This window comes from Streptomyces sp. R818 (assembly GCF_056172735.1).
Window position 1 is genome coordinate 121,786 of record NZ_JAOCNE010000007.1, and the last position, 51,910, is coordinate 173,695.

At 72.6% G+C, this 51,910-nt stretch carries 45 protein-coding genes (1 of these 45 cut by a window edge); 26 read left to right on the top strand and 19 right to left on the bottom strand.

All coding sequences use genetic code 11. The annotated features are described in order from the left end of the window. From N5I75_RS22040 to N5I75_RS22125, 18 genes are all read left to right on the top strand, one after another. On the top strand, positions 1-1,508 hold the 3' portion of the coding sequence (locus N5I75_RS22040; RefSeq protein ID WP_476679739.1) for a Pls/PosA family non-ribosomal peptide synthetase. Its footprint begins 907 nt before the window's first position; only the last 1,508 of its 2,415 coding nucleotides appear in the window; its start codon lies off the left edge, out of view; the stop codon is at positions 1,506-1,508. Further along, complete coding sequence (locus tag N5I75_RS22045) at positions 1,505-3,535, top strand: non-ribosomal peptide synthetase (RefSeq protein WP_476679741.1); 2,031 nt, start codon at positions 1,505-1,507, stop codon at positions 3,533-3,535. The genes N5I75_RS22040 and N5I75_RS22045 overlap by 4 nt, the downstream gene beginning before the upstream one ends. A gap of 51 nt (positions 3,536-3,586) precedes the next feature. Beyond that, complete coding sequence (locus N5I75_RS22050; RefSeq protein ID WP_476679743.1) at positions 3,587-4,561, top strand: TauD/TfdA family dioxygenase; 975 nt, start codon at positions 3,587-3,589, stop codon at positions 4,559-4,561. Continuing rightward, the gene (gene sbnB / locus N5I75_RS22055) at positions 4,558-5,592 is read left to right on the top strand and encodes a 2,3-diaminopropionate biosynthesis protein SbnB (RefSeq protein ID WP_476679745.1); all 1,035 of its coding nucleotides are present in this window, start codon (positions 4,558-4,560) and stop codon (positions 5,590-5,592) included. Before N5I75_RS22050 ends, sbnB begins: the two co-directional genes overlap by 4 nt. Before the next feature lie 91 nt (positions 5,593-5,683). Beyond that, positions 5,684-6,679, top strand: coding sequence for a 2,3-diaminopropionate biosynthesis protein SbnA (gene sbnA / locus N5I75_RS22060; RefSeq protein WP_476679747.1), 996 nt, complete (start codon positions 5,684-5,686; stop codon positions 6,677-6,679). A gap of 44 nt (positions 6,680-6,723) precedes the next feature. Beyond that, on the top strand, positions 6,724-8,367 hold the full coding sequence (locus N5I75_RS22065; RefSeq protein WP_476679749.1) for an acyl-CoA dehydrogenase family protein: 1,644 nt from the start codon (positions 6,724-6,726) through the stop codon (positions 8,365-8,367). Between the two features lie 237 nt (positions 8,368-8,604). Continuing rightward, positions 8,605-9,894: a GAF domain-containing protein gene (locus N5I75_RS22070; RefSeq protein WP_476679751.1), complete on the top strand. Its 1,290-nt coding sequence runs from the start codon at positions 8,605-8,607 to the stop codon at positions 9,892-9,894. A gap of 31 nt (positions 9,895-9,925) precedes the next feature. After that, entirely contained in the window at positions 9,926-10,507 is a 582-nt protein-coding gene (locus tag N5I75_RS22075; RefSeq protein WP_476679753.1) for a GNAT family N-acetyltransferase, read from the top strand. Positions 10,508-10,825: 318 nt separating this feature from the next. Next, the gene (locus N5I75_RS22080; protein ID WP_476679755.1) at positions 10,826-12,526 is read left to right on the top strand and encodes a nitrite/sulfite reductase; all 1,701 of its coding nucleotides are present in this window, start codon (positions 10,826-10,828) and stop codon (positions 12,524-12,526) included. Then, on the top strand, positions 12,523-12,711 hold the full coding sequence (locus N5I75_RS22085; protein WP_398193713.1) for a hypothetical protein: 189 nt from the start codon (positions 12,523-12,525) through the stop codon (positions 12,709-12,711). Before N5I75_RS22080 ends, N5I75_RS22085 begins: the two co-directional genes overlap by 4 nt. Further along, positions 12,708-13,472, top strand: a complete 765-nt coding sequence (locus N5I75_RS22090; RefSeq protein WP_476679757.1) for a phosphoadenylyl-sulfate reductase — start codon at positions 12,708-12,710, stop codon at positions 13,470-13,472. The genes N5I75_RS22085 and N5I75_RS22090 overlap by 4 nt, the downstream gene beginning before the upstream one ends. After that, on the top strand, positions 13,465-14,052 hold the full coding sequence (gene cysC, locus N5I75_RS22095; protein WP_476679759.1) for an adenylyl-sulfate kinase: 588 nt from the start codon (positions 13,465-13,467) through the stop codon (positions 14,050-14,052). The genes N5I75_RS22090 and cysC overlap by 8 nt, the downstream gene beginning before the upstream one ends. Continuing rightward, positions 14,049-14,984 carry a sulfate adenylyltransferase subunit CysD gene (gene cysD, locus N5I75_RS22100; RefSeq protein ID WP_476679761.1) on the top strand — a complete coding sequence of 312 codons (936 nt, stop codon included), beginning with the start codon at positions 14,049-14,051 and terminating at the stop codon, positions 14,982-14,984. The genes cysC and cysD overlap by 4 nt, the downstream gene beginning before the upstream one ends. 2 nt (positions 14,985-14,986) lie before the next feature. Beyond that, positions 14,987-16,342: a sulfate adenylyltransferase subunit 1 gene (locus N5I75_RS22105; RefSeq protein ID WP_476679763.1), complete on the top strand. Its 1,356-nt coding sequence runs from the start codon at positions 14,987-14,989 to the stop codon at positions 16,340-16,342. 244 nt (positions 16,343-16,586) lie between these two features. Further along, positions 16,587-17,699 carry an aliphatic sulfonate ABC transporter substrate-binding protein gene (locus tag N5I75_RS22110; RefSeq protein WP_476679765.1) on the top strand — a complete coding sequence of 371 codons (1,113 nt, stop codon included), beginning with the start codon at positions 16,587-16,589 and terminating at the stop codon, positions 17,697-17,699. Between the two features lie 57 nt (positions 17,700-17,756). After that, on the top strand, positions 17,757-18,548 hold the full coding sequence (locus N5I75_RS22115) for an ABC transporter ATP-binding protein (protein ID WP_476679767.1): 792 nt from the start codon (positions 17,757-17,759) through the stop codon (positions 18,546-18,548). Beyond that, positions 18,535-19,458, top strand: coding sequence for an ABC transporter permease (locus N5I75_RS22120; RefSeq protein ID WP_476679769.1), 924 nt, complete (start codon positions 18,535-18,537; stop codon positions 19,456-19,458). Before N5I75_RS22115 ends, N5I75_RS22120 begins: the two co-directional genes overlap by 14 nt. Positions 19,459-19,465: 7 nt before the next feature. Beyond that, entirely contained in the window at positions 19,466-20,209 is a 744-nt protein-coding gene (locus tag N5I75_RS22125; RefSeq protein WP_476679771.1) for a sirohydrochlorin chelatase, read from the top strand. A gap of 112 nt (positions 20,210-20,321) precedes the next feature. On the opposite strand, the gene N5I75_RS22130 is transcribed toward N5I75_RS22125, so the two are convergent. Next, positions 20,322-21,308 (bottom strand): ArsR/SmtB family transcription factor, encoded by a 987-nt coding sequence (locus N5I75_RS22130; protein ID WP_476679773.1) that lies wholly within the window; start codon positions 21,306-21,308, stop codon positions 20,322-20,324. 171 nt (positions 21,309-21,479) lie between these two features. Here N5I75_RS22130 and N5I75_RS22135 point away from each other — a divergent pair, with 171 nt between their 5' ends. Then, positions 21,480-22,763: an MFS transporter gene (locus N5I75_RS22135; RefSeq protein ID WP_476679775.1), complete on the top strand. Its 1,284-nt coding sequence runs from the start codon at positions 21,480-21,482 to the stop codon at positions 22,761-22,763. Here the strand turns inward: N5I75_RS22135 and N5I75_RS22140 are convergent. From N5I75_RS22140 to N5I75_RS22155, 4 genes are all read right to left on the bottom strand, one after another. Beyond that, positions 22,753-23,358 (bottom strand): TIGR03086 family metal-binding protein, encoded by a 606-nt coding sequence (locus N5I75_RS22140; protein WP_476679777.1) that lies wholly within the window; start codon positions 23,356-23,358, stop codon positions 22,753-22,755. The genes N5I75_RS22135 and N5I75_RS22140 overlap by 11 nt on opposite strands. 59 nt (positions 23,359-23,417) lie before the next feature. Further along, positions 23,418-24,428 (bottom strand): ketopantoate reductase family protein, encoded by a 1,011-nt coding sequence (locus N5I75_RS22145; RefSeq protein WP_476679779.1) that lies wholly within the window; start codon positions 24,426-24,428, stop codon positions 23,418-23,420. Between the two features lie 33 nt (positions 24,429-24,461). Continuing rightward, on the bottom strand, positions 24,462-25,022 hold the full coding sequence (locus tag N5I75_RS22150; protein ID WP_476679781.1) for a DUF1697 domain-containing protein: 561 nt from the start codon (positions 25,020-25,022) through the stop codon (positions 24,462-24,464). Positions 25,023-25,119: 97 nt separating this feature from the next. Continuing rightward, positions 25,120-26,307 (bottom strand): S8 family peptidase, encoded by a 1,188-nt coding sequence (locus tag N5I75_RS22155; RefSeq protein WP_476679783.1) that lies wholly within the window; start codon positions 26,305-26,307, stop codon positions 25,120-25,122. 338 nt (positions 26,308-26,645) lie between these two features. Between N5I75_RS22155 and N5I75_RS22160 the strand changes: the two genes are divergently transcribed. After that, positions 26,646-28,922 (top strand): MMPL family transporter, encoded by a 2,277-nt coding sequence (locus N5I75_RS22160; protein ID WP_476679785.1) that lies wholly within the window; start codon positions 26,646-26,648, stop codon positions 28,920-28,922. A 49-nt stretch (positions 28,923-28,971) separates the two neighbouring features. Here the strand turns inward: N5I75_RS22160 and mgt are convergent, their stop codons facing one another. From mgt to N5I75_RS22180, 4 genes are all read right to left on the bottom strand, one after another. Continuing rightward, positions 28,972-30,192 (bottom strand): macrolide-inactivating glycosyltransferase, encoded by a 1,221-nt coding sequence (gene mgt, locus N5I75_RS22165; RefSeq protein ID WP_476679847.1) that lies wholly within the window; start codon positions 30,190-30,192, stop codon positions 28,972-28,974. A gap of 153 nt (positions 30,193-30,345) precedes the next feature. After that, positions 30,346-31,638, bottom strand: coding sequence for an ABC transporter substrate-binding protein (locus N5I75_RS22170; RefSeq protein ID WP_476679787.1), 1,293 nt, complete (start codon positions 31,636-31,638; stop codon positions 30,346-30,348). Further along, positions 31,635-32,465: a carbohydrate ABC transporter permease gene (locus tag N5I75_RS22175; protein WP_476679789.1), complete on the bottom strand. Its 831-nt coding sequence runs from the start codon at positions 32,463-32,465 to the stop codon at positions 31,635-31,637. Before N5I75_RS22175 ends, N5I75_RS22170 begins: the two co-directional genes overlap by 4 nt. After that, on the bottom strand, positions 32,465-33,388 hold the full coding sequence (locus N5I75_RS22180) for a carbohydrate ABC transporter permease (RefSeq protein ID WP_476679791.1): 924 nt from the start codon (positions 33,386-33,388) through the stop codon (positions 32,465-32,467). Before N5I75_RS22180 ends, N5I75_RS22175 begins: the two co-directional genes overlap by 1 nt. A 167-nt stretch (positions 33,389-33,555) precedes the next feature. Here N5I75_RS22180 and N5I75_RS22185 point away from each other — a divergent pair, with 167 nt between their 5' ends. Further along, positions 33,556-34,434, top strand: coding sequence for a phosphotransferase enzyme family protein (locus tag N5I75_RS22185; protein WP_476679793.1), 879 nt, complete (start codon positions 33,556-33,558; stop codon positions 34,432-34,434). A gap of 61 nt (positions 34,435-34,495) precedes the next feature. On the opposite strand, the gene N5I75_RS22190 is transcribed toward N5I75_RS22185, so the two are convergent. The 5 genes from N5I75_RS22190 to N5I75_RS22210 form a co-directional block, all read right to left on the bottom strand. Then, the gene (locus tag N5I75_RS22190) at positions 34,496-35,257 is read right to left on the bottom strand and encodes an exonuclease domain-containing protein (protein ID WP_476679795.1); all 762 of its coding nucleotides are present in this window, start codon (positions 35,255-35,257) and stop codon (positions 34,496-34,498) included. Between the two features lie 93 nt (positions 35,258-35,350). Then, a complete protein-coding gene (locus N5I75_RS22195) occupies positions 35,351-36,616 on the bottom strand; it encodes an SAV2148 family HEPN domain-containing protein (RefSeq protein WP_476679797.1) in 1,266 nt (421 codons plus the stop codon). Positions 36,617-36,749: 133 nt separating this feature from the next. Next, the gene (locus N5I75_RS22200; protein ID WP_476679799.1) at positions 36,750-38,066 is read right to left on the bottom strand and encodes a copper amine oxidase; all 1,317 of its coding nucleotides are present in this window, start codon (positions 38,064-38,066) and stop codon (positions 36,750-36,752) included. Between the two features lie 58 nt (positions 38,067-38,124). After that, entirely contained in the window at positions 38,125-38,289 is a 165-nt protein-coding gene (locus N5I75_RS22205) for a hypothetical protein (protein ID WP_476679801.1), read from the bottom strand. Between the two features lie 92 nt (positions 38,290-38,381). After that, on the bottom strand, positions 38,382-38,918 hold the full coding sequence (locus tag N5I75_RS22210; RefSeq protein ID WP_476679803.1) for a hypothetical protein: 537 nt from the start codon (positions 38,916-38,918) through the stop codon (positions 38,382-38,384). A gap of 160 nt (positions 38,919-39,078) precedes the next feature. Here N5I75_RS22210 and glgX point away from each other — a divergent pair, with 160 nt between their 5' ends. The 3 genes from glgX to N5I75_RS22225 all read left to right on the top strand — a co-directional run bounded on the left by glgX (position 39,079) and on the right by N5I75_RS22225 (position 44,990). Continuing rightward, positions 39,079-41,196, top strand: a complete 2,118-nt coding sequence (glgX, locus tag N5I75_RS22215) for a glycogen debranching protein GlgX (protein WP_476679805.1) — start codon at positions 39,079-39,081, stop codon at positions 41,194-41,196. 83 nt (positions 41,197-41,279) lie between these two features. Continuing rightward, on the top strand, positions 41,280-43,640 hold the full coding sequence (gene treY, locus N5I75_RS22220) for a malto-oligosyltrehalose synthase (RefSeq protein WP_476679807.1): 2,361 nt from the start codon (positions 41,280-41,282) through the stop codon (positions 43,638-43,640). Between the two features lie 108 nt (positions 43,641-43,748). Then, positions 43,749-44,990, top strand: coding sequence for a M14 family zinc carboxypeptidase (locus N5I75_RS22225; protein WP_476679809.1), 1,242 nt, complete (start codon positions 43,749-43,751; stop codon positions 44,988-44,990). A 34-nt stretch (positions 44,991-45,024) separates the two neighbouring features. On the opposite strand, the gene N5I75_RS22230 is transcribed toward N5I75_RS22225, so the two are convergent. Next, complete coding sequence (locus N5I75_RS22230) at positions 45,025-45,576, bottom strand: FHA domain-containing protein (protein ID WP_476679811.1); 552 nt, start codon at positions 45,574-45,576, stop codon at positions 45,025-45,027. Positions 45,577-45,745: 169 nt separating this feature from the next. Here N5I75_RS22230 and treZ point away from each other — a divergent pair, with 169 nt between their 5' ends. After that, the gene (treZ, locus tag N5I75_RS22235; RefSeq protein WP_476679813.1) at positions 45,746-47,491 is read left to right on the top strand and encodes a malto-oligosyltrehalose trehalohydrolase; all 1,746 of its coding nucleotides are present in this window, start codon (positions 45,746-45,748) and stop codon (positions 47,489-47,491) included. 7 nt (positions 47,492-47,498) lie between these two features. Here treZ and N5I75_RS22240 read toward each other — a convergent pair whose 3' ends face one another. Both N5I75_RS22240 and N5I75_RS22245 read right to left on the bottom strand, forming a co-directional pair. After that, complete coding sequence (locus N5I75_RS22240; protein ID WP_476679849.1) at positions 47,499-48,404, bottom strand: phosphotransferase family protein; 906 nt, start codon at positions 48,402-48,404, stop codon at positions 47,499-47,501. After that, positions 48,401-49,537 (bottom strand): M24 family metallopeptidase, encoded by a 1,137-nt coding sequence (locus N5I75_RS22245; RefSeq protein WP_476679815.1) that lies wholly within the window; start codon positions 49,535-49,537, stop codon positions 48,401-48,403. The genes N5I75_RS22240 and N5I75_RS22245 overlap by 4 nt, the downstream gene beginning before the upstream one ends. 207 nt (positions 49,538-49,744) lie before the next feature. On the opposite strand from N5I75_RS22245, the gene N5I75_RS22250 reads away from it, so the two are divergent. Then, positions 49,745-50,503, top strand: coding sequence for a phosphodiesterase (locus N5I75_RS22250; protein ID WP_476679817.1), 759 nt, complete (start codon positions 49,745-49,747; stop codon positions 50,501-50,503). A gap of 49 nt (positions 50,504-50,552) precedes the next feature. Here N5I75_RS22250 and N5I75_RS22255 read toward each other — a convergent pair whose 3' ends face one another. Both N5I75_RS22255 and N5I75_RS22260 read right to left on the bottom strand, forming a co-directional pair. After that, complete coding sequence (locus N5I75_RS22255) at positions 50,553-51,131, bottom strand: PDZ domain-containing protein (protein ID WP_476679819.1); 579 nt, start codon at positions 51,129-51,131, stop codon at positions 50,553-50,555. A 60-nt stretch (positions 51,132-51,191) separates the two neighbouring features. After that, on the bottom strand, positions 51,192-51,910 hold a 719-nt coding region (locus N5I75_RS22260; protein ID WP_476679821.1), incomplete at its 5' end, for a multicopper oxidase domain-containing protein.

Below are 51,910 nucleotides of genomic sequence, written 5' to 3' on the forward strand. Positions count from 1 at the left end.
ACGGCTCCCCCGCCGAACCCGCCGGCCTCGACCACGACCGCGTACCGGCCGCCACCTGCTCGACCGGGCGCCGCGCCCTGTACGCGGCCGGCGGGCTGCTCCAGGCGCTGCTCGTCACCGTCCCGCTCGCGATCGGCGGCAGCGAGCTGCTGCTCACCGAGGTGCCCGCGCTCGACGCGCTGCTCGACCCCGCCGCGCACCATCTGACCTCGGCCGCGTTCTACGGCCAGGCACTCGGTCTGTCGGTCGCCGGGTTCCTCGCGTTCCTCCTGCTCGGGCTCGCCGCCGTGACCCTCGTCCCGCGCGCGCTGCGGCCGCTGCTGCGGCCCGGCCGGACGTATCCGCTGTACGGGCCGCACTACTCGGTCCAGCGGACGATCGCGCGGCTGACCAACCTCAGGTTCTTCACCTGGCTGTGCGGCGACAGCTCGTACATCGTTCCCTACCTGCGCTCCATCGGGTACGACCTGTCGCGGGTCGAGCAGACCGGGTCGAACTTCGGCACCGAGGTGCGGCACGAGTCGCCGTACCTCACGACGGTCGGCAGCGGCACGATGGTCGCCGACGGGCTCTCGGTGATGAACGCCGAGTTCTCCGCCACGTCGTTCCGCGTCGCCCGCACCGCCATCGGGGCGCACAACTTCCTCGGCAACCACATCGCCTACCCGCCGGGCGGCCGGACCGGCGAGAACTGCCTGCTCGCGACCAAGGTGATGGTGCCGCTCGACGGTCCGGTGCGGGAGGGCGTGGGGCTGCTCGGCTCGCCGCCGTTCGAGATCCCGCGCACCGTCGAGCGCGACACCCGCTTCGACCACCTGCGCGAGGGCGAGGAGCTGCGGCGCGGGCTGTCCGCGAAGAACCGCTACAACCTGCGCTCGATGGGGCTCCATCTGTTCCTGCGGTGGCTGCACTCGTTCGCCGTCACGCTGATCGCTCTCGCCGCCTTCGACCTGTACGACGTGGCGGGCGGGCTGCTGATCGGCGCCTCGCTCGTCGCCGGTCTCGCCTTCAGCACCGGCTACTACATCCTCGTGGAGCGGGTCATCTGCCGCTTCCGGCCGCTCGAGCCGCGGCTGTGCTCCATCTACGACCCGTACTTCCGCTGGCACGAACGGCTGTGGAAGGTGCCGAGCCACCACCTCGCGGTGTTCAACGGGACCCCGTTCAAGAACGTGGTGTGGCGGCTGCTCGGCGTCCGAGTCGGCCGTCGGGTCCTCGACGACGGCGCCGCGATCACCGAGCGCACCCTCGTCACCATCGGCGACGACGCCACCCTCTCCGCGCAGACGACCGTGCAGTCCCACTCGCAGGAGGACGGCACCTTCAAGTCCGACCACATCACGATCGGCGCGGGCGCCACCGTCGGCACCGGCGCCCTGGTCCATTACGGCGTCACGCTCGGCGACGGCGCCGTCCTCGCCCCGGACTCCTTCCTGATGAAGGGCGAACAGGTGCCTCCAGGGGCGCGCTGGGGCGGCAACCCGGCGGCGGGGAGGCAGGGGCGATGACCATCGCAGAGTACGAAGTGGCGGTCGCGGAGGGCCTGTCGGTCACTCCCTCCGCTGTGTCCGCCGCGCACGAGCGGGTGCTCGCCGCGCTGTCCGCCGAGCGCGACGACACCCTGCTCGGGGTGCGGGTCGAGGGCGGCGTCCTGCGCCTTCGCTACCGCGCCGACCGGCTCGACGCCGAGGCCGCCGCCCGGATCGCGGGCTACCACCTCGCCGCGCTCGCCGACCCGGGACGGCTCCGCCGCAGCCTGCTGTCCGAGAGCGAACTCCGCTACCAGCTCTACGAGTTGGCGGAGGGGCCGCGCCGCGAACTGCCCGACCGGCGCGTGCACGAGCTGATCGAGGAGCGGGCCGCCGCCCACCCGGACAGGGTGGCCGCCGTCGCGCGGGACGAGCGGTGGACGTACGGGGAGCTGAACGCGCGGGCGAACCGGATCGGGCGGGCGCTGCTCGCGCGCGGGCTGCGGCCCGAGGGCGTCGTCGCCGTCATCAGCGAACGGAACCTGGACTGGCTCGCCACCGTCCTCGGCGTGCTCAAGGCGGGCGGCGCCTATCTGCCCGTCGAGCCGCACTTCCCGGCCGCCCGCATCGCCAGGACGCTCGACCGGGCGGGCTGCGACCTCGTCGTCGCCGAGGAGGGCGGGACCCTGTCGGTGGCCGAGGCGTACGCGGAGGGCCGGCCGGACGGCGACCTCGGCGTCCCGGTCGGCGCCGACCGGCTCGCCTACCTCTACTTCACCTCGGGCTCCACCGGCGAGCCCAAGGGCGCCATGTGCGAGCACGCCGGGTTCCTCAACCACGTACGCGCCAAGCTCGACGACCTCGGGGTCGGCGCCAGGGACGTCGTGGCGCAGACCGCGCCGCAGTGCTTCGACATCTCCCTGTGGCAGCTGCTCGCCGCGCTGGTCGTGGGCGGGCGGACGCACCTCGTGGAGCAGGAGGCGATCCTGGACGTGCCGCGCTTCGTCGACACGATCGAGCGGGGCCGGGTCAATGTGCTCCAGGTCGTGCCGTCGTACCTGGAGGCCGTCCTCGCCGAACTCGACGCCCACCCGCGCGAACTGCCCGACCTGCGCTGCGTGTCGGTGACCGGCGAGGCCGTGAAGAAGGAGCTGGTCCGGCGCTGGTTCGCCGCCCGGCCCGGGGTGCGGCTCGTCAACGCGTACGGGCTGACCGAGACCTCCGACGACACCAACCACGAGGTCATGGACCGGGTGCCCGAGCACGCGAGGGTGCCGCTCGGGCGGCCCGTCGCCAACGTACGGATCTACGTCGTCGACGAGGACCTGGTGCCCGTGCCGCTCGGCGCGCCCGGCGAGATCGTCTTCTCGGGCGTCTGCGTCGGACGCGGCTACGTCAACGACCCCGAACGCACGCGGGCCGCCTTCGGCGAGGACCCGTACCGGCCCGGCGAGCGGCTCTACCGCAGCGGCGACCACGGGCGCTGGCTGCCCGACGGGAAACTGGAGTTCCTCGGCCGCAGGGACGGGCAGGTGAAGATCCGCGGGTTCCGCGTCGAGCTCGGCGAGATCGAGAACGCGCTGCTCCGGGTGGACGGCGTCCGCGACGGCGCGGTGATCGTCGTACGGGGCAGCCAGCTCGCCGCGTTCTGCACGGGGCCGCGCCCGGTGGACGCCGGGACCGTGCGCGCACGCCTCGCCGAGTCCCTGCCCGCCTACATGGTCCCGGCCGTCGTGCACTGGCGCGAGGCGCTCCCGCTCACCGCCAACGGCAAGACCGACCGGCGCGCGCTCACCGCACTCGCCGAACAGCTCGACGGGGCGACGGAGCCCCCGGACACGGAGACCGAACGACGGCTCGCCCGCGCCTGGGGAGACGTGCTCGGCGTCCCCGCCGGCCGCATCGGCCGCCGCGACCACTTCTTCGACCTCGGCGGCTCGTCGCTCTCCGCCGTGAAGCTCGTGATCGCCCTGGACCGGGTGATCGCCCTCAAGGACGTCATCCGCCATCCGGTCCTCGCGGATCTCGCGGGACTGCTCGACCGGAGGACCGCTCAGCGCCAGTGACCAGCGCCACTGACCAGCGCCGCTGATCAGCGTCACCGAAAGGAAGCCCCGATGCACCCGTCCCCGTCCCCGTCCCTGCACGAGGTCAGCGCCGCCGCGGGCGGCGACCCGGAAGGCTGGGCCGCCGAGCACCGCGACGCGCTGCGCGCCGCCGTCGCCACCCATGGCCGTGTGCTCGTACGCGGCCTCGGCCCGGCCGAACCGGCCACGGCCGCCGCCGTCCTCGGGCGCTTCGCCCGCACGCTGATGCCCGACCGGGAGCCGTTCGCGCCCCGGCGCCGCTACACCGACGGCGTCTACTCGTCCACCAAGTGGCCGCCCAACCAGCAGATGTGCATGCACCACGAGATGAGCTACGCGCTGGAGTTCCCGGGCCTGCTGATGTTCGCCTGCCTGGAGGCGCCCGCGTCCGGCGGCGCCACCGGGGTCGCCGACGCCGCGGCCGTCCTCGACGCGCTCCCCGCCGAACTCGTCGAACGGTTCGAGAAGGAGGGCTGGCTCCTCGCCCGCTCCTACCAGGAGGAGATCGGGGCGTCCGCCGCCGAGGCGTTCGGCACCGAGGACCACGCCGCCGTCGCCCGGTACTGCCGCGCCCACGCCATCGACGCCGACTGGGAACCGGACGGCACCCTGCGCACCCGCCAGCTGCGCAGCGCCGTCGTCCACCACCCGGCCGACGGGCGGCGCCTGTGGTTCAACCAGATCGCCTTCCTCAGCGCGTGGACGATGGAGCCCGAGGTGCGCGAGTACCTCACCGAGGTCTACGGGCCCGACGGGCTGCCCTTCACCACCCGCTACGGCAACGGCGACCCGATCGGCGAGGACGTGATCCGCACGATCAACGAGGTCTACGACGCGCACACCGTCCGGCACGCCTGGCGCGCCGGTGACGTGCTGCTCGTCGACAACCTGCGCACCGCGCACAGCAGGGAGCCGTACGAGGGGCCGCGCGAGATACTGGCCGGGCTCGGCGATCCCGTGCCGCTCGCGGAGTGCGCGCCGACGGTGGAGGTGGGGGCCTCATGACCGCCGCCGCCACTCCCCCGTCCTTCGCCGTGGTCTCCGGGGAACAGGTGCGACAGGCGCTGTGGATGCGGGAGGTGGAGATCGGCGCCCTGGTCGAGGCCGTCTACCGGCTGCACGGCGCGGGCGACACCGTCAACCCGCCCTCGTACTTCCTGCGCTTCCCCGACCGCCCCTCCGCGCGGATCATCGCGCTGCCCGCCTCGCTCGGCGGGCCCCTGCGCGTGGACGGCCTGAAGTGGATCTCCAGCTTTCCCGACAACACGGCGGCCGGGCTGCCCCGCGCCTCGGCGGTCCTGATCCTCAACGACCCCGCGACCGGATACCCGTACGCCTGCCTGGAGAGCTCGGTCATCAGCGCCACCCGTACCGCGGCCTCCGCGGTGCTCGCCGCCGACCGGCTCAGCCGCGGCCGGGCCCGCCCGGCGCGCGTCGGGTTCCTCGGCACCGGGCTCATCGCCCGCTACGTCCACACGCATCTCGCCGCCTGCGGCTGGGAGTTCGACGAGACGGGCGTGCACGACCTCTCCGCCGACAGCGCGGCCGGGTTCCGCGGCTACCTTGAACGGGCCGGGGCCAAGGGCCGTATCACCGTGCATGACACCGCCGAGGCGCTGGTCCGCGCGAGCGACCTCCTGGTCGTCGCGACGATCGCCGCAGCGCCGCACGTGCACGACCCGGCGTGGTTCGCGCACCACCCGCTGGTGCTGCACCTCTCGCTGCGCGACCTGGCGCCCGAGATCCTGCTCGACTCCGCCAACGTCGTCGACGACGTCGAGCACTGTCTGAAGGCGGAGACGTCGCCGCACCTGGCCGAACGACTCACCGGCGGCCGGGAGTTCATCGACGGCACGCTGGAGGACGTCCTGAGCGGGCGGGTCACCGTGCCCGCCGACCGCACGGTGGTGTTCTCGCCGTTCGGGCTCGGGGTGCTCGACCTCGCCGTCGGCCGGTTCGTCCACGACGAGGTGGCGCGGCGCGGGGAGCTCCGGGTGATCGAGGGGTTCTTCGACGAGCTGAGCCGGTACGGCTGAACCGATACGGCTGAGCCGGACGACGGCCCGTGGTGCGCGCGTGGGGGCCCGCGCACCCACGGGAAACACACAAGGGGGGAACCGAACAACCATGCCTGTCATCAACGACCCTGCGCGGTTCAATGAGGAGCAGCTCTACGTCGATCTGCGGGGCGCGCTCGGGCTGCCGCTGTACGTGAAGTGCGAGGGGTTCAACTTCGCGGGCTCGATCAAACTCAAGGCGGCCAACGAGATGGTCGACGCCGCCGAGCGCGACGGGCGGCTGCGGCCCGGCTCGGTGCTCGTCGAGTCGTCGTCCGGGAACCTGGGGGTGGCGCTCAGCGTCATCGCGGCCAGCCGCGGCCACCGCTTCCTGTGCGTGACCGACGTGCGCTGCAACCAGCCGACCATCCGGCTGATGGAGGCGCTCGGCAGCCGCGTGCACGTCATCGAGGACCCGGCGGGGAGCGAGGGGCTGCTCGGGGCGCGCCGCGCGTACGTCCGGGCGCTGTGCGCCTCCGACGACCGGTACGTCTGGCTCGACCAGTACAACAACCAGGCCAACTGGAAGGCGCACTACCGCACCACCGCCCCGGCCATCGCCGAGCACTTCCCGCGCCTGGACGTGCTGTTCGTCGGCGCGGGCACCACCGGCACGCTGATGGGGTGCGCCCGCTGGTTCTGGCAGTGGCGGCGCCGGGTGCGCATCGTCGCCGTCGACAGCGTCGGCTCGGTCAGCTTCGGCGGGGCACCGGCCCGCCGCCTCATCCCCGGCCTCGGCACGAGCGTGCCGCCGCCCATGCTCGACGTGTCCTACATCGACGACGTGGTCCACGTGGAGGAGGCCGACACGGTCCGCGCCTGCCGCACCCTGGCGAGCCGGGGTTTCCTCTTCGGCGGCTCGACCGGCACGGTGATCAGCGGCGCGGCGCAGTGGCTGGAGCGGCACGGCGGGCGCGACCTGACCTCGGTCGCCATCGCCCCGGACCTCGGCGAGCGCTACCTGGACACGGTCTACAGGGAGAACTGGCCGCCACCACTGACGGAGACCGACGGGCGGAGCCCCGAGCTGAGCGAGGTGCCGGCCCTGACCCGTCTGGCCGGCTGAGGCCCGCGGCGCATACCCGGGCCGTGCCGGGTAAGTTCGCCGGTATGTCGGGCAGCACGCACACCGTGACCAATCAGCCTCCGCCGCTCGCGGGGTACGACGTCTTCGCCGCCGACCGGGTGCTCGGGGAAGGGCTGGAGCGGCATCTGGCACCGGAGGTCCTGGAGGAGGCCCGCGCGGATCTCACCGTGCTCGGGCGCGCGGCGGGTTCGTCGCAGGCGCAGGAGTGGGGGCGGCTCGCCAACGCGTACCCGCCCGTCCTGCGCACCCACGACCGTTTCGGCCACCGTGTCGACGAGGTGGACTTCCATCCGTCCTGGCACCGCCTGCTCGGCAAGGGCGTCTCGGCGGGGCTCACGGCGGCCTGGAACCGGCCGGGCGGCCATGTGCGGCGCGCGGGCGCGTTCCTGGTGTGGTCGCAGGTGGAGGCCGGGCACCTGTGCCCGCTGTCCATGACGCACGCCGCCGTGCCCGCCCTGCGCGCGCAACCGGACCTCGCCGCCGAGTGGGAGCCGCGGCTGACCTCCACCGTCTACGACATGGAGCTGCGGCCCGCCGGCCAGAAGCCCGGCGCCCTGTTCGGCATGGCGATGACGGAGAAGCAGGGCGGCAGCGACGTGCGGGCCAACACGACCCGGGCCACCCCGCTCGCCGAGGACGGGGCGTACACCCTCACCGGCCACAAGTGGTTCTGCTCCGCGCCCATGTCGGACGGGTTCCTCGTGCTCGCCCAGGCCGGTGACGGACCCACCTGCTTCCTCGTGCCGCGCGTCCTCCCCGACGGGGCCCGCAACCCTTTCGCGATCCAGCGCCTCAAGGACAAGCTGGGCAACCGATCGAACGCGTCGGCCGAGGTTGAGTTCGACGGTACGTGGGCGCGGCGCGTCGGGGACGAGGGGCGCGGGGTGCGCACCATCATCGACATGGTCGCGGCGACCCGGCTCGACTGCGTGCTCGGCTCCGCCTCGCTCATGCGGCAGGCGGTCGCGCAGGCCGTCCACCACTGCACGTACCGCGAGGCGTTCGGCGGCAGGCTCGTCGACAAGCCGCTGATGCGCAATGTGCTCGCCGATCTGGCCCTGGAGTCGGAGGCCGCGACGACGCTCGCGCTGCGCCTCGCGGCGGCCTGCGACCACGCGGAGGCCGGTGACGCACAGGAGCGGGCCTTCCTCCGGCTCGCGGTCCCGGCCGCCAAGTACTGGGTGACGAAGCGCTGCACGCCGCTGGTCGCGGAGGCCCTGGAGTGCCTCGGCGGCAACGGGTACGTGGAGGAGTCGGGTATGCCGCGCCTGCTGCGCGAGGCGCCGCTGAACTCGCTGTGGGAGGGGTCGGGCAGCATCCAGGCCCTCGACGTGCTGCGGGCGCTGCAGCGCGAGCCCGCCGCGTTCAACGCGTTCCTGATGGAGGTCGGCCGGGCGCGCGGCGCCGACCACCGCCTGGACGCCGCCGTGAAGGACCTGCTGACCGAGCTGGGCGACCTGGACGGCATCGAGGCGCGGGCCCGCCGGCTCGTCGAGCGGATCGCTCTGGTGCTGCAAGGTTCGCTGCTGGTCCGGTACGCGCCGCCCGAGGTCGCGGACGCGTTCTGCGCCTCCCGGCTCGGCGGGGACGGCGGCGCCGCGTTCGGCACGCTCCCGCACACCCTGGCGCACGAGGAGATCGTGGAGCGGGCCCGCCCGGTGGACTGAAACGTCCCACGGCGAGGAAAGACGCGGGGATGGTGCTGCGCCGACACGGCACCATCCCCGCCGCAAGCCCATGAGGAGCTTGAACACCGCCGTGGCGGCGTTGGTGCCAGTTTCAAACAGCGTACGGCTGTTCGCCAGGGTTGCAGGGGGTTGCAACGTTGTGATGAAGGCTGCCCCCCCCGCCGGGGCCCGGCGGTGCACGATAGGCACAACGCTCCGCATACCGAGGGTGCACGCATGAAGAAGGACGCGACGACGATCGACCTGGCGCGGCTGACCGCGATGGACGCGGCCCTCGCGTCCCGGCTGCTCAAGGGCGTACGGCAGGCGATGCTCGCCGGGGAGCGGCCGCCGGTCCTGCCCAGACCGGAGATCGGCGAGTCCTGGCGGCGGATGCTGCGCGGCGGCGTCGACCCGGACCGCGACGTCCGCCTCGGCCTGCTCACCGTCGACGAGGTCGAGGAGCGGCGCCAGTCCTCCCCGCTCCTCCCGGTCCTGCCGGTGCTGCGCGAGGCGCTGGTGTCGGTGGCCGACGCCGCCCAGCACATCATGGTGATCAGCGACAGCGACGGCCGGATCCTGTGGCGCGAGGGCCACCCGGGCGTGCTGCGCAAGGGCGACCGGCTCGGCTTCGAGGTGGGCGCGCTCTGGGCCGAGGACGTCGTCGGGACCAACGGGGTCGGCACGCCGCTGGTGACCGGGCGGCCCGTCCAGGTCTTCTCCGCCGAGCACTTCGTGAACTCGCACGACGCGTGGACCTGCGCGGGCGCGCCGGTGACCGACCCGCGCGACGGCCGGCTGCTCGGCGTGGTCGACGTCAGCGGCCCCCTGGAGACGATGCACCCGGCGACGCTCTCCTGGGTGCGGTCGGTGGCGCAGCTCGCGGAGGCCCGCCTGCGCGAGCGGCACCTCGGCGCGCTGGCCCGGCTGCGCTCGGTCGCGGCGCCGCTGCTCGCCCGGATCGACGGCCGAGCCGTCGCGGTCGACGGCAACGGGTGGACGGCGGCCGTCACCGGGATACCGCCGGCCGACCGGATCGCCCTGCCCAGGTCGCTCGCCGAGGGCCGCTCCTTGATCCCCGCGCTCGGCTGGTGCCGGGTGGCACCGCTGCCCGGCGGCTGGCTGCTCCTGGTGGACGACGCCCCGGAGCCGCTGGGCGCGACCCGGATCGTCCTCGACCTGAGCCGCAAGCGCCGCTGGTCGGTGGAGGTGGCGGGGCCCGCCGGTTCCTGGACGCACGAACTCAGCCCCCGGCACGCCGAGTTGCTCTACCTCCTCGCGCACCACCGGGCGGGGCGCAGCGCGTCGGGCCTGGCCGAGGACCTGTTCGGGGACCCGGCGCGGACGGTGACGGTGCGGGCGGAGATGTCCCGGGTGCGGCGCTACCTCGGCGGCCTCCTGGCGCACCGCCCGTACCGCTTCCTGGAGGACGCGGAGGTCGAGGTGGTGCTGCCGCGGGACCCGCTCGACCTGCTGCCGCACTCGACGGCCCCGGCGGTGCGCAGGGCCCGGACACCCGCGCACTGAGGCCGGGGCATCCTGTGGTGCGATGGGCCGCATGAGCACCGTCACCGTCACCACCTGGTCCCTCGAACAGACCTCGCCGTCCGATCTGCGGCCGGCCGCCCCGCCGGAGGGCGGTGATGTCCGGATCGTACGGGCGGAGGTGCCCTCGCCCGAGTTCAGCCGTTTCCTGTACGCGTCCGTGGGCGGCGACATCCGCTGGACCGACCGGCTCGGCTGGTCGTACGCGCGCTGGGAGGAGGAGCTGGCGCGGCCGGGCACGGAGACGTGGGTCGCCTACGACAGGGGGACGCCCGCCGGGTACGTCGAGCTGGCGGCGCGGGACGAGGGGGTCGTGGAGATCGTCTACTTCGGCCTGGTCCCGGCGTTCCGGGGGCGGCGGATCGGCGGCCACCTGCTGTCGGAGGGGGTCGCCCGCGCCTGGGACCTCGCCGGGCGGTGGCCGGAGCTGACGCCGACGAAGCGCGTCTGGCTCCACACGTGCAGCCTCGACGGGGAGCACGCGATGGCCAACTACCAGCGGCGCGGCTTCCGCCTGTTCCGCACGGAGACCGGCGAGGAGCCGGACGCGGCGGCCCCGGGTCCGTGGCCGGGCGCGCACCCCGCGGGCTCATAAGACGTGGCCTCCGATGTGACCGACACCACCGTCGTCCAGCATGTGGGACATACGCGTCCATATTGCGGACGATGGTGGACCGGGCCCAAAGTCCCATGACACGCTTCCGTCATGTCTACAGCTGGAACCGCCTTGGTGAGTCGACGCCACGTCGACTACGGCCGCATGTCCAGCGCCATCTGTCCGGCGCGCTGAGAGAACCAGCACCGCCGACTTCCCGCTCCATCTGATGCCCTGCGCACCGCCGCGCCCTAGCGCGAAGTGTGCCGGTCAGAGCCGCACTGAGCCGCACTGAGCCTGCCTGAAGGACGTACACCCATGGCTGCCAACCCTGAGAAGCCCGCTGCCGCCGCGCCCCGCCGCAAGGTGAGCCGTCACCGTGGCGAGGGCCAGTGGGCCGTAGGCCACTTCACGCCGCTCAACGGCAATGAGCAGTTCAAGAAGGACGACGACGGTCTCAATGTGCGGACACGTATTGAGACGGTCTACTCCAAGCGCGGCTTCGACTCCATCGACCCCAACGATCTGCGCGGACGGATGCGCTGGTGGGGCCTGTACACCCAGCGCCGCCCCGGCATCGACGGCGGCAAGACGGCCGTCCTGGAGCCGGAGGAGCTGGACGACGAGTACTTCATGCTCCGCGTGCGCGTGGACGGCGGCCGGCTGACCACGCGGCAGCTGCGTGTCATCGGCGAGATCTCGCAGGAGTTCGCGCGCGGGACCGCCGACATCACCGACCGGCAGAACATCCAGTACCACTGGATCCGGATCGAGGACGTGCCCGAGATCTGGAACCGCCTCGAAGGCGTGGGCCTCTCGACCGTCACCGCCTGCGGCGACACCCCCCGCGTCATGATCGGCTCGCCGGTCGCGGGCATCGCCGAGGACGAGATCATCGACGCCACGCCCGCCCTTGAGGAGATCAAGCGCCGCGTCCTGAACAACCCGGCGTACTCGAACCTGCCGCGCAAGTTCAAGACGGCCATCTCGGGCTCGCCGCTCCTGGACGTGGTGCACGAGATCAACGACGTCTCCTTCGTCGGCGTCGTCCACCCCGAGCACGGCCCCGGCTTCGACCTGTGGGTCGGCGGCGGCCTCTCCACCAACCCCAAGCTGGGCGTGCGCCTCGGCGCCTGGGTGCCGATCGACGACGTGCCCGACGTGTACGAGGGCGTCATCTCGATCTTCCGCGACTACGGCTACCGCCGCCTGCGCAACCGCGCCCGTCTGAAGTTCCTCGTCGCCGACTGGGGCCCGGAGAAGTTCCGCCAGGTCCTGGAGGACGAGTACCTCGGCGGCCGCAAGCTGACCGACGGGCCCGCCCCCGCGCAGCCCTCCTCGCAGTGGCGCGACCACATCGGTGTGCACCGGCAGAAGGACGGCCGGTTCTACGTGGGCTTCGCCCCGCGCGTCGGCCGCGTCGACGGCGCCACGCTCACCAAGATCGCCGACCTGGCCGAGGCGCACGGCTCGGGCCGCGTCCACACCACGGTCGAGCAGAAGATGATCGTCCTCGACGTCGAGCAGGACCAGGTCGACTCGCTGGTGGAGGGCCTGGAGGCGCTCGACCTCACCGCCCGCCCGTCCACGTTCCGGCGCGGCACCATGGCCTGCACCGGCATCGAGTTCTGCAAGCTCGCGATCGTCGAGACCAAGCAGCGCGGCGCCACCCTCATCGACGAACTGGAGCGCCGTCTCCCGGAGTTCGACGAGCCGCTCACCATCAACCTCAACGGCTGCCCGAACGCCTGCGCCCGTATCCAGGTCGCGGACATCGGTCTCAAGGGCCAGCTCATGCTCGACGAGAACGGCGAGCAGGTCGAGGGGTACCAGGTGCACCTCGGCGGCGCCCTCGGCCTGGAGGCCGGGTTCGGCCGCAAGGTCCGCGGCCTGAAGGTCACCGCGACCGAGCTGCCCGACTACATCGAGCGGGTCCTCACGCGCTTCCAGGCGGAGCGCGAGGACGGCGAGCGGTTCGCCGCCTGGACCACCCGCGCCTCCGAGGAGGCCCTGTCGTGAGCGAGCGCGCCGCCCCGTTCTACTGCCCCTACTGCGGCGACGAGGACCTGCGCCCCAGCGAGGCCGCCGAAGGAAAACACGGCGCATGGGAATGCGGGGCATGCAATCGGGCCTTCCAGCTGAAGTTCCTCGGGCTGCTCGCCCGGGGGCTGACGCGCAACGACGGTGGAGGGGATCAGATATGACGCCGACTCAGACCGCTGCGGACACGACCGACGCAACCGAAACGACCGATGCTCCGGACACGACCGACGCTCCGGACACGGCCGAGCTGAAGGCGCTCGCCGAACAGGCCGGGCGCGACCTGGAGGACGCTTCCGCGCTGGAGATCCTCCAGTGGGCCGCCGACACGTTCGGCAGGGAGTTCTGCGTGACCTCGTCCATGGAGGACGCGGTCGTCGCCCACCTCGCCTCCCGCGCCCTGCCCGGCGTGGACGTCGTCTTCCTCGACACCGGCTACCACTTCGAGGAGACGATCGGCACCCGCGACGCCGTCGAGGCCGTGATGGACGTCAACGTCATCACGCTCACGCCCCGGCAGACCGTCGCCGAGCAGGACGCCGAGTTCGGCCCGAAGCTGCACGACCGCGACCCGGACCTCTGCTGCGCGATGCGCAAGGTCAAGCCGCTTCAGGAGGGCCTGACCAGGTACGCGGCCTGGGCGACCGGCCTGCGCCGCGACGAGTCCCCGACCCGCGCGAACACGCCCGTCGTCGCCTGGGACGAGAAGCGGCGGAAGGTCAAGATCTCGCCGATCGCCCGCTGGACCCAGGACGACGTGGACGCCTATGTGGCGGAACACGGCGTACTCACGAACCCGCTGCTCATGGACGGTTACGGCTCCGTGGGCTGCGCCCCGTGCACCCGCCGCCTCCTGGAGGGCGAGGACGCCCGCGCCGGACGCTGGGCGGGCCGGGCCAAGACCGAGTGCGGCCTCCATGGCTGAGCCGAACGAGTCCCCGCAGCACCTCACGACCCTGGAGAAGCAAGTGACCGGAGCCACGATCTGGCTCACGGGTCTGCCGAGCGCCGGCAAGACCACCATCGCCTACGAGCTGGCGAAGACGCTGCGCGCCGAGGGGCGCCGGGTCGAGGTGCTCGACGGCGACGAGATCCGCGAGTACCTCTCGGCGGGCCTCGGCTTCAGCCGCGAGGACCGGCACACCAACGTGCAGCGCATCGGCTTCCTGGCCGAACTCCTCGCCCGTAACGGCGTGCTGACGCTCGTCCCGGTCATCGCCCCGTACGCCGACAGCCGCGAGGCGGTGCGCAAGCGCCACCAGACGGGCGGCACCGCCTACCTGGAGGTGCACGTCGCCACGCCCGTGGAGGTCTGCTCCGAGCGGGACGTGAAGGGGCTCTACGCCAAGCAGGCCGCGGGCAAAATCTCCGGGCTCACCGGGGTCGACGACCCGTACGAGGTGCCCGACTCGCCCGACCTGCGCATCGAGTCGCACCAGCAGAGTGTGCAGGAGTCCGCTGCCGCGCTCCGCGCGCTGCTCACCGAAAGGGGTCTCGCCGCATGACGACCGTAGTGACCGTCTCCGAGGAGACCGACAGCCCGTACGCGCTCAGCCACCTGGACGCCCTGGAGTCCGAGGCGGTGCACATCTTCCGCGAGGTGGCGGGCGAGTTCGAGCGGCCGGTGATTCTCTTCTCCGGCGGCAAGGACTCGATCCTCATGCTGCACCTGGCGCTGAAGGCGTTCGCCCCGGCGGCGATCCCCTTCTCGCTCCTGCACGTGGACACCGGGCACAACTTCCCCGAGGTCCTCGCCTACCGCGACCGTGTCGTGGCCGAGCACGGGCTTCGGCTGCACGTCGCCTCCGTGCAGGACTACATCGACCGGGGTGTGCTCAAGGAGCGCCCGGACGGCACCCGCAACCCGCTCCAGACGCTGCCGCTGACGGAGAAGATCCAGGCCGAGCGGTTCGACGCGGTCTTCGGCGGCGGACGGCGCGACGAGGAGAAGGCCCGCGCCAAGGAGCGCGTGTTCTCCCTGCGCGACGAGTTCTCGCAGTGGGACCCGCGCCGCCAGCGCCCCGAGCTGTGGCAGCTCTACAACGGCCGCCACGCCCCCGGCGAGCACGTCCGCGTCTTCCCGCTGTCCAACTGGACCGAGCTGGACGTGTGGCAGTACATCGCCCGCGAGAACATCGACCTGCCGGAGATCTACTACGCCCACGAGCGCCCGGTGTTCAACCGCAACGGCATGTGGCTGACGGCCGGCGAGTGGGGCGGCCCGAAGGAGAGCGAGTCCGTCGAGACGCGGCTCGTGCGCTACCGGACCGTCGGCGACATGTCCTGCACCGGCGCCGTCGACTCGGACGCCACGACCATCGAGAAGGTCATCGCCGAGATCGCCGTCTCCCGCCTCACCGAGCGGGGCGCGACGCGCGCCGACGACAAGATGTCCGAGGCCGCGATGGAAGACCGCAAGCGCGAGGGGTACTTCTAACCATGAGCACGTCCACTGCTGCCGAAGAGCTGGCGGGCCTGTCGGCCACGACCCTGCTGCGGTTCGCCACCGCCGGCTCCGTCGACGACGGCAAGTCCACCCTCGTGGGCCGCCTCCTGCACGACTCCAAGTCGGTCCTCACCGACCAGCTGGAGGCCGTCGAGCACGCCTCGCGCTCGCGCGGCGCCGCCGAGCCGGACCTCGCGCTGCTCACCGACGGCCTGCGCGCCGAGCGCGAGCAGGGCATCACGATCGACGTGGCCTACCGCTACTTCGCGACGCCCCGGCGCCGGTTCATCCTGGCCGACACCCCGGGCCACGTGCAGTACACGCGGAACATGGTGACCGGCGCCTCCACCGCCGACCTGGCCGTGGTCCTGGTCGACGCGCGCAACGGCGTCATCGAGCAGACCCGCCGCCACGCCGCCGTCGCCGCGCTCCTGCGCGTCCCGCACGTCGTCCTCGCGGTCAACAAGATGGACCTCGTCGACTACCAGGAGAGCGTCTTCGCGGCCATCGCCGAGGAGTTCACCGCGTACGCGGGCAACCTCGGCGTCCCGGAGATCACCGCCATCCCGATCTCCGCGCTCGCCGGGGACAACGTGGTGGAGCCCTCCGCGCACATGGACTGGTACCCCGGCCCGACCGTCCTGGAGCACCTGGAGACGGTCCCGGTCAGCCACGACCTCACGAGCTGCCACGCGCGTCTGCCCGTGCAGTACGTGATCCGCCCGCAGACGCCCGAGCACCCCGACTACCGCGGCTACGCGGGCCAGATCGCGGCAGGAACGTTCCGCGTCGGCGAGTCCGTCACCGTACTGCCGTCGGGCCGTACGTCGAGGATCGCCGGGATCGACCTGCTCGGGCAGCAGGTCGACGTGGCGTGGACGCCGCAGTCCGTCACCGTCCTCCTGGAGGACGACATCGACGTCTCGCGCGGCGACCTGCTCGTGCCGAGCGACGACGCGCCCGCCACCTCGCAGGACGTCGAGGCGACCGTCTGCCACGTCGCCGACACGCCGCTCACCGTCGGCCAGCGGGTGCTGCTCAAGCACACGACCCGCACGGTCAAGGCGATCGTCAAGGAGATCCCGTCGCGGCTCACGCTCGACGACCTCTCCCAGCACCCCGAGCCGGGCCGGCTCGTCGCCAACGACATCGGCCGCGTCAAGGTGCGCACCGCCGAGCCGCTCGCGCTCGACAACTACGCGGACTCCCGGCGCACCGGATCATTCCTGCTGATCGACCCGGCGGACGGGACGACGCTCGCGGCGGGCATGGCGGGCGAGTCGTTCGCCACCGCCGAGGAGCCCGCCGCCGTGGCCGACGCCTCCGACGAGGACGGCTGGGACTTCTGACATGACCCTCTTCGACTACTACGGCACGTTCGCCAAGGAGGGCGGCCGCGTCGGCAGCGGCTCCCTCGGGTGCGGGCAGGGCGGGGTCGGGCGATGTGCGTGCTGACGTACGCGCACTGCCCGCGCGCCCTCGCCCCCCACGCCGTAGTTCCCGCCACGCACCACACGGTGCGGCGAAGACATGCCGACCTCCCGGCCACGCCCTGAGCGCGTGACCGCCGGGCCAACGAGAGGAACACCTCCCGTGCCTGCCAACCGATCGATCCTCACGCGCCGCGGCCTCGTCGCCGCCGCCGCGCTCCCGCTCCTCGCGCTCACCGCGACGGCCTGCGGCTACGGCTCGGACAGCGACGACAAGTCCAAGGAGAATGTCTCCGCCGAGGGCAAGGCCCTCTCCGCGGACACCGTCAAGATCGGCTATTTCGGGAACCTGACGCACGGCACCGCGCTCGTCGGCAAGCAGAAGGGCTTCTTCCAGAAGGAGCTCAAGGGCACGCAGGCGAAGTACCAGATCTTCAACGCCGGGCCCTCCGAGATCGAGGCGCTGAACTCGGGCTCCATCGACATCGGCTGGATAGGCCCGTCGCCGTCGATCAACGGCTACACCAAGTCGCAGTCGAAGTCCCTGCGCATCATCGGCGGTTCGGCGTCCGGCGGTGTGAAGCTCGTCGTCAATCCGAAGAAGATCAAGACGGTGGACGACGTCAAGGGCAAGAAGATCGCCACCCCGCAGCTCGGCAACACCCAGGACGTCGCGCTCCTGAACTGGATCGCCGAGAAGGGCTGGAAGGTCGACGCCAACTCCGGCAAGGGCGACGTGTCCGTGGTCCGCACGGACAACAAGATCACCCCGGACGCCTACAAGTCCGGCTCCATCGACGGCGCGTGGGTGCCCGAGCCGACCGCGTCGAAGCTGGTCGCCGAGGGCGCCAAGGTGCTCCTCGACGAGGCGGACCTGTGGCCGGACAAGAAGTTCGTGATCACGAACGTCATCGTGTCGCAGAAGTTCCTCAAGGCGCACCCGGACGTGGTCGAGGCCGTGCTGCGCGGCTCGGTGAAGACCAACGCGTGGATCAAGGCCCACTCCGACGAGGCGAAGGCGGTCGCCAACAAGGAGCTGGAGTCGGCCTCCGGCAAGGCGCTGCCCGCCGAGGTGCTCGACCCGGCGTGGAAGTCGATCGAGTTCACCGACGACCCGCTGGCCGCGACGCTCGACTCGGAGGCGGCCCACGCGGTCAAGGCGGGTCTCCTGGAGAAGCCCGACCTGGCCGGGATCTACGACCTGAAGCCGCTGAACAAGGTCCTCGCGGCCGAGGGCGGCGCCAAGCTCGACGACGCCGGTCTCGGCGTCAAGTAACCCGCCTGCAAGCCGAGTTCACAGGATTCCAGCAGGTTTCCCAGGAGGTGACGACCTATGGCGACGACTCTCGCCAAGGCGGGTGACCCCGCCGCGCCGGCCGGCGGCAGGGCGGCCCGGATCGAGCACGTCTCGAAGTCCTTCGCCACACCGGCGGGCCCCCAGCTCGTCCTGGACGACATCACGCTCGATGTCGCGCCGGGCGAGTTCGTCACCCTCCTGGGGGCCTCGGGATGCGGCAAGTCGACGCTGCTCAACCTGGTGGCCGGGCTCGACCGGCCGTCGGCGGGCGCCATCGCGACGGACGGGCGGCCCGCCCTGATGTTCCAGGAGCACGCCCTGTTCCCGTGGCTGACCGCGGGCAAGAACATCGAGCTCGCCCTGCGGCTGCGGGGCGTGTCGAAGAACGAACGGCGCACCCGCGCCGAGGAGTTGCTCGAGCTGGTCCGGCTCCAGGGCGCGTACGGCAAGCGCGTGCACGAGCTGTCCGGCGGTATGCGCCAGCGGGTGGCGCTCGCGCGGGCGCTCGCCCAGGACGCCGGGCTGCTCCTGATGGACGAGCCGTTCGCGGCACTCGACGCGATCACCCGGGACGTGCTGCACGGCGAGCTGACCCGGATCTGGCGGGAGACGAACGTCTCCGTCCTGTTCGTCACGCACAACGTGCGCGAGGCGGTCCGGCTCGCCGAGCGCGTCGTGCTGCTCTCCTCCCGCCCCGGCCGGATCGCGCGCGAGTGGACGGTGGACATCCCGCAGCCGCGCCGTATCGAGGACGCCGAGGTCGCGGAGCTCTCCGTCGAGATCACCGAACAACTGCGTGGGGAGATCCGCCGCCATGGCAAGGACTGAACCGACGGCGGCCGTCGAGGACGAGCGGCCCGGCAGGACACGGACCGGCAAGGACGACCTCGCGGGCCTGGAGGCGGGCCTCGACGCGCTGGAGACGAAGGACGACGGCCGCGTCCCCTTCACCCGCACCCTGCGCGAGAAGGTGCTGCCTCCCCTGACGGCGGTCCTCGTCGTGCTCGTGGTCTGGCAGGCGTTGGTCTCCTTCGGAATCGTCGACGATCCGACGAAGCTGCCCGCGCCGTCGGACGTCTGGGACGAGGTGCGGACCGCCTGGCTCAAGGGCGAGCTGCTCGGCTACATCTGGACGAGCGTCTCGCGCGGCCTGCTCGGCTTCCTCTTCGCGCTGATCATCGGCACCCCGCTGGGGCTGCTCGTGGCGCGGGTGAGGTTCGTGCGCGCGGCGATCGGCCCGATCCTCTCCGGGCTCCAGTCGCTGCCGTCGGTGGCGTGGGTGCCGCCGGCCGTGCTCTGGCTGGGCCTGGACAACTCGATGATGTACGCGGTGATCCTGCTCGGCGCCGTCCCGTCGATCGCCAACGGTCTCGTCTCCGGCGTCGACCAGGTGCCGCCGCTGTTCCTGCGCGCGGGCCGTACGCTGGGCGCGACGGGCCTGCGCGGCCTGTGGCACATCGTCCTTCCGGCGGCGCTGCCCGGCTACCTCGCGGGGCTCAAGCAGGGCTGGGCGTTCTCCTGGCGCTCGCTGATGGCGGCGGAGATCATCGCGTCCTCCCCCGACCTGGGCATCGGCCTCGGACAGCTCCTGGAGAATGGCCGCAACGCCTCGTCCATGCCCATGGTGTTCCTGGCGATCCTGCTCATCCTGATCGTCGGTATCGTCATCGACCTGCTGATCTTCAGCCCGCTGGAGCGCCACGTCCTGCGCGGTCGCGGCCTCCTCGTGAGGAACTGAGCCACTCATGCGCCACACTCCGCCCGTCCTCCTGGTCATCGCCCACGGCAGCCGCGACCCGCGGCACGTCGCGACCGTGCGCGCCCTCGTGCGCGAGGTGCGGGCGCAGCGGCCCGGGGTACGGGTGGAGACGGCGTTCCTGGAGTTCAACGTCCCCTCGGTGCGCGGAGTCCTGGAGTCCCTGGCGTCGGACGGCGTCCGCGACGTGGTCGCCCTCCCCCTCCTGCTGACCCGCGCCTTCCACGCGAAGACCGACATCCCGTCCGTGCTCCGCGAGGCCCCGCGCTCGCTCCGCATCCGCCAGGCGGACGTCCTCGGCCCCTCCCCGCTCCTCCTGTCGGCCCTCGAACGACGCCTCTACGAGGCCGGGCTCACCCCGGCCGACAAGCCCACGACCGGCATCGTCCTGGCCTCGGCGGGCTCCTCCGACCCGGAGGCGATCGCAGTGATCGCTGACATCGCGCGGGAGTGGCGGCACACCGGCTGGTGCGCCGTGCGACCTGCGTTCGCCTCCGCCTCCCTCCCCCGCACGCAGGACGCGGTCCGCGCACTGCGCGCCCAGGGCTGCGCCCGCGTCGCCGTCGCGCCGTACGTCCTGGCCCCGGGCCGGCTGCCGGACCGGATCGCGGCGGGCGCGTCGGAAGCCGACGTCCTGGCGGACGTCCTGGGCCCGGCGCCGGAGGTGGCGCGGGTGCTGCTGCGGCGCTATCAGGAGGCGTGCGTACGGGAGTTGACGGCGATCGGGGCCTGACGACCGGCCCCGGCGGGTCGAACCGGGGCCTGACGACCGGCCCCGGCGGGTCGAACCGGGGCCTGACGACCGACCCCGGCCGGTCGAACCGGAGCCGCGCGGTCCCGGCCGGTCACCTCGCCCCGCACAACCGCTCCCCCAGCTCGCTCCGCGCATACCGCACGCTCCGCCCGCTCCGGGCCCGGGTCAGGAGCCCGGCGTCGTACAGGATCGTCAGGTGCTGGCTGATCGCGCCCGGGGTGACGGCGAGGCGGTGGGCCAGTTCCGTGGTGGAGGCGGGGTCCCGGAGGAGGTGGAGGATGCGGGCGCGAGGGGCGCCGAGGAGGCGGGTGAGGGCTTCGTCGTCGGCCGGGGGCGGGGTCTCGGAGATCGTGGCGCGACCGCGCGCCGGGTAGCAGAGGACCGGGGGCAGCACGGGGTCGATGTTGGTGTGCGCGCCGAGGGCGAACATCGTGGGGACGAGGACGAGGCCCCGGCCGCCGATGTCTATGTCGGCCTCGGGCCAGGGGTGGCGGTCGAGCTTCTTGACCAGGGTGAGGACCTCGCCGTTCCAGGTGAGCCGCGGGTCGAGGCTCGCGAAGAGGCCGCCCGCGCCCTCCTCCGCCAGGACCTTGCCCCGATGGGCCAGGTCGGCCTCCAGGATCGTGTGGACGCGGGGCCACCAGTCGGGGGCGAGGCAGTCGTGCCAGTAGGCCGCCAGGGCGCTGATGACGCGGTCGAGGAGCGCGGCGGGGTCGGTCAGGCCCGCGCGGACGACAGGCGGCACGGCGTGGCCGGCGTACGCGGCCTCGAAGTCGGCGGCCAGGACGTGCGGCGGCGTGCTGGCGAGCGCGGTGAGCTGCCGGGCGAAGACCGGCCGCGGGCGTTCGGGGCGCGGGGTGAGGAAGTCCGGGATCCACATGCTCGGGGCGATCAGCGCGGTGAGCAGCTCCGTGTCCTGGCGGCGGAAGGCGGGGGCGAGGCGGCGCAGCCAGGGGCGCTGGTGCGGATAGCGGGCGGGGTCGCGCCAGCAGCGCAGGGAGTAGACGGCCTCCTGGAGCGGCGAGCACGCGAACGACGTACGGGCCAGGTCGCCCACGACGAACCGGAACTCGATCATCCGCGCGCCTCCCCCTCGTCCGCGACGGCACGAGCCCGTCGCCTCCCCCTCGTCCGCGACGGTACGAGCCCGTCGACTCCCCCTCGCCCTCGGCGGCACGAGCCCGTGCGGACCCTTTAGGCGCAGGCTAAAGGAATGTCCCCGGGCGGAGGCGACCGGTTGGGTGTGGGCATGACCACTTCACCGACCGACGTCCGGCAGGAGCCCGCGGCCACGCGCTTCCTCGGGATGCTGCCCACCGATCCGCTGCTGCTGCGGCTGTCCGCGTTCACGCTCGTCAACGCGTTCGGCCGCGGTCTGTTCTTCCCGGTCAGCGTCCTGTACTTCACGCGCGTCATCGGGCTGGGCGCCACCTCGGTCGGCGTCGGCCTGACCGTCGCCGGTCTTTTCGGGATCGCGGCGGGGGTGCCCGCGGGGTGGGCCTCGGACCGGTGGGGGTACCGGCCCGTGCTGACCGCGCTGTGGGCCGGGTGCGGGGTGATGCTCGCGGCGTACACGGTGATCGGCTCGTACGCCTCGTTCCTGGCGACGGCGATCGGGTACGCCGCGCTCTGCCAGGCGAGCATGGGCGTGCGCAACGCGCTCTACGCCGTCGTACTGCCCGCGCGCACGCGCGTGGAGGGCCGGGCGCATCTGCGCATGGTGACGAACGTGGGCATGGGCGCGGGCGGCGCGTTCGGCGCCCTCGCGCTCCAGGCGGACAGCCGCGCCGGGTACACGGCGCTGATCCTCGTCGACGCGGTGGCGTTCGTCGTCTCCGCCGTGCTCGTGCACCGGCTGCCGGGCGGCGCGGGGAGGCGGACGGTGGAGCACGCGCGCGCGGAGAGCCCGTTGCGGGCGGTGCGCGATCTGCCGTTCCTGAGCGTGACGGTCCTCAACGCCGTACTGGCCCTGCAGTACAGCCTGTTGGAGGTGGGCCTGCCGCTGTGGATCGTGCGGCACACGGACGCGCCGCGCTGGTCCGCCGCGCTCGTCATGGTCCTGAACTGCGCCCTGGTGGCGCTGCTCCAGGTGCGGGCGACGCGCGACGTGGAGGACCTGCCGGGCGCGGTGCGGGCGATGCGCCGCTCGGGGCTGCTCCTTGCGCTGGCGTGCGCGGTGTTCGCCTGCACGGCCGGGCTCTCGCCGCTGTGGGCGCTCATGGTCCTGGTGGTGGGCTCGGTGGTGCAGGTGCTCGCGGAGGTCCTGTCGGCGGCGGGCGGCTGGACCGTCGGCTACGGCCTGGCGGACGCCCGCGCCCAGGGCGTCTACCAGGGCGTCTTCAACTCGGGCCAGGCCGCCGCGACCATGGCCGCGCCCGCCCTGGTGACGGCGACGGCGATCGACCACGGCACGGCGGGCTGGGCCGTGCTCGGGGTGCTGTTCGTCGCGGCGGGCCTGGGCGTGGGGCCCGCGGTGCGCCGGGCGCGGCGCGACGCGTGGCGCGGCGAGCAGGCCGATTCCGTCAGCTCGTGACGGCCGTCGGGGTCCCGGAGGGGTCGCGCCCGCTCAGCGCGAGCGCCCGCGCGTACACCGACGCCTCCGCCCCCGCCTCGACCGGGTCGGCGAACCCCTCGTACTGGCGGTATATCGCGGCGTTCTCCTCCACGACGCGCAGCAGCAGCGCGGCCGCGCCGTCCGACACGCGGAACTCCTGGCCGGTGGCGCGGGCCACGTCCCAGCCGTGCAGGACGAGTTCGGCCCACAGCAGGGTGGCCACCTCGGGGGCGGGCTGCCGGGCGAACCCGAGATCGATGTCGCCGTCCCAGACCTCGGGCGCGGCCCACGCCGCCACGGCTTGGTCGAGCGCGGTGGCGTACCGCGCGGCCCAGTCCGCGTCGGCCGTGAAGTCACGGGCGGTCAGCTCCTCGGGCAGCTGGAGGCGCCGGGCCCGGTGCTCCATGCCGTACGAGCTGTAGAGAACCCAGTGGTTGACGAGGGTGCGCACGTCCCAGTCGCCGCAGCCCGACGGGGCGCCGAGCGCGCCGGGGCCGACGCCCGCCGCGACTCGGGCGGCCTCGGCGGCGGCCTCGACGAGGTACGGGTACACGGTGTCCATTCGGTGTTCCATGCCGGTGACGCTACGGCCCGGCGCCGGTGCGGCTCTTGAACAAACGCGACACCCCGCACTCAGGACCGAAGACGCGCGCCGACCGCCGCCGTCAGTTCGGCCACCGTCGTGGCCCCCGCCGGACGCCGCTCCCGCGCCGCCTCGTTCGCGTACTCCTGGAGGACGTCGTTGACCGGGGTCGGCACCCCGTGCAGCCGGCCGAGGAGGGCGATCTCGCCGTTCAGGTAGTCCGCCTCGATGGTGCCGGTGCCGCGCTGGAGCGACTGCCACGACGAGCCGCCGCCGCGCGGCGCCCCGTCGAACGGATCGAACCGGATCTTGTCGGCCCGCGCCTGCTTCTCCTCCTCGGGCGAGGCGTACGCGATCCCGGCCGCGGCGAGCACGGCCTCGCCCTCGGCGCGGGCCCGCCGGAACAGCGCGGCGCCCTCCTCCCCGTCGATCACACCGGAGACGGCCTCGACCGCGTTGGCCAGGTTCGCGAGGAGCTTGGCGTACTTCCACCGCATGACGTCGTCGGCGACGGGTGCCTCGAAGTGCGAGCGCTCCAGGTCGGCGGCGACGGTGCGGGCCGTGTCGTCGCTGCCCGCCGGGTAGCGGCCGAGGTGCAGGATGCCGGTGAGCGGGGCGCCGTCGGCGCGTACGACGCCGGGCTCCACGAAGGTGGCGGGCAGCCACACGCACATCGCGTACACGCGCTGGAAGGTGCGCAGGGCGAGCCGTTCGCTCTCCACGCCGTTCTGCGCGCAGACCAGCGGCAGCCGCCGGGCCGCGGTGCCGCCGCCCTCGACGGGCCGCGCGCCCCAGGCGGCGAGCGCGGCGGCGCTGTCCTGCGTCTTCACCGCCAGGACGAGGACGTCGTCGGCGCGCAGGGTGCCGAGCGGTTCGGGCCCGTCGACGACCGGCAGGCGGTGCGTGTGCGGCCCGTCCGGGGTCCGCAGGGTCAGGCCCCGGTCGCGCAGCGCCTCGTACTGTGTGCCGCGTGCGACGAGGACGACGTCGTGGCCCGACTGTGCGAGCCGGCCGCCGATGGCGCCGCCGACCGCACCCGCTCCGATGATGAGATAGCGCATGACCGCGAGCCTCTCACGCCGCGCGGGCGGGGATCACGGGCCGCTGGTCAGCTCCACGAGTTTGACCACGGTGTTCCAGTTGCGGCTCGTCGCGACGATGCCTTTGTTGAACGCCGGGCGGCTGAGCTGGGCGCCCAGTTTCGACGTGCCGAGGCCGCCGGGCGCGTAGAGGTACAGGGCGCGGTCGCCGAGCCGGAACTCCTCGGGGGCGTACGCGGCCGGGTCCAGCTCCGCGAACCGCTCCGCGGTGACCTGCTCGGAGAAGTAGGTGACGTGGAGCTGTTTGCCCTGCAGTTCGGCGGCGGGGAACGGGCACGCGTCCAGGACGGCCTTCAGGTACGCGTGCTCCCGTACGAGCACGTCGACGGTGAACCCGAACTCCGCGCTGAGGGCGCCTTCGACGGCCCGCGCCAGTGTCGTCTCCGCGTCGGGCCCGGCGTCGGCGGCGAAGGTCGCGTTGCCGCTCTGGAGGTAGGTGCGGACGTCGGTGCAGCCCAGCCCCTCGACGAGCGTCCGCAGAGCCGCCATCGGCACCTTCTTGTTGCCGCCGACGTTGATCCCGCGCAGCAGGGCCGCGTATCGCTTGGTCGCCATCGGCACAGGATAGGGCGGCCCGGGGCGGGACGGGGGCGGCCGCCGTGCTCCGTGGGGGTGAGCGCGGCGGCCGCCGGTCGGGAATGCGGGGCCCGTCCTACTCGACGATCTTCAGGAGCTTGTTCGCCGTGCCCTCGGACGCGTTCGAGACGGCGTCGGGCGTGGCTCCCCCGGTGAGCGCCTTCGCGACGTCGGCCGGGGCCGCGTCCGGGTGCCCGGCGAGGTAGACGGCGGCGGCGCCGACGACGTGCGGGGTCGCCATCGACGTCCCCGAGATCGTGTTCGTGGCGTCGTCGCCGGTGTTCCAGTCGGAGGTGATGTCCGAGCCGGGGGCGTAGAGGTCCACCGCCGAGCCGTAGTTGGAGAAGCTCGACTGCTGGTCGCTCTTGGTGGAGGAGGCGACGGTGATGGCCTCGGGGACGCGGGCGGGGCTGGAGGTGGAGGCGTCCGCCGACTCGTTCCCGGCGGCGACCGCGTAGGTGACGCCCGACGCGATCGACTTCTGCACGGCCGCGTCGAGCGCTTCGTCGACACCGCCGCCGAGGGACATGTTGGCGACCGACGGGCCCTGGTGGTTCTTGGTGACCCAGTCGATCCCGGCGACGACCTGCTCGGTGGTGCCGGAGCCCGCGTCGTCCAGGACACGGACGGCGACGATCTTCGCCTTCTTCGCGACGCCGTGCGCGGAGCCCGCGATGGTGCCGGCGACATGCGTGCCGTGCCCGTTGCCGTCGTCGGCGCTGTCGTCGTTGTCGACGGCGTCGAAGCCGGAGGAGGCGCGGCCGCCGAAGTCCTTGTGGCTGATGCGGACGCCGGTGTCGATGACGTACGCGGTCGCGCCCTCGCCCGCGCTGTCCGGGTAGGTGTACTTGCTGTCGCCGGCCGTGTCCGCCTGGTCGATGCGGTCCAGGCCCCAGGACGGCGGGCTCTCCTGGACGGCGTCGATGTGGAACTTCTTGTTCTGGACGACCTTGCCGACGGAGGTGTCGGCGGCGAGCCGCTTGGCCTCGGTCTCGGTGAGGCCGTTCACGGAGAAGCCGTTGACCGCGGAGGTGTAGTTCCGCTTGAAGGTGCCGCCGTACTCCTTGGCCAGGTCCTTCTTGGCGGCGGTGTTCGCCTTCTGGTCGAGGAGCACGATGTAGCTGCCGGACACCGCGCCCTTGGCGTCGAGGCCGTAGACGGTGCCCTGGGCGGGGGTCGCGTCCGCGAGGCCGCCGGTGAAGACGGTGACGCCGATCGCTGCCGCGGCGGCGCCGACGGCTATCGCACGCTGGTGAAATGCCATGAAGAGGGATCTCCTCGTGGTGATGTGGGGGGATGAGGTTCTACGCGCGTGGGGGCGCGTATTTTTCGTGCGGCCCCCGGCAATCTCCGGAAGATCTCCGGGGGTTGGAACGAAACCCTGTCCGATTGACACGACCAGATCAAGACCTTCACGCGCCTGTGACTTGTTCAACAAGGTTCTGTAATAACAAAAGGGGCGCATCCCTACGGATGACGCATCCCTATAGATGTAGGGGGCCGTAGTCATCCTCCGAGCCGAGCGGAGCGCCCCGCACTTCACCGACCAGCACGACGAACCCCGCTTACGGCCCCCATACCTTCGATTGCGGAGGTGACCTCATGGTGAGGAACGGGGAGCGGCGGGACCGGCGGGTGCGGGGATTCGCCGCCCGGGCCGGCGGGTGGAGCGTCCGGCACCGCTGGGCGGCGGTGGGCATCTGGGTGCTCTTCGTCGTCCTGGCGATGGGGCTCGGCTCGGCGGCGGGCCGCGTCGACGTCGAGGACAGCGACCAGCTCAGCGGCGAGACCAGTCAGGCCTCACGCATAGTCGACGACGCGCACCTGGACGAGCCCGCGGGCGAGACCGTCCTCGTCCAGGGCAAGGACGGGCGACTGCGCGCCACGGCGCCGGAGTTCAGGGCCGCCGTCGCGGACGTCGTCAAGGCCGTCGAGGGCACGGGCGCCGTGACCAACGTGCGCTCGCCCTACGCCGCCCATGCGCAGACCGTCTCGCGGGACGGCCGTACCGCGCTCGTCCAGTTCGACATGCGGGGCGACCCCGAGACGGCGGCCGACCGGGTGGAGCCGGTCCTCGCCGCGGTCGAGGGCGTCGCGGACGACCACGACGCGCTGCGGATCGAGGAGATCGGCGGCGCCAGCATGAACAAGACCTTCGACGACGCGTTCGGCGACGACTTCCAGCGGGCCGAGCTGTCGGCGGTGCCGGTGGCCCTCGGCATCCTGCTCATCGCGTTCGGCGCGGTCGTCGCGGCCCTCCTCCCGGTGGCGCTCGCCATCACGGCGATCATGGCGACGATGGGGCTGATGGGGCTCGTCAGCCACCTCCAGCCGATGAGCGAGACCGCCAACTCGGTCATGCTGCTCGTCGGGCTCGCGGTCGGCGTCGACTACTGCCTGTTCTATCTGCGCCGCGAACGCGAGGAGCGGCTGAAGGGCCACGATCCGCAGACGGCGCTGCGCGTCGCCGCCGCCACCAGCGGCCGGGCGATCATCGTCTCCGGTGTCACGGTGTGCGTGGCCATGGCGGGCATGATGTTCACCGGCCTCGCCGAGTTCCAGGCCATGGGCCTCGCCTCGCTGATGGTGGTGGCGGTCGCGATGGTCGGTTCGGTGACCGTGCTCCCGGCGCTGCTCTCGCTGCTCGGCGAGCGGGTGGAGAAGGGCCGGATCCCGTTCCTGCACCGCGCGAAGCGCCGGAACAACGGGGGCGCCGAGGGCGGCAGCCGGTTCTGGCAGCGGGTCCTCACGGTCGTCCTGGCCCGGCCCGCCGTCTCCGTCGTCGTGGCCGTCGGCGCGCTGCTCGCGATCGCCGCGCCCGCGCTCGGCATGAAGACGCAGAACCTGACCCTGGACCAGGAGTTCGGGGACTCCCTGCCGATCGTGGCGACGTACGACCGGGTCAATGAGGCGTTCCCGGGCGGGTCCGACCCGGCCGAGGTGGTGGTGAAGGCCGACGACATCGAGGCCCCCGCGGTCCGGGCCGCGATCGCCGACTTCCGTGCGCAGGCCGTCGGTTCGGGCGCTTCACGCGGCCCGGTCGAGGTCACCGTGCACGCGAAGGAGAACGTCGCGCTCATCGACGTCCCCCTCGTCGGCGGCTCCGACCAGGACAAGGCCGAGAAGAGCCTCGCGCTGCTCCGCGACCATGTACGGCCGGACACGCTCGGCAAGGTCGACGGCGTCGAGGCGCCCGTCACCGGGCAGGTCGCCGGGTCGAAGGACTTCAACGACCAGATCGTCGGCTCGGTCGTCCCGGTCTTCGCCTTCGTGGTCGTCTTCGCCTTCCTGCTCATGCTGCTCTCGTTCCGCTCGCTGACCGTCGCGCTCACGTCGATCGCGCTCAACCTGCTCTCCGTCGGAGCGGCGTACGGGATTCTCGTCGCCGTCTTCCAGAACGGCTGGGGCGCCGGGCTCGTCGGGGCGGAGGGGGTCGGCGCGATCATCTCCTGGCTGCCGCTGTTCCTCTTCGTGATCCTGTTCGGCCTGTCGATGGACTACCACGTGTTCGTGGTCTCGCGGATCAAGGAGGCGCGGCTCCAGGGGCGGTCGAACCTGGACGCCATCCGGCACGGGGTCGTCACCACGGCGGGTGTGGTCACCAGCGCCGCCGTCATCATGGTCGCCGTCTTCGCCATCTTCGGGACGCTGTCCATGCAGTCCTTCAAGCAGATGGGCGTGGGCCTCGCGGCGGCCGTCCTGATCGACGCGACCGTCATCAGGGGCGTGCTGCTCCCAGCGGTCATGGCCCTGCTCGGCGAACGCAACTGGTACCTGCCGAAGTGGCTGCACCGGATGCCCGACCTGAGCCACGACGAGGCGGCGCTGCCCGAGCCGCGCCGCCCGGCCGGGGAGGAGCCCGTGCGGGTCTCGCCGTGACGGCCTGAGAGAAACCCGTGCGGGTCTCGCCGTAACGGCCTGAGAAGAACTACTCCGCGGGCAGTTCGGCCTCGATGAGGTCGGCTGCCCGCGAAGTGCCGCCCTCGCCCGCCATCTCCTCGCGGATCGCGGCGAGGCGGCGCGCCACCTCCGGGTCGTCGACGAGCGCGAGGACGGCGGCCCGCAGGTTCCCGGCCGTCGCCTCCTCCTTCGGCAGGTGCCGGGCGACGCCGAGACCCTGCAGCATGTCGGCGTTGCCGAACTGGTCGACGGCCTGCGGGACGGCGACCATCGGCGTGGCGGTGGCCAGGCCCTCCTGACTGCCGCCCGCGCCCGCGTGCGTGATGAACGCGTCGGCCTGCTCCAGGACGGACAACTGGGGCACCCAGTCGCGTACTTCGACGTTCGCCGGTACGGGTCCGAGTTCGTCGGCGCTCACGTGCTTGCCGACCTGGAGCACCATGTGCCAGCCGGGCAGGTCCCCGAACGCCTCGACGCACGCGCGGTAGAAGTCCGGCTGCTTGGTGAAGGACGAGCCGAGCGAGACGAGCAGCACCCGCTCGGCGTCGGCGGGCCGTTCCCAGGTGCCCTGCGCGGACCGGTCCCCCTGGCAGGCGCCGACGAAGGTGTTCTTCTTCTCGTCGACCCGGTCGGCGTTGGGCTGGAGGGCCCTCGGGATGAGGACGAGGGTGCGGTCGTAGCGGCCCCAGAACTCGTCGGCGCTCTTCGGGACGCCGTTCTCCCGGAGCCACCGGTCGAACGTCTCGAAGTACGCCTTGCCGCGCTCCGTCCGGCGGGGCTCGGCCCACATCGGTTGCGCGACCTCCTCCTCGTACCCCTCCCAGGCGACGAGGTTCGGGGAGAGTGTGATCGCGGGGACGCCCCAGCGGTGGGCGAGGACGCCTGCCGGGTACGAGGTGATGTCGTGGATCACGAGGTCGGGCACGCTCGCCCCGCCTTCGCCCTCGTACGCGTCGATGAGCTGCGGCAGCGCCTGGATCGCGTCGTTCAGGAACGGCTCCACGTTGTCCAGGAGGGTCGTGCCCCAGGCCGCCGGGTCGTCGTCGGGTCCTGGCAGGGTGGTGCGGTAGAGCACCGGCTCGGCGCCGGTCTCGGCGATCTTCTCCTCGAAGAGGTGCGGGATCGCGTACGTGACGCGGTGGCCCCGGGCGACCAGCTCGCGGATCACCTCCAGGCTCGGGTTCACGTGGCCGTGTGCGGCGATGGAGAACATGGCGATGTGGGCGGGGGTACGGCGTTGCTGGTTCATCACGCCGTCAGCTTAGGTGAGACGATACGTCTCGTGCAAGACGATACGTCTCGTGCGCGGTCGCTTCGTCTTGTGCGCAGTCGCCTCGTCTCGTCTCGTCTCGTCCACAGTCGCTTCGTCTCGCCCGCAGCCGCTTCGTCGCCGTCGAGGCCGCTATCTCTGGTACCGGGCGAGCACCAGGTTCCCGTCCTCCACCAGGCGGTGCCGCAGCTCCCCCAGGCCGATCGCGCCGCTGTAGTACTCCTGCAGCGCCGGGGTCGCCACCTTGTCCTTCCACTCCGGGTAGCCGCGCACCGACTGGGCCGGGGCCGAGCGGAGGTGGGCGGCGAGGGCGGTGCCGGTCGCCCAGTCGTTCTCGGTGGTGTGCAGCGCGGGGTCCTTCAGCGCCCGCGTCCCGGTGGGCAGCATCCAGTCGCCGAGGGCGAGCCGGACCATGTTGCGCGGGCGGAGCAGGAAGTCGATGAACTCGGCCGCCTCCTTCTTGTGCGCGCTGTCCTCGGAGACGGACAGGGTCTGCGGGCTGACGCCCTGGGTGAGCCCGTCGGCCCCGGCCGGCGCGGGCAGCACCTGCCAGTCGAAGCCCTTGGGGGCCTGCTGCACGATCTGCTGCCGGTAGGAGAAGCCGAGCGGCACCATCGCGTACTTGCCCGCGAAGAAGCCGGGCAGCGTGTCGGAGCCGCCCATGCCGAGCGTCGTGCCGGACGCGCTGTGGTCGGCGTTCACCTGGTCGTGGACGGTGCGCGGCACGACCGCGTCCGCCGCGCCGAACCGGACCGTCACCTTGCCGTCCGCGCCCCGGTGGAACATCTGCCCGCCGGTGGACAGGGACAGGTTGAGGGTCGCCGAGACGGGCTCCTTGAGCGGCCAGGCGACGCCGTACGCGTCCTTGCTCCCGTCGGTGAGCCGTACAGCGGCCGCGCGGAACTCGGCCCAGGTCCACGGGTGTTCCGGCGTCGGGACGCGCACGCCCGACTCCTTCAGCCGTGCCGCGTTGGCGATCAGCACCCGGGGCTCCTGGAGGAACGGGACGCCGTAGACCCCGTCGCCGAAGGTCGCCGTCTCCCAACTCCGCCGCGGAATGTCGGCCTTGAGGCGGGCGGGGAGGTAGTCGCGCAGGTCGGCGAGGTAGCCGCCGTAGGCGAAGTCGGCCAGGTCGTCGGAGGCGTCGTGGATGATGTCGGGCGCCTCGCCCCCCTCGAACGCGGTGAGCAGCTGGTCGTGGACACTGTCCCAGCTGCCCTGCACGTACTTCACCTGGACGTCGGGGTGGGTCGCGTTCCACTCCTCGACGAGCTGCTTGTTGGCGTCGACGGACTCCTTCTGCCACGCGAGGGACTGAAACTCCAGGGTGACGCGCCCGCCCGTCTCCTTCGCCCCGGACGTGCATCCGGCGAGGAGGAGCGCCGCCGCGACGGTGGTCAGGAACTTCCGTGCCCGGCCCGTCATTTGACCGCCCCCGCCAGCATTCCGCCCGTGATCCGTTTCTGGATCACCGCGAAGATCACCAGGGACGGCAGTGTCGCCAGGAACGCCGCCGCGGCGAGCGGGCCGAGATCGGCGACGCCCTCGGCGCCGAGGAAGTGGGTCAGGATCACCGGCAGCGTCTGCCGCTCCGGCGATTTCATCAGGACCAGGGCGAAGAAGAACTCGTTCCAGGCGCTGATGAACGCGAACAGGCCCGTCGCGACGATGCCGGGCACGAGCAGCGGCGCCGTCACCGAGACCAGGATGCGCAGCCGCCCCGCCCCGTCGACCGCCGCCGCCTCCTCCAGCTCCCGCGGCACCGCCCGTACGTAACCGACCAGCATCCACAGCGCGAAGGGCAGCGCCCACACCACGTAGACCATGATCAGGCCCGGCAGCGCGTTGATCAGGTGCATGCTCTTCAGGATCAGGAACAGCGGAATGATGATGAGGACGAACGGGAACGCCTGGCTGATCACCACCCAGCCGGTCGCCCCCCGCGACACGAGCGAGCGGTGGCGGGCCATGACGTACGCCATCGGGACCGCGACGACCAGCGCGATCACCGCCGCGCAGACCGCGACCAGCAGCGAGTTCGCCGCCGCGCGCAGCAGGGGCTGCTCGTCGAAGGCCTGCCGGAAGTTGTCGAGGGTGGGGTCCTTCGGCAGCCAGGTGGGGTGCAGGCTCGCCAGTTCGCGCGGCGGCTTGAACGCGGTGGAGATCAGCCACAGGAACGGGAAGACGAGGAAGATCAGATAGGCCAGGAGCGCGAGGTACTGGCCCGCGCGGGCCGGCCGGGAGGCTTTCATCACTGCTCGTCGCCTCCCTTCAGACGGCCCACGAGGTAGAGGGCGAGGAGGATCGAGATGACGGCGACCATGACGCAGCCCATCGCCGCCGCGTAACCGAACTGCCCGTAGCGGAACGCCTCCTCGTACGCGAACAGCATCGGCAGGCGGGTGCGGCCGCCGGGCCCGCCGTTGGTCAGGACGTAGACCAGGGCGAAGCTGTTGAAGTTCCAGATGAAGTTCAGCGCGGTGATCGCCAGGGCCACGGGGCGGATCGCGGGCCACGTCACCGTGCGGAACCGGCGCCACGCCCCCGCCCCGTCCATCGCCGCCGCCTCGTGCAGCTCGCGCGGGGTGTGCTGCAACCCGGCGAGCAGCGCGACCGTCGTCTGCGGCATCCCCGCCCAGATCCCTACGACGATGACGGCGGGCAGCGCGGTCGCCAGGCCGGTCAGCCAGTCGCGGCCGTCGCCCAGGCCGAGCGTGCGCAGCGTTTCGTTGAGGATGCCCGCGTCCGGGTGGTAGACGAGGCGCCACATGATGCCGACGACGACCTCCGGCATCGCCCACGGCACGATCGCGAGCGCCCGCGCCAGCCAGCGAAAGCGCAGCTCCTGGTTGAGGAGCAGGGCGAGGCCGAGGGCGAGCAGGAACTGCGGCACCGTCACGCCGACCGCCCAGAGCAGGCCGATGCGGAACGACTCCCAGAAGAGCGTGTCGTGGAGGAGGTCCTGGAAGTTCAGGGTGCCGACCCACTGCGTCGCCGTGGTGCGGCCCGACTGGGAGTCGGTGAAGGCGAGCCCGATCCCGTAGAGCAGCGGGCCGACGCTGAGGACCAGGATCGGGAGGAGGGCGGGGAGCACCAGGAACCAGGCGCCGTGCTCGCGCTGCGGTCCGGACGCCGGTGGTCGCCCCGTCCGTGGTCGTGCGGTCGCCGAGGTCACGGGCGGCTCCTTGGACGGGTCCGATGGCGCTCGATCAGGTGTTCGCGGCCGTCCGGCGGCCCCCGTCATCGTGCTGAGCCGGTGCTACGACGTCAAGACATTCGGACGGGTGTCGGCCGGATGCGAGACTGGCCCGGTATTCGGCAGGACCGCACGGGAGGCGAGTGATGGACGAGGTACGGGCACGGGACGTGCTGGCGCGGGCGGGCGTCGTGGACGGCCCCGCGGACGGCGCGGAGCTGCTCGCGCTCGGCGAGAACGCGGTGTTCGCCGCCGGGGATCTCGTGATCAAGGTGGGCCGGGACAGCGGGCTCGCGCCCGAGCTGCTGGACCGGGCGCGGCGCGAGCTGGACATCGCCGGGTACCTCGCCGGGCACGGTGTCCCCGCCGTACGGGCCGCCAAGGCCGAGCCGCTCGTCGTCGAGGGGCATCCGGTGACCGTGTGGCACCGCATCCCCGACGCGGTCCGGCCCGCCGAGCCGCGCGACCTCGCGGAGCTGCTCAAGCTGGTGCACGCGCTGCCCGCGCCGGACTCGTTCACGCTGCCCCGGCGGGAGTTGCTGGGCGGTGTCGAGCGCTGGCTGCGGCTCGCGGGCGACGCGATCGATCCGGCCGACGCGGAGTACTTGCGTGAGCGGCGGGACGGGTTCGCCGCCGCGGCCGCCGCGCTGACGCCCCGGCTCGCTCCCGGGCCCATCCACGGTGACGCCCTGCCCCGTAATGTGCATGTCGGTCCCGACGGGCCCGTTCTGGTCGACCTTGAGACGTTCTCGGCTGATTTCCGTGAGCACGATCTCGTGGTGATGGCGTTGTCCCGGGACCGGTACGGGTTGCCTGCGGCGGCTTATGACGGTTTTGTCCGGGCGTACGGGTGGGATGTGCGGGAGTGGGAGGGGTGTGCGGTGTTGCGCGGGGCGCGGGAGACGGCGTCCTGTGCGTGGGTCGCGCAGCATGTGCCCAGTAATCCGGCGGCTCTGGCGGAGTTTCGGCGGCGGGTCGCTTCGTTGCGGGACGGGGACACGGGCGTTCGCTGGTACCCGTTCTGAGGTTCGGCCCGTTGGCGGGTGCGCCGCCGTTCGCACGGGGCTTCGCCCCGGACCCCAGTCCTCAAACGCCGGACGGGCTGGAATTGGCCGGGCTGGATTTTGCCGGGCTGGATGTGGCCGGGTCGGACTTGATCGGCCACGACGGGTCCACCACCGCTCCCTCCTCCCCCTTGCCCCGCAGGAAGTTCTGGAAGTCCGTCGCCCACCGGGCGTACCACTCCACCTGGCGGTGGTGCAGCTCCGCCGGGCCCAGGCCCGCCACCTTCGGGTGGCGGTCGGCTATCGCGCGGGCCAGGAGCGCCGCGGCCAGGGCGTCCGCCGAGGCGTCGTGGGCGGCGTCGAGCGTGACGCCGTACTCGGTGCAGACCGCCTCCAGGTTGCGCTTGCCCCGGCGGTAGCGGTCGGCGGTGCGGTCGATCGTGTACGGGTCGATCACCGGCGCCGGGTCCGTGCCGAGCCGCTCGCGCAGTGAGGGCAGGCCGTGGCGGGCCAGTTCGGCGGAGAGCAGGGTCAGGTCGAACGCCGCGTTGTACGCGACCACCGGGACGCCCGTGCTCCAGTACCCGACGAGGACGTCGGCGATGGCGTTCGCCACGCGGTCGGCCGGTGCGCCCTCCGCCCGCGCCCGCTCGTTGCTGATGCCGTGGACGGCGACCGCCTCGTCCGGGATGGGCACGCCCGGGTCGGCGAGCCACTGCTTGTGGCCGAGGACGGTGCCGTCCCTGACCTCTATGACGGCGCCGGTGACGATGCGCGCCTCGCGCGGATCCGTGCCCGTCGTCTCCAGGTCGAAGCCGACCATCAGCTCCCGGTGCCAGCCCATGGCAGCCCCCTTCTCGTGGTGCGTTCCCCCAGTGACCACCACCTTCGCACGCGCCACTGACAATCCCTCCGGGCGCCGGCCGCGAGGGGGCCCTCAGGACACCGGCCGCGCGTCCGCCCACGCCTGCTCGAACTCGTCCCGGTAGGTCACGAACAGGCCGTTCTCCGCGTCCGGCGAGGCGTTGGCCCGGACCGTGCGGCCGCCGCCGCGCAGCACGAGGACCGGCGCCTCCATGCCGCGCGAGCGGCGCAGATAGGACTGGACGACGGCGACGCCGTCCGCACCGTCGCCGTCGACGAGGTAGGCGGTGAAGCGCGGCGTCTCGTCGAAGACCTGGATCTCGAACGCTCCGGGGTCGCGGAGCCGGGCCCGGACCCGCCGCATGTGGAGAATGTTCATCTCGACGGCGCGGCCCAGTTCGCCCCGTTTGATACCGAGTTCCCGCTCGCGCCGTTTCACCGCGCTGGAGGCCGGGTTGAGGAAGAGCAGCCGTATCCGGGCGCCCGACTCGGCGAGGCGGACGAGGCGGCGCCCCGAGAAGTTCTGGACGAGCAGGTTGAGGCCGATGCCGATGGCGTCGAGGCGCCGGGCGCCGCCGAAGAGGTCCTCGGCGGGGAACTGGCGAAGCAGCCGCACCCGGTCGGAGTGGACGCCGACGACGTCCGCGAACCGGTCGCCGACCAGTTCCTCGACGGCGTCGATGGGCAGGCGGCGCGCCGAGGGGACGTCGGAGCCGGCGCCGAGCATCTCCAGGAGGCGGGCGGAGGCGCGCTCGGCCTGGGCGAGGACCGTCTCGTTGAGGGCCCGGTTGCGGGAGACCACGTTGCGGGTGACCTCCAGCTCGTCCAGGGCGAGCTCGACGTCGCGCCGCTCGTCGAAGTACGGCTCGAAGCACGGCCAGTGCTGCACCATCAGCTCCCGCAGCTGCGGGAGGGTAAGGAACGACAGCACGTTGTCGTCGGCCGGGTCGAGGAGGTAGCCCTTGCGGCGGCTGACCTCGCGCACGGCGACGGCCCGCTGCACCCACTCCTGGCCGGCGGGCCCGGCGGCGGCCACGACCCAGTCGTCGCCGTGCACGGGCTCGTAGACGGGCCGGAGCACGGCGGCGACGACGGCGCGCAGCCGCTGCTCGACCAGGTTCAGCCAGATGTAGGCGCGCCCGGCCCGCTGCGCGCGCGTACGGACCTCGCGCCACGCGTCGGGGCCCCAGTCCAGTTCGGGACCGATCTGGGACCCCACGTCCATGGGCCGGGCCAGTGACACCGCTTGGGGCGGGATGTCCGTGGCGGCTGCCCCCGGGCCCTCCTGGCCCTCGTGACCGTCGTCACCAGGGGGCAGCTCAAGCCCTCCCGAGCTCACCGGCTCCGCACCGCCTTCCGCTCCCCCGAGCTTGTCCGAGCTTGTTGAGCTTGCTGAGCACTCCCCCAACAACGATCAAGGAAGGGTACTCCGGGAGCGGCGGGCGGTGCAGCCGGATGGGAAGGAGAGTTTGTCAACGGCCCACCGGGGGAACCCCGTTCTGGTTCGCGAGGTCTCCCGGAGTGAGCGGGCTCATGGCGGTGACGTCGCGCGGGGCCAGCGAGAAGCCCTGCCAGTGGACCGGCATGGGCTGCTGGTCCTCGTCGCGGGCGATGTGGTGGAACCCTATGTTGACCCAGGCGATCGGGTTCACCAGGGTTTGGCCGTTGACCCAGGTGTCCACGCTCTTCCCGCCGCAGTTGGCGGCGGGGTTGTCGCTCGCGTACTGCTCGCACTTCTTGTACTCGGTGAAGTACAGGTCGTGCTTGGTGAACGAGCGCCCCGGGTACTTGGCCGAGCGGCCGGGCACGAATTCGTAGGACCTGGGGTGGCCGTCCTTGTTCTTGCCCGCCGTGGAGACCACGCGCCACCAGCGCATGTTCGCCGCGTCACCGGCGAGCTCCTTGGTGACGGGGGTCCTGGTGGTCTTCGTGGTGGGCGCGCCGCCGCCCTGCGGGGCGCTCACCTTCGAGTCGTACTGCTCGACCTTGCTCTTGCTGGAGCCGTCGAGGCCGAAGTTGACGCGCCAGAAGACGTTGTGGTTGTGGCTCTCGGCGTAGGCGCTCGCGCCCTTGCCGATGGGCCAGCCCTTGCCGTCGGTGCCCTCGTAGTCGTACGGGGAGAGGCTGCCGGTCGCGCCGACGTTGGAGGTGATCGTGCCGTCGGAGGAGAAGCGCCACTCGGTGATGTACTCGTACCAGGACGCCTTGTTCACGGTGTAGAGCAGCAGGTCCTTGCCCTGGGCCTGGTACACCTTGCCGTTGCCGCCGGTCGAGGGGTCGTCGTTGAGGCGGTACGCGTGCCCGCGCGCACGCGTGGTCGCGCACAGCCCGGCCACGTTGCCGATGCCGGGGACCTTCACGGTCTTGATGGTGCCGCCGGGGCACTCCGCGGGGCGCAGCGGTTGCAGCGCCTGGCCGAAGTCGGTGCCGGTGACGTCGTCGTACTCGGCCTTGCCGTCGTCGTAGGGGACATGGACCTGCGCGAGGCGGGCACTGGTGAGGACACGGATCGGCTTCGGCTCGCTCTTGGGCTGGTAGCTCACGTCGTCAAGGACGAGACCGGAGAGGGTGTTGTAGTGCCAGCACATGCGCCAGGTGGTACCGCCGTCGAGGGTCTGCTCGATCTTGTACGCGGCCGAGCAGGTGGGCGCGGCGGCAGCAGGCGCCTGGGGCGCGGCGGTCGCGGACGGTGTGGTGGCGAAGGCGGTGCCGAGCAGCGCGGTGACCGCGAGGCCCGTGAGGGCGGCCGCGGGCCTCGTGCGGGCGCGCCGGACTCTGTTCACGTGCATACGGAAGGGCTCCCTTGTGCAGGAGAGGTATGTGGAGGGTTCGGTGGCTCGACGGCGCTCAGGAGAGGCGGCTCACCGTGCGGTCGCTCAGGTCGATGATCAGGGCGCGGGTGTCGATCCACGGCCCGTTGACCACCTTGGCGATGACGCGCAGGCAGCGGTGGTCGCCGCAGTCGGTGAGGGCCGCCGGGACGCGCGCGACGGTCTCCTTGCGGAAGATCATGCCGCTGAGCTGGAGCTGTCCGGCCTTGGTGAGCTTCTTGCCGGTCGCGTCCTTGTAGTCGGCCTTGAGGCCGGCGCCGAGCCTGTTCGCTATCAGCAGGTCGGCCGCCTCGGCCAGTTCCCCTGGCTCGGCGGCGGCTGGACGCCCTGGTCGTTGCGCGTGTCCTCCACCTTGCCGGTGTCGAGGTTCACGGTCTTGGTGACGACGGTGTCGCTCTTGTAGTCGTAGGAGACGACGTCCGCGCGGCGCTGGGCGGCGGCCGCGCCGCTGAGGCCCGGGTCGATCTCCGTGAGGTTGGTGGACAGGTGCTGCGGGCCCCGGTCGCCGTCGACGTCCCGGGCGTTCATCCGCAGGTTGTTGTTCTGGACGGCCAGTTTCTCGGCCCGGTCGATCTCGGCGTCGGTGAGCGGATCCCGGCCGACCCCCTTCGCGCCCTCCTCGGGCGCTGCCTCGACCGTCCCCTCCGGGGCCACGGCGTCCCGCTGGGCCGTGCCCGCCCTGGCCGCCGCTCCGGCTTCGTCCCCCGCGCCGTCCGGCAGGCCCACGCCCACCGCCACGGCCGCACCGGCGGTGGCGAGCGCCACCGTGGCCACCAGCTTCCCGAGATGGCGTCTTGCTAGTTCGCGCACATCTTCCCCCTGCTCCCCCGGCAGTCCCACGTGTGGGCATACCGGATGTACGTGGTCTTCCTGTAAGAGGGGTCCAACTCGAAGGTGGTTCCGTCCATTTCGGGGACAGACTCACTGGTGTCGCCCGGACCGCCGGGCCGGAAGTGGAAGAGTCGTCAGCATGCAGGTCTGGCCTGGACAGGCGTATCCGCTCGGTGCCACGTACGACGGCGCCGGAACCAATTTCGCGGTCTTCTCCGAAGCCGCCGACCGAATCGAGTTGTGCCTGTTGCAGGACGACGGTTCGGAGACGGCGGTCGAGCTGAGAGAGTCCGACGCGTTCGTCCGGCACGCCTACCTCCCCGGCATCATGCCGGGGCAGCGGTACGGCTACCGGGCGCACGGCCCCTACGACCCCGCGCGCGGGATGCGCTGCAACTCCGCGAAGCTGCTCCTCGACCCGTACGCGCGCGCCATCAGCGGGCGCATCGACTGGACGGAGGCGGTGTACGGATATCCGTTCGGTTCGCCGGAGGAGCGCAACGACCTCGACTCGGCGCCGCACATGATGGCGTCGGTCGTGGTGAACCCCTACTTCGACTGGGGCGACGACCGCCCGCCGCGCACCGAGTACCACGAGACGGTGCTCTACGAGGCCCACGTGAAGGGCCTCACGATGCGCCACCCGGCGCTCCCCGACGAGCTGCGCGGCACCTACGCGGCGCTCGCGCACCCGGCGATCATCGAGCACCTCACCGAACTGGGCGTCACCGCCCTTGAGTTGATGCCGGTCCATCAGTTCGTCAACGACCACCGCCTGGTCGAGATGGGCCTGAACAACTACTGGGGCTACAACACGATCGGCTTCTTCGCCCCGCACAACACCTACGCCTCCTGGGGCGACCGGGGCGAGCAGGTCCTGGAGTTCAAGTCGGCGGTGCGGGCGCTGCACCAGGCGGGCATCGAGGTCATCCTGGACGTCGTCTACAACCACACGGCCGAGGGGAACCACCTGGGCCCGACACTCTCCTACAAGGGCCTCGACAATTTGTCGTACTACCGCCTCACCGATGACCCCCGGTACTACATGGACACGACGGGCACGGGCAACTCGCTCCTGATGCGGTCGCCGCACGTCCTCCAGATGATCATGGATTCGCTGCGCTACTGGGTCGAGGAGATGCACGTCGACGGGTTCCGCTTCGACCTGGCGGCCACCCTGGCGCGCCAGTTCCACGAGGTGGACCGGCTCTCGTCCTTCTTCGACCTGGTGCAGCAGGACCCGGTCGTCTCGCGCGTGAAGCTCATCGCGGAGCCCTGGGACGTCGGCGAGGGCGGCTACCAGGTGGGCAACTTCCCGCCCCTGTGGACCGAGTGGAACGGCAAGTACCGCGACACCGTACGGGACCTGTGGCGGGGCGAGCCGCGCACCCTGGCGGAGTTCGCGGGCCGGCTCACCGGCTCCTCGGACCTCTACCAGGACGACGGCCGCCGCCCGCTCGCCTCGATAAACTTCGTGACCTGCCACGACGGGTTCACCCTGCACGACCTGGTGGCGTACAACGACAAGCACAACGACGCCAACGGCGAGGAGAACCGGGACGGCGAGAGCCACAACCGGTCGTGGAACTGCGGCGCCGAGGGCGAGACCGACGACCCGGCCGTCCTCGATCTGCGGGCCCGCCAGATGCGCAACTTCGTGGCGACGCTGATGCTGTCCCAGGGCGTGCCGATGCTCAGCCACGGGGACGAGTTCGCCCGCACCCAGGGCGGCAACAACAACGCGTACTGCCAGGACAACGAGGTCGCGTGGGTGCGCTGGGCCGACCCGGACGAGCCGCCCGAGCCGCTCCTGGAGTTCACGCGCGCGATGGTGCGGCTGCGCCGCGAGCACCCCGTCCTGCGCAGGCGCCGCTTCTTCCACGGCCGCCCGGTGGAGGGCACGCACGACGAGCTGTCGGACATCGCCTGGTTCACCCCCGAGGGCGAGGAGATGACGCAGGAGGACTGGACGGCGGCGCAGGCCCGCTCCTTGTCGGTGTTCCTCAACGGCAACGCGATCTCCGAGCCGGGTCCGCGCGGCGAGCGCATCGCCGACGACTCGTTCCTGCTGCTGTTCAACGCCTCGCCCGAGGTGCAGGAGTTCGTGGTGCCCATGGACCACGGCCGCCAGTGGCAGCCGGTCGTCGACACGGCGCTGCCGACCGGCCTGCCCACGGACGACGGCCCGAAGGTCCAGGCGGGTGACCGTCTGGAGCTGCTCGGACGGAGCCTCACGGTGCTGCGACGGCCCGCGTAGGGGGTTCCGGAGCGTTTCACCGCGGCGCGCCGCAGCGCCGCGGTGAACGCACGAACGGCGCCCTTGGGGGTAAGTAATCTCGCATGACGCCTCACGCCCCGACGGCCACCTACCGGCTCCAGCTGCAACCCGACGTCGGCTTCGCGGCAGCGGCCGCCGCCGTCCCGTACCTGGCCTCCTTAGGGGTCTCCCATCTGCACCTGTCGCCGGTCCTTGAGGCCGTGCCCGGGTCGACGCACGGCTACGACGTGGTGGACCCCGCGCGCGTGCGGGCCGAACTGGGCGGTGAGGAGGGGCTCCGGGCGCTCGCCGCCAAGGCGCGCGAGCACGGCCTCGGCCTCGTCGTCGACATCGTGCCCAACCACATGGCCGCCTCCGTGCGCCACAACAGGCCGCTGTACGAGGTCCTGCGCGACGGCCCCACGTCGCCTTACGCGCGCTGGTTCGACATCGACTGGGAGGCGCAAGGGGGCCGGGTCCTGCTGCCCGTCCTGGGCGGCCCCGTCGGGGACGAGCTGGCCGCCTTCGAGGTGGAGGGGGACGTGCTGCGCTACTACGACCACGTCTTCCCCCTGCGCGAGGGCACCCGCACGCTGCCGCTGCCCCAGCTCCTCGACGCCCAGTGGTACCGCCTCGCCTGGTGGCGCCTCGCCCGCACCGAGCTGAATTACCGGCGCTTCTTCACCATCTCCGACCTCATCGGGGTCCGCCAGGAGGACCCCGAGGTCTTCGAGGAGACCCACGCGACGATCCTGCGCCTGCTGCGCGAGGGCGTCGTCGACGGGTTGCGCATCGACCACCCCGACGGCCTCGCCGACCCCGGCGGCTACCTCCAGCGCCTCGGCGAGGCGACGGGCGGCCGGTGGACCGTCGTCGAGAAGATCCTGGAGGACGACGAGCACCTGCCCGCCGCCTGGCCGGTCGCCGGGACCACGGGCTACGACGCGCTGCGCCACATCGACGGCCTCTTCACCGACCCGGCGGGCGCCGACGAGCTGCTCGGCCTGTTCCGCCGCTACACGGGCGTCACGGCCGACCGCGGCGGCGAGTGGGCGGCCACCGCCCGCCGCGCCGCCCACCGCGTCGTCACGCACGAGCTGGCCGCCGAGGTGGACCGCCTCACGCGCGAGGCCACCGCGCTGTGCGCCGGGACGCCCGCGCTGCGCGACCACGCGCCCTGGGCGCTGCGCACGGCCCTGCGCGAGCTGCTGGTGCGCGTCCCGGTGTACCGGCCGTACGTGGCCGGGGGCGTCGACCCGGAGACCGTGCTCACGGCGTCCGACGCGGCCGACGCGAAAGCCGCGTTCACCGTCGCCGAGGAGGCCCGCGCCGTCGACGCCGTACGCGACCTGGCGCTCGGGCGGCACGGGGACTCGCCCCGGCACACGGCGTTCCGGGCGCGGTTCGCACAGGCGTCGTCGGCGCTGCGGGCCAAGTCGGTCGAGGACACCGCGTTCTACCGGTACACGCCGCTCCTGTCGGCCCTGGAGGTCGGCGGCAGCCCGCAGAACCCTGCGGTCCCCGCCGAGGCGTTCCACGCGTACTGCGCGCGCGTGCAGCGGGACTGGCCCTACACCTCGACCGCCCTGTCGACCCACGACACCAAGCGCAGCGCGGACGTCCGGGCGGGCATCGCCGTCCTCAACCAGTGCCCCACGCAGTGGGAGGCGCTGCTCGCCCTGGTGACCGAGCGGACCGCGCGCGGCGGCGCCACCAGCGCGCCCGACCCGCAGCTCGCCTGGGCCGCCTGGCAGACGGTGGCCGGGCTCGGCCCCGCGGATCCGGAGCGGCTGCAAGGCGCCCTGCTCAAGCACGCGCGCGAGGCGGGCCTGTTCACGACGTGGACCGAGCAGGACGAGGCCTACGAGAGCGCCCTGCGGGACTTCGTGGCGTCCGGCCCCTGCGGCCCGCCCGGGGAGGAGGTGCTGCGCTTCATGGCGGACCTCGCGCCCCACGTACGGGCCAACGTCCTCGGCGCTGCCCTGGCGCACCTCACCATGCCGGGCGTCCCGGACGTCTACCAGGGCACCGAGCACGCGTACCGCGCCCTGGTGGACCCGGACAACCGGACGCCCGCCCGCTTCGAGGCCGCCGAGAAGCCGGGCACGCTCTCCGCGGAGAAGGAGGCGCTGACCAAGGCGGCGCTCCACCTGCGCAGGGAGCACCCGGAGTGGTTCGGCGGCGCGGCCACCTACGAGCCGCTGCCCGCGGAGGGCCCGGCCGGGCAGCACTGCGTGGCGTACGCGCGCTCGGGCCACGTCGTCGTGGCCGTCACCCGGCTCTCCCTGCGGCTCGCGGAGGCGGGCGGCTGGCAGGACACGCGGCTCACGCTGCCGCCCGGTGACTGGACGGAACTGCTCGACCCGGGACGTCAGTTCGGCGGCCACGCGCGCGTGGCGGAGCTTTTCCGGCGGTCACCGGTGGCGTTGCTCGTACGCGCGTGAGCCGAGCGGCGTAGCCTGCACCGGCGACGGGGCTGTACACAAGCCTTCTTGACAGGCACGGCGGAGCGTGGGGTACTGCGGATGCTGACGCCAGGAGCACCAGCGGGGGTGAGTCATCTGACGGAGCAGCGGTACCCCACCACGGCCGAACTGGCCCAGTCAGCGCGGGAGCTGGCGACTCACCGGCCCGATCTGTGCCGACTACGCCGGATCGGCACGTCACGTGGGGGCCGCCCCCTGCATCTGCTGTCCGTCGGGCACGACCCGCGTACCGTCCTCGTCGTCGCGGGCGCGCACGCCAACGAGCCGACGGGCGGCCCGACCGTGCTGCACCTGGCGGAACGGGCGCTGCTCGAACCGGCGTTGCGCGCCGACCGCTCCTGGCACTTCCTGCTCTGCGCCGACCCGGACGGCGCGGCGCTGCACCGCACCCCCGCCCCCCGCTCCCTGCTCGACTACCACCGGCACTTCTTCCGCCCCGCGGGCCCCGAGCAGCCCGAGTGGTCGCCCTCGGTGCTGCCGCCGAACCGGCTCCCGCCGGAGACGACGACGCTGACCGGGGCCATCGACGCACTGCGCCCCTACCTCCAGGTCTCCCTGCACGGGACCGAACTCGGCGGCAGCTGGGTGCAGCTGACCCGCGACATACCCGGGCTCGCGGAGGCGTTCGCCAAGTCGGCGGCCGAGCTCCACATACCGGTGGAGACGGGCGCCTGCGACGCGGCGGGCTGGCCGACGTCCGGGCCGGGCGTCCATGTGATGCCGGGCCTCGACGCGCAGGCCGCGTTCCCGAGCCTGCCCGACGACGCCCGGCACTCCACCTGGCACCACGCGCACCGCTACGGCGGCTCCACGGCCATCATCGAGGTGCCGATGTGGGCCAGCGACCTGGTCGACGACCCGGCCCCGCACCCCGCCGCGGAACGGGCGCTGCGCCGCATCTCGGCCCGGCTCAGCCGCGACACCCGGCTCGTCGAGGCGGTCCTCATGGAGGCCCTGCCCCGGCTCCCGGACACCACGGGCCCGCTGCTGCGCGCCGCCCGCTGGGCGCTGAGCCTGGTCCCCGGCCTCGCGGACGACTGGGTGCAACCGCCCCCGCCGGACGCGACGATGGCCTACGTCGGCAGCATCGACGCCTTCGCGCGCCGCCTCCCGCTGCGGGCCGCGGCCATGCTCCTGCGCGTCCTGGAGGAGGCCGGCGACCCGGCGGCCCCTCGCCTCGACGCCCTCGTCACCCGCTGGTGCGAGGTGTACGGGGCACGCTTCAACGCGCGGTGGGTGCCGGTGGCGCACCAGATCGAGCACCAGGCCCGTACGACGATCGCGGCGGTCCGGTTCGCGCGGGGCTGAGCAGGCGCCGCGAGGCCGTCCGCCTCAGTCCGCCTCAGTCGGCCGAGAGCCGGAACGACATGCGGCCGAAGCCGACCTGGTCACCGGCCTGGACGACGGCGGCGCCGGTCACCCTGCGGCCGTTCACCGACGTGCCGTTGGTGGAGCCGAGGTCCCGCAGGACCCACATGCCGCCCTGGCGGCTCAGCTCGGCGTGCACCCGGGAGACCGTGTCGTGGCTCAGGCGCAGCCCGTTGGCCGGGTCGCGGCCTATGCGCAGCGGGTAGGGGCTGCCCGGTGGCGGGAGCAGCAGCTTGGGCAGCCGCTCGACGGTCCAGGCCCTGCGCATCCGCACGGTGAACCCGGAGACCGCGCCGACGGCCCCGAGGACCGCGCGGGACCAGCGGTTCTCGCCGCGCAGATCGGCGGTGAGCGCGTGCAGTTCGTCGGACCTGCGGGCGGCGAGCGCCAGCTCCATGCGGCGCACGAACGTGTCGTGCGACAGACGCCCGAGCGCGACGCCGTCCCTGAGCACCGCCAGCGCACGGTCCCGCTCGGCGTCGGTGAGCCGTGCGGGGTACGTCTGGTGTTCAAAAGAGGACGTCACGCCTGTGATTGTCGGGCAGCACGGCCGAAGTGTCCAGAAAACGAAGGACGCCCGCGGGCACAAAAGAACCGGCCAGTAGTGGCGATTTACCGGCGAAACGATCACTCCTGGCGCAGGATGGACGCGTCGTCACTGTCGGCAGACATCCGGCTACGAGGGGGAGACGTCCGTGCGTTTCGAGGTGTGGGCACCCAAGGCAGAGCAGGTCACGCTCCATTGCGACGGCGCCGCGCGGGCGTTGGAGCGCGACGCCGGCCGCGCGGGCTGGTGGTCGGGCGAGGCGGAGGCGCGGGACGGGTCGCGGTACGGATTCGCGCTCGACGACGGACCCGTGCTGCCCGACCCGCGCTCGCGCCGTCAGCCCGACGGGCCCGACGGCCTGAGCGCGGTCGTCGACCACGACCGGCACGGGTGGCAGGCGGGCTGGGCGGGCCGGGACCTGACCGGTGCGGTCCTCTACGAGCTGCACGTGGGCACGTACACGCGCGAGGGCACGCTCGACGCGGCCGCCGAGCGCCTCGCCCACCTGGTCGACCTCGGCGTCACGCACGTCGAGCTGATGCCGCTGTGTCCCGTCCCCGGCCGGCACGGCTGGGGGTACGACGGGGTCAGCCTGTGGGCGGTGCACGAGCCGTACGGCGGTCCGGAGGCGCTGAAGCGGTTCGTCGACGCCGCGCACGAGCTGGGGCTCGGCGTCGTCCTGGACGTCGTGCACAACCATCTGGGCCCGGCCGGGAACTATCTGCCCGCGTTCGGCCCGTACTTCACGGACACCTACCACACGCCGTGGGGCAGCGCCGTGAACCTGGACGCCCCCGGCTCCGACGAGGTCCGCGCCTACCTCGTCGGCAGCGCCCTCGCCTGGCTGCGCGACTACCGCGTCGACGGCCTGCGTCTGGACGCCGTCCACGAACTGCACGACCGGCGCGCCCTGCCCTTCCTGGAGGAGCTGTCGACGGCCGTCGACGGCCTCGCCGAACGGCTCGGCCGCCCGCTGTTCCTGATCGCCGAGTCCGACCTGGACGACCCGCGCATGATCACCCCGCGCGCGGAGGGCGGCCTCGGCGTGCACGCGCAGTGGAACGACGACGTGCACCACGCCGTCCACGCGGCCGTCACCGGGGAGGGCGACGGCTACTACGCCGACTTCGCGCGCGAGCCGCTCGCCGCCGTCGCCAAGACGCTGACGCGCGGCTTCTTCCACGACGGCACGTACTCCTCGTTCCGCGGCCGCCACCACGGCCGCCCCCTGGACCGCGCCCGCACCCCCGCGCACCGCCTTCTCGCCTACACGCAGACCCACGACCAGATCGGCAACCGGGCGCAGGGCGACCGGCTCGCCGCGAACGTCTCCCCCGGCCTTCTCGCGTGCGCGGCGACGCTCGTCCTGACCAGCCCCTTCACGCCGATGCTGTTCATGGGCGAGGAGTGGGCGGCGAGCACCCCGTGGCAGTACTTCACCGACCACACCGACCCCGAACTCGCGGAGGCCGTGCGCAAGGGCAGGCGCCGGGAGTTCGCCGCGCACGGCTGGGCCGAGAAGGACATCCCCGACCCGCAGGACCCGGCCACGCGCGAACGTTCCTGCCTCGACTGGTCGGAGCAGGCCACGGGCCACCACGCGCGCGTGCTGTCCTGGTACCGCGACCTGATCGCCCTGCGCCACGCCCGGACGGACCTCCAGGACGCGGATCTGGCGGCGGTCAAGGTCGCCTTCGACGAGGAGGCCCGCTGGATCGCGTACCGCCGGGGCGACCTGCGGGTGGCGGTGAACCTGTCGGCGGACCCGGTGTCGATCCCGCTGGGCCGCCCGGTCGCGCAGATCCTCGCGGCGTGGGAGCCGGTGGAACTGCCGGGGCCGGACGGGCTTCTGACGGTGCCGGGCGAGTCGTGCGTGGTGGCCGTAGCTCCTTGAGGGGTCTTCAGACCAGCTCCAGCAGGATCGGCTCCCAGGCCCGCTCCAGCTGGACCCGCAGGAGCGGTACGGGGCTGTCCGCGTCGGCGCCGTGGAGGCGGTCGGCGAGGCGGAGCAGGGTGTCGCAGCGGGCCAGCCACAGGCCGCGCAGGCAGACCCGGGGGCCGTGTCCGGCGAGGGTCGCCGAGCGGACCGCCGCCCGCGCCCCGACCGCGATCGCGAGGCCCGCGATGTCCTCGGCCGGATCGCCGGCCACGGCGTCGGTCCAGTCGAGGACGCCGCGCACCCGCCCGCCCCGGTCGACCCTGAGGTGCTCGCCCTTGAGGTCGTGGTGGACGAGGACCGGGTCGCCCAGGGGGCCGAGCTGGACGACGGCCCGGGGCGTCAGCTGGTCGAGCCGCTCCGCCTCGAACTCGTCGTCCGCGTCGAGCTTCCGGGCCGCCGCACCGGCCGCCCTGCGCAGGTTCTCAAGGGAGCGCGGGGCCGCCTTCGGCACGCCGAGCGCCGCCGCGCGGGCCACCGGCACCTCGCGCAACCCGGTGAGCAGCCCGGCGAGGTCCTCCTCCCCGGCGGCCGTGACGTCCCTGACCTCCCCGGAGTCGCCGGGCAGCCGCGTGTCCAGGGTGCAGGCGAGCCCTGCCGCCCACTCCCCGGACGCGACGGACGCGGGCACGCCGACCGCGACGTAGGGCCGGACCAGGTCCCGTAGCCGGATCTCGCGGCGCAGCCGGTGTGCGGCCTGCACGTCGGGGGCGAGGCGCAGGACGTGCCGGTCCCCGACCCACCAGGTGGCGTGCTCGCCGCCCTCGGCGACCGGGCGCACCTCGGCGCCGCCGCCGTCCGGGAGCAGGGTCGCGAGGAGGCGGCGCACGGTGGCGGCGGTGAGCGGCTCCGGGGTCGGCATGGCCGTCAGCCCACGATCGCCAGGTCCCGGGGCGTCGCGTTGAGGCGCCGGCCGCCGTCCTCGGTGACGGTGACGATGTCCTCGATCCGGACGCCGAAGCGTCCCGGCAGGTAGATGCCGGGCTCCACGGAGAAGCACATGCCGGGCACGAGCGGCTGCTCCTCGCCCTCGATCATGTACGGCGGCTCGTGCGTCGTGACGCCGATGCCGTGCCCGGTGCGGTGGATGAAGTACTCGCCGTACCCGGCGTCGCTGATGATCTTGCGGGCGACCCGGTCGACCTCCTGGCAGGCGATGCCGGGCCGCACGGCGTCGCAGGCGGCGGTCTGCGCCTCGCGCACGACGTCGTGCACGCGCCGCTCCTCGTCGGTGGGCTCGCCGACGTGCACGGTGCGGGAGGTGTCGGAGCCATAGCCGTGCTTGAGGCCGCCGAAGTCGAGGACGACCATGTCGCCGTCCTGGATGACGCGCTCGCCCGGCGCGTGGTGCGGGTCGGCACCGTGGGGACCGGAGCAGACGAGAGTGAAGTCGACCTGCTCGTGCCCGAACTGCCGCAGCAGACCGTCGAGTTCGCGGGCGATGTCGCTCTCCTTGCGACCGCCGAAGGTGGTTTTCCTGATCTCCTCGTACGTGGCGTCGGCCGCGGCGCCGGCGGCCGCGAGCCGCTCCAGCTCGGCGGCGTCCTTGACCCCGCGCAGCATCGGCAGCGCCTGGGTCAGCGAGACGTAGGAGGTGTCGGGCAGGGCCTGCTGGAGACCGAGCAGGTGCATGGCCCAGGCGTTGTCGCTGACGCCGAAGCGGCCCGCTCCGCCCCGCGCGCCGAGGAGCGGGGCGGCGACGGTGTACGGGTCCTTGCCGTCGGTCCAGTCGCGCAGGGTCATCGCGTCGGCCCCGGCGGCCTTGGCGGCGTCCGGCGCCTCCAGGGTCGGCACGACGAGCGTCGGCTCCTGCCCCTCGGCGAGCACCAGGAGCGTGAGCCGCTCGGTGTCGGCCGGCACGTGGTACCCGGTGAGCCACACCAGGTCCGGACCCGGCGCGACGAGCACCCCCGCGAGCCCGGCGTCGGCGGCGGAGCGCGCGGCGCGCTCCATCCGGGCCCGGTAGTCGGCGGCGGTGAAGGGGGCGGGTGTGCCGGTCGTCATGCGGGGGCCTCCTGGGCGCGGGACGGGTGCGGGGCGTCTACGGGAGCATCCTGCCCGGCCGGGGAGGCGGGCGCGAGTCCGTTCCCGCACCTTCCCGCGCCCCTGTCCCGCACTGACGGGAAGGGCATTGCCCCAGCGCCTGAGCTAATGGTTGGATCGGCCTGTACCGTTAGCGACCCGCCGACGCTCCCCGAAGGACGTACGCCCATGCTCGTGCTGGCCCAGATCAGCGATCTGCACCTCGACGGCACCCCGCGCGCCACCGAGCGCGCCCGCCGCGTCCTCGACCACCTGCGCGCGCTGCCGGGCCCGGTGGACGCGCTCCTGGTCACCGGGGACATAGCCGACCACGGCGCGGAGCCGGAGTACGCGGAGGCGGCCGGGCTGCTCGGACTGCGCGCCCCGGCGGCCCCGCTGCCGTTCCCGGTCCTGCTCTGCCCCGGCAACCACGACAGCCGGGTCCCTTACCGTGAAGTCCTGTTGCGCGAGCCCGGGGCCGAAGGGCCGGTCAACCGTGTCCACCGGGTGGGCGGCGCGGCCGTCCTCATGTGCGACTCCAGCATCCCGGGCGAGGACGAGGGCGCCCTGGACGAGGAGACGTACGCCTGGATCGAGGAGCAGCTCGACGCGCTCGACGGCGACACGCCCGTCCTCATCGCCTTCCACCATCCGCCGGTGGCGCTGCACCACCCGCTGCCCGACCGCTACGTCCTCGCGCGGCCGCGCTCACTGGCGCGGCTCCTCGAACGCAGACCGGAGATCGTCGCGGTGCTCACCGGGCACGCGCACACACCGGCCGCGACGACGTTCGCCGGGCGGCCGCTGGTCGTGGGGCCCGCGGTGACGTGGACGCTGCGGCTCCCGTGGGAGGGCGAGCAGGTCGCGGACCGGGAGGCGCCGGTGGGGCTCGCGTTCCATGTGCTGGACGACGAGCGGCGGCTGACGACGCACTTCCGCACGGTCTGACGCACGGCCGGTCCGCAGCTTGTTCGGTCTGACGCGCGGTCGACGGCTGTCATGTGACGAGGCCGGGCGTCGCCGCCAGCGCCTGGCGCGCGCCGTCACGATGGCGCACCGTGAGGATCGCCTGCCGTCCCGGGAGGGCGTCCGCGACCCGGGCCACCAGGTCGCGCGCCGAACCGATCTCCACCGTGCCGACGTGCGTGACGATGTCGCCGCGCACCAGCCCGGCCGTGTATCCGGACCCCGGGACGTGCACGGCGACGACGAGCGCGCCGGACCCCTGCGGGGCGTCGACCACTTCCACGCCGAGGCTGCCGCGGGCGGCGGCCGCACTCGGACTCGGGCTCGCGCTCGCGCTCGCGCTCGCGCTCGGCGAGGGTGACGGGGCGGACGGTTCCGCCGGGTCCGCGGCCGCCGCCTTCCCCGGCTGGGCCTCGGCCATCCTGCTCATGCCGACGACCGTGGTGCCGACCGCGCCGAGGCCCACCCCGGCGAGGACCAGGACCAGGGCGCAGACCAGCCCGGCCGGCAGCCCGAGCGGCCGGCGGCCGTCCCGTACGGCGTTCGGACGGCGGGAGGGCTCCCCCGCCGTCCCGGGCATCGATCTCGGCCGCAGCGCTGTTCGTTCCATGGGCGAAGCCCTACCCGTCGCGGTCCGCCGCCACGGACCACGAACGGGTGAGAGCGCGGGCTACGCGTGCCCTCCGTGGCCGCCGCCGTGCCCGGCCCCGTGGTCGAACTTGAGCGCTTCCTCCGGCATCACCACGAACGGCCGCATCATGCCCATGTCCTCGTGTTCGAGGAGATGGCAGTGGTACATGAACCGGCCGTACGCCCCGTCGAATGTGCCCATGACGCGCAGCATCTGACCGGGCAGGGCGCGGAAGACGTCCTTGTACCCCTGCTCGTTGGGCGGCAGCGGGACCGGCCTGGAACCGTCGTACGCGACCGGCTCCGTCGTGCCGCCGATCTCCGTGCTGAACCCGGAGGCGTCGTAGCTGTCGCGGCCGAGGATCTGGAAGTCGGCCAGGTGGATGTGCATGGGGTGGACGACCGGTGGGTTCACCGCGAGGTTCAGGAAGCTCCACTGCTCGTGGCTGCCCTCGGCGACGGTGAAGCCGAGCCCGTCGTTGAAGGTCCGGGCGATCCGCCGGTAGGTCTTCAACCGGCCCTGGTCGTCGAGGACCTGGATGTAGCCCTCGGCCGGGAGCTGGAGGCCCTCGGTGTCCTCGACCTCCGCCATCTCCCACATCTCGGGGTGCCCGCCGCCGCCCTTGGTCGCGGGCGGGGTCAGCACGACGAGCCGGTGCCCGTGCTTGATGTCGTGGGTCAGCTTCCGGAAGGAGCCGGAGACCGCCTCGGGCAGCGTGAACGGGTCGGGCTCGCACTCCTCGCCCACCCGGAACTCCA

Excerpts from the sequence above, each read along its gene's own strand:
- N5I75_RS22045 (WP_476679741.1), top strand. The coding sequence starts at position 1,505 with ATGACCATCGCAGAGTACGAAGTGGCGGTCGCGGAGGGCCTGTCGGTC.
- N5I75_RS22050 (WP_476679743.1), top strand. The coding sequence starts at position 3,587 with ATGCACCCGTCCCCGTCCCCGTCCCTGCACGAGGTCAGCGCCGCCGCG.
- sbnB (WP_476679745.1), top strand. The coding sequence starts at position 4,558 with ATGACCGCCGCCGCCACTCCCCCGTCCTTCGCCGTGGTCTCCGGGGAA.
- sbnA (WP_476679747.1), top strand. The coding sequence starts at position 5,684 with ATGCCTGTCATCAACGACCCTGCGCGGTTCAATGAGGAGCAGCTCTAC.
- N5I75_RS22065 (WP_476679749.1), top strand. The coding sequence starts at position 6,724 with ATGTCGGGCAGCACGCACACCGTGACCAATCAGCCTCCGCCGCTCGCG.
- N5I75_RS22070 (WP_476679751.1), top strand. The coding sequence starts at position 8,605 with ATGAAGAAGGACGCGACGACGATCGACCTGGCGCGGCTGACCGCGATG.
- N5I75_RS22075 (WP_476679753.1), top strand. The coding sequence starts at position 9,926 with ATGAGCACCGTCACCGTCACCACCTGGTCCCTCGAACAGACCTCGCCG.
- N5I75_RS22080 (WP_476679755.1), top strand. The coding sequence starts at position 10,826 with ATGGCTGCCAACCCTGAGAAGCCCGCTGCCGCCGCGCCCCGCCGCAAG.
- N5I75_RS22090 (WP_476679757.1), top strand. The coding sequence starts at position 12,708 with ATGACGCCGACTCAGACCGCTGCGGACACGACCGACGCAACCGAAACG.
- cysC (WP_476679759.1), top strand. The coding sequence starts at position 13,465 with ATGGCTGAGCCGAACGAGTCCCCGCAGCACCTCACGACCCTGGAGAAG.
- cysD (WP_476679761.1), top strand. The coding sequence starts at position 14,049 with ATGACGACCGTAGTGACCGTCTCCGAGGAGACCGACAGCCCGTACGCG.
- N5I75_RS22105 (WP_476679763.1), top strand. The coding sequence starts at position 14,987 with ATGAGCACGTCCACTGCTGCCGAAGAGCTGGCGGGCCTGTCGGCCACG.
- N5I75_RS22115 (WP_476679767.1), top strand. The coding sequence starts at position 17,757 with ATGGCGACGACTCTCGCCAAGGCGGGTGACCCCGCCGCGCCGGCCGGC.
- N5I75_RS22120 (WP_476679769.1), top strand. The coding sequence starts at position 18,535 with ATGGCAAGGACTGAACCGACGGCGGCCGTCGAGGACGAGCGGCCCGGC.
- N5I75_RS22125 (WP_476679771.1), top strand. The coding sequence starts at position 19,466 with ATGCGCCACACTCCGCCCGTCCTCCTGGTCATCGCCCACGGCAGCCGC.
- N5I75_RS22130 (WP_476679773.1), bottom strand. The coding sequence starts at position 21,308 with ATGATCGAGTTCCGGTTCGTCGTGGGCGACCTGGCCCGTACGTCGTTC.
- N5I75_RS22135 (WP_476679775.1), top strand. The coding sequence starts at position 21,480 with ATGACCACTTCACCGACCGACGTCCGGCAGGAGCCCGCGGCCACGCGC.
- N5I75_RS22140 (WP_476679777.1), bottom strand. The coding sequence starts at position 23,358 with ATGGAACACCGAATGGACACCGTGTACCCGTACCTCGTCGAGGCCGCC.
- N5I75_RS22145 (WP_476679779.1), bottom strand. The coding sequence starts at position 24,428 with ATGCGCTATCTCATCATCGGAGCGGGTGCGGTCGGCGGCGCCATCGGC.
- N5I75_RS22150 (WP_476679781.1), bottom strand. The coding sequence starts at position 25,022 with ATGGCGACCAAGCGATACGCGGCCCTGCTGCGCGGGATCAACGTCGGC.
- N5I75_RS22155 (WP_476679783.1), bottom strand. The coding sequence starts at position 26,307 with ATGGCATTTCACCAGCGTGCGATAGCCGTCGGCGCCGCCGCGGCAGCG.
- N5I75_RS22160 (WP_476679785.1), top strand. The coding sequence starts at position 26,646 with ATGGTGAGGAACGGGGAGCGGCGGGACCGGCGGGTGCGGGGATTCGCC.
- mgt (WP_476679847.1), bottom strand. The coding sequence starts at position 30,192 with ATGAACCAGCAACGCCGTACCCCCGCCCACATCGCCATGTTCTCCATC.
- N5I75_RS22170 (WP_476679787.1), bottom strand. The coding sequence starts at position 31,638 with ATGACGGGCCGGGCACGGAAGTTCCTGACCACCGTCGCGGCGGCGCTC.
- N5I75_RS22175 (WP_476679789.1), bottom strand. The coding sequence starts at position 32,465 with ATGAAAGCCTCCCGGCCGGCCCGCGCGGGCCAGTACCTCGCGCTCCTG.
- N5I75_RS22185 (WP_476679793.1), top strand. The coding sequence starts at position 33,556 with ATGGACGAGGTACGGGCACGGGACGTGCTGGCGCGGGCGGGCGTCGTG.
- N5I75_RS22190 (WP_476679795.1), bottom strand. The coding sequence starts at position 35,257 with ATGGGCTGGCACCGGGAGCTGATGGTCGGCTTCGACCTGGAGACGACG.
- N5I75_RS22200 (WP_476679799.1), bottom strand. The coding sequence starts at position 38,066 with ATGCACGTGAACAGAGTCCGGCGCGCCCGCACGAGGCCCGCGGCCGCC.
- N5I75_RS22205 (WP_476679801.1), bottom strand. The coding sequence starts at position 38,289 with ATGATCTTCCGCAAGGAGACCGTCGCGCGCGTCCCGGCGGCCCTCACC.
- glgX (WP_476679805.1), top strand. The coding sequence starts at position 39,079 with ATGCAGGTCTGGCCTGGACAGGCGTATCCGCTCGGTGCCACGTACGAC.
- treY (WP_476679807.1), top strand. The coding sequence starts at position 41,280 with ATGACGCCTCACGCCCCGACGGCCACCTACCGGCTCCAGCTGCAACCC.
- N5I75_RS22245 (WP_476679815.1), bottom strand. The coding sequence starts at position 49,537 with ATGACGACCGGCACACCCGCCCCCTTCACCGCCGCCGACTACCGGGCC.
- N5I75_RS22250 (WP_476679817.1), top strand. The coding sequence starts at position 49,745 with ATGCTCGTGCTGGCCCAGATCAGCGATCTGCACCTCGACGGCACCCCG.
- N5I75_RS22255 (WP_476679819.1), bottom strand. The coding sequence starts at position 51,131 with ATGGAACGAACAGCGCTGCGGCCGAGATCGATGCCCGGGACGGCGGGG.